General features: G+C 69.9%; 43 protein-coding genes and 1 pseudogene. 24 read left to right on the top strand and 20 right to left on the bottom strand.

Annotated features, from left to right (window positions below; translation table 11 throughout):
* Nucleotides 1–869, top strand: an 869-nt coding sequence (locus PLJ28_RS09635; protein WP_324590071.1) for an amino acid permease, incomplete at its 5' end; no start/stop codon positions are given.
* A 71-nt stretch (nt 870–940) separates the two neighbouring features.
* On the opposite strand, the gene PLJ28_RS09630 is transcribed toward PLJ28_RS09635, so the two are convergent.
* The 6 genes from PLJ28_RS09630 to PLJ28_RS09605 form a co-directional block, all read right to left on the bottom strand.
* Nucleotides 941–1240, bottom strand: coding sequence for a hypothetical protein (locus PLJ28_RS09630; RefSeq protein WP_183529292.1), 300 nt, complete (start codon nt 1238–1240; stop codon nt 941–943).
* Nucleotides 1241–1352: 112 nt separating this feature from the next.
* A complete protein-coding gene (locus PLJ28_RS09625; protein ID WP_183529290.1) occupies nt 1353–2456 on the bottom strand; it encodes an FAD-dependent oxidoreductase in 1104 nt (367 codons plus the stop codon).
* Between the two features lie 4 nt (nt 2457–2460).
* The gene (locus tag PLJ28_RS09620; protein ID WP_221243808.1) at nt 2461–3597 is read right to left on the bottom strand and encodes a serine hydrolase domain-containing protein; all 1137 of its coding nucleotides are present in this window, start codon (nt 3595–3597) and stop codon (nt 2461–2463) included.
* Between the two features lie 133 nt (nt 3598–3730).
* A complete protein-coding gene (locus PLJ28_RS09615) occupies nt 3731–4939 on the bottom strand; it encodes an MFS transporter (RefSeq protein ID WP_298042144.1) in 1209 nt (402 codons plus the stop codon).
* 132 nt (nt 4940–5071) lie between these two features.
* Nucleotides 5072–6115, bottom strand: coding sequence for an ABC transporter substrate-binding protein (locus PLJ28_RS09610; RefSeq protein WP_183529285.1), 1044 nt, complete (start codon nt 6113–6115; stop codon nt 5072–5074).
* Between the two features lie 169 nt (nt 6116–6284).
* Nucleotides 6285–6770 carry a MarR family winged helix-turn-helix transcriptional regulator gene (locus PLJ28_RS09605; RefSeq protein ID WP_183529283.1) on the bottom strand — a complete coding sequence of 162 codons (486 nt, stop codon included), beginning with the start codon at nt 6768–6770 and terminating at the stop codon, nt 6285–6287.
* A gap of 48 nt (nt 6771–6818) precedes the next feature.
* Here PLJ28_RS09605 and dhaL point away from each other — a divergent pair, with 48 nt between their 5' ends.
* Nucleotides 6819–8540 carry a dihydroxyacetone kinase subunit DhaL gene (gene dhaL / locus PLJ28_RS09600; RefSeq protein ID WP_298042148.1) on the top strand — a complete coding sequence of 574 codons (1722 nt, stop codon included), beginning with the start codon at nt 6819–6821 and terminating at the stop codon, nt 8538–8540.
* A 40-nt stretch (nt 8541–8580) separates the two neighbouring features.
* Here the strand turns inward: dhaL and PLJ28_RS09595 are convergent, their stop codons facing one another.
* Together PLJ28_RS09595 and PLJ28_RS09590 are read right to left on the bottom strand one after the other, a co-directional pair.
* Complete coding sequence (locus PLJ28_RS09595; protein ID WP_183529279.1) at nt 8581–9780, bottom strand: cytochrome P450; 1200 nt, start codon at nt 9778–9780, stop codon at nt 8581–8583.
* A gap of 70 nt (nt 9781–9850) precedes the next feature.
* Nucleotides 9851–10846 carry a LysR family transcriptional regulator gene (locus PLJ28_RS09590; protein ID WP_183529277.1) on the bottom strand — a complete coding sequence of 332 codons (996 nt, stop codon included), beginning with the start codon at nt 10844–10846 and terminating at the stop codon, nt 9851–9853.
* Nucleotides 10847–10997: 151 nt separating this feature from the next.
* Here PLJ28_RS09590 and PLJ28_RS09585 point away from each other — a divergent pair, with 151 nt between their 5' ends.
* Entirely contained in the window at nt 10998–11327 is a 330-nt protein-coding gene (locus tag PLJ28_RS09585) for a 2Fe-2S iron-sulfur cluster-binding protein (RefSeq protein WP_324590070.1), read from the top strand.
* A 3-nt stretch (nt 11328–11330) separates the two neighbouring features.
* Nucleotides 11331–12659, top strand: coding sequence for an NAD(P)/FAD-dependent oxidoreductase (locus PLJ28_RS09580; RefSeq protein ID WP_324590069.1), 1329 nt, complete (start codon nt 11331–11333; stop codon nt 12657–12659).
* Between the two features lie 266 nt (nt 12660–12925).
* Here PLJ28_RS09580 and PLJ28_RS09575 read toward each other — a convergent pair whose 3' ends face one another.
* The gene (locus PLJ28_RS09575) at nt 12926–14455 is read right to left on the bottom strand and encodes an aldehyde dehydrogenase family protein (RefSeq protein WP_324590068.1); all 1530 of its coding nucleotides are present in this window, start codon (nt 14453–14455) and stop codon (nt 12926–12928) included.
* 370 nt (nt 14456–14825) lie between these two features.
* Between PLJ28_RS09575 and PLJ28_RS09570 the strand changes: the two genes are divergently transcribed.
* From PLJ28_RS09570 to PLJ28_RS09520, 11 genes are all read left to right on the top strand, one after another.
* Nucleotides 14826–15689, top strand: a complete 864-nt coding sequence (locus PLJ28_RS09570) for a transketolase (RefSeq protein ID WP_183529271.1) — start codon at nt 14826–14828, stop codon at nt 15687–15689.
* On the top strand, nt 15686–16684 hold the full coding sequence (locus tag PLJ28_RS09565) for a transketolase family protein (protein WP_298042164.1): 999 nt from the start codon (nt 15686–15688) through the stop codon (nt 16682–16684). Before PLJ28_RS09570 ends, PLJ28_RS09565 begins: the two co-directional genes overlap by 4 nt.
* Entirely contained in the window at nt 16681–17820 is a 1140-nt protein-coding gene (locus tag PLJ28_RS09560; RefSeq protein WP_298042167.1) for a zinc-dependent alcohol dehydrogenase, read from the top strand. The genes PLJ28_RS09565 and PLJ28_RS09560 overlap by 4 nt, the downstream gene beginning before the upstream one ends.
* The gene (locus tag PLJ28_RS09555) at nt 17817–19349 is read left to right on the top strand and encodes a sugar ABC transporter ATP-binding protein (RefSeq protein ID WP_324590067.1); all 1533 of its coding nucleotides are present in this window, start codon (nt 17817–17819) and stop codon (nt 19347–19349) included. Before PLJ28_RS09560 ends, PLJ28_RS09555 begins: the two co-directional genes overlap by 4 nt.
* Nucleotide 19350: 1 nt before the next feature.
* On the top strand, nt 19351–20337 hold the full coding sequence (locus PLJ28_RS09550; protein WP_298042171.1) for an ABC transporter permease: 987 nt from the start codon (nt 19351–19353) through the stop codon (nt 20335–20337).
* Nucleotides 20338–20411: 74 nt separating this feature from the next.
* Entirely contained in the window at nt 20412–21404 is a 993-nt protein-coding gene (locus PLJ28_RS09545; RefSeq protein ID WP_183529263.1) for a sugar ABC transporter substrate-binding protein, read from the top strand.
* Between the two features lie 38 nt (nt 21405–21442).
* Entirely contained in the window at nt 21443–22288 is an 846-nt protein-coding gene (locus PLJ28_RS09540) for an SDR family NAD(P)-dependent oxidoreductase (protein ID WP_324590066.1), read from the top strand.
* Nucleotides 22289–22392: 104 nt separating this feature from the next.
* A complete protein-coding gene (locus tag PLJ28_RS09535; protein ID WP_183529252.1) occupies nt 22393–23172 on the top strand; it encodes an SDR family NAD(P)-dependent oxidoreductase in 780 nt (259 codons plus the stop codon).
* A 10-nt stretch (nt 23173–23182) separates the two neighbouring features.
* Nucleotides 23183–24100, top strand: a complete 918-nt coding sequence (locus tag PLJ28_RS09530) for a sugar phosphate isomerase/epimerase family protein (RefSeq protein ID WP_324590065.1) — start codon at nt 23183–23185, stop codon at nt 24098–24100.
* A gap of 10 nt (nt 24101–24110) precedes the next feature.
* Nucleotides 24111–24797 (top strand): NrtR DNA-binding winged helix domain-containing protein, encoded by a 687-nt coding sequence (locus PLJ28_RS09525; protein WP_324590064.1) that lies wholly within the window; start codon nt 24111–24113, stop codon nt 24795–24797.
* 115 nt (nt 24798–24912) lie between these two features.
* Nucleotides 24913–26031 carry an NAD(P)-dependent alcohol dehydrogenase gene (locus tag PLJ28_RS09520; RefSeq protein WP_324590063.1) on the top strand — a complete coding sequence of 373 codons (1119 nt, stop codon included), beginning with the start codon at nt 24913–24915 and terminating at the stop codon, nt 26029–26031.
* Nucleotides 26032–26137: 106 nt separating this feature from the next.
* Here PLJ28_RS09520 and PLJ28_RS09515 read toward each other — a convergent pair whose 3' ends face one another.
* On the bottom strand, nt 26138–26329 hold the full coding sequence (locus PLJ28_RS09515; protein WP_298042186.1) for a CsbD family protein: 192 nt from the start codon (nt 26327–26329) through the stop codon (nt 26138–26140).
* Between the two features lie 356 nt (nt 26330–26685).
* On the opposite strand from PLJ28_RS09515, the gene PLJ28_RS09510 reads away from it, so the two are divergent.
* A complete protein-coding gene (locus PLJ28_RS09510; RefSeq protein WP_324590062.1) occupies nt 26686–27855 on the top strand; it encodes a glutamate--cysteine ligase in 1170 nt (389 codons plus the stop codon).
* 510 nt (nt 27856–28365) lie between these two features.
* Here the strand turns inward: PLJ28_RS09510 and PLJ28_RS09505 are convergent.
* The 7 genes from PLJ28_RS09505 to PLJ28_RS09475 all read right to left on the bottom strand — a co-directional run bounded on the left by PLJ28_RS09505 (nt 28366) and on the right by PLJ28_RS09475 (nt 34029).
* Nucleotides 28366–29463: an LLM class flavin-dependent oxidoreductase gene (locus PLJ28_RS09505; protein ID WP_298042192.1), complete on the bottom strand. Its 1098-nt coding sequence runs from the start codon at nt 29461–29463 to the stop codon at nt 28366–28368.
* Nucleotides 29464–29569: 106 nt separating this feature from the next.
* Entirely contained in the window at nt 29570–29776 is a 207-nt protein-coding gene (locus PLJ28_RS09500; RefSeq protein ID WP_298042195.1) for a tautomerase family protein, read from the bottom strand.
* A gap of 6 nt (nt 29777–29782) precedes the next feature.
* Nucleotides 29783–31264 carry an aldehyde dehydrogenase gene (locus PLJ28_RS09495; protein ID WP_298042198.1) on the bottom strand — a complete coding sequence of 494 codons (1482 nt, stop codon included), beginning with the start codon at nt 31262–31264 and terminating at the stop codon, nt 29783–29785.
* Nucleotides 31257–32030, bottom strand: coding sequence for an alpha/beta fold hydrolase (locus PLJ28_RS09490; RefSeq protein ID WP_298042200.1), 774 nt, complete (start codon nt 32028–32030; stop codon nt 31257–31259). Before PLJ28_RS09490 ends, PLJ28_RS09495 begins: the two co-directional genes overlap by 8 nt.
* Nucleotides 32030–32578, bottom strand: coding sequence for an amino acid synthesis family protein (locus tag PLJ28_RS09485; protein ID WP_298042203.1), 549 nt, complete (start codon nt 32576–32578; stop codon nt 32030–32032). The genes PLJ28_RS09490 and PLJ28_RS09485 overlap by 1 nt, the downstream gene beginning before the upstream one ends.
* Nucleotides 32575–33243, bottom strand: a complete 669-nt coding sequence (locus PLJ28_RS09480; protein WP_298042206.1) for an amino acid synthesis family protein — start codon at nt 33241–33243, stop codon at nt 32575–32577. Before PLJ28_RS09480 ends, PLJ28_RS09485 begins: the two co-directional genes overlap by 4 nt.
* A 30-nt stretch (nt 33244–33273) precedes the next feature.
* Nucleotides 33274–34029, bottom strand: a complete 756-nt coding sequence (locus PLJ28_RS09475; protein ID WP_324590061.1) for a GntR family transcriptional regulator — start codon at nt 34027–34029, stop codon at nt 33274–33276.
* A gap of 142 nt (nt 34030–34171) precedes the next feature.
* On the opposite strand from PLJ28_RS09475, the gene PLJ28_RS09470 reads away from it, so the two are divergent.
* The 5 genes from PLJ28_RS09470 (at nt 34172) to PLJ28_RS09450 (ending at nt 39528) form a co-directional block, all read left to right on the top strand.
* On the top strand, nt 34172–35101 hold the full coding sequence (locus tag PLJ28_RS09470) for a flavin reductase (RefSeq protein WP_324590060.1): 930 nt from the start codon (nt 34172–34174) through the stop codon (nt 35099–35101).
* A 215-nt stretch (nt 35102–35316) separates the two neighbouring features.
* Nucleotides 35317–36933, top strand: coding sequence for a BCCT family transporter (locus PLJ28_RS09465; RefSeq protein WP_298042257.1), 1617 nt, complete (start codon nt 35317–35319; stop codon nt 36931–36933).
* Nucleotides 36934–37160: 227 nt separating this feature from the next.
* Nucleotides 37161–37910 (top strand): alpha/beta fold hydrolase, encoded by a 750-nt coding sequence (locus PLJ28_RS09460; RefSeq protein WP_298042214.1) that lies wholly within the window; start codon nt 37161–37163, stop codon nt 37908–37910.
* A complete protein-coding gene (locus PLJ28_RS09455) occupies nt 37907–38623 on the top strand; it encodes an esterase/lipase family protein (protein WP_324590059.1) in 717 nt (238 codons plus the stop codon). Before PLJ28_RS09460 ends, PLJ28_RS09455 begins: the two co-directional genes overlap by 4 nt.
* A 407-nt stretch (nt 38624–39030) precedes the next feature.
* Nucleotides 39031–39528, top strand: coding sequence for a hypothetical protein (locus PLJ28_RS09450; protein WP_183529240.1), 498 nt, complete (start codon nt 39031–39033; stop codon nt 39526–39528).
* Nucleotides 39529–39779: 251 nt separating this feature from the next.
* Here PLJ28_RS09450 and PLJ28_RS09445 read toward each other — a convergent pair whose 3' ends face one another.
* Together PLJ28_RS09445 and PLJ28_RS09440 are read right to left on the bottom strand one after the other, a co-directional pair.
* A complete protein-coding gene (locus PLJ28_RS09445) occupies nt 39780–40106 on the bottom strand; it encodes a carboxymuconolactone decarboxylase family protein (protein WP_298042222.1) in 327 nt (108 codons plus the stop codon).
* A 14-nt stretch (nt 40107–40120) separates the two neighbouring features.
* A complete protein-coding gene (locus PLJ28_RS09440; protein ID WP_298042224.1) occupies nt 40121–40570 on the bottom strand; it encodes a DUF7144 family membrane protein in 450 nt (149 codons plus the stop codon).
* A gap of 217 nt (nt 40571–40787) precedes the next feature.
* Between PLJ28_RS09440 and PLJ28_RS09435 the strand changes: the two genes are divergently transcribed.
* From PLJ28_RS09435 to PLJ28_RS09425, 3 genes are all read left to right on the top strand, one after another.
* Nucleotides 40788–41363 (top strand): hypothetical protein, encoded by a 576-nt coding sequence (locus PLJ28_RS09435; RefSeq protein WP_298042227.1) that lies wholly within the window; start codon nt 40788–40790, stop codon nt 41361–41363.
* A gap of 136 nt (nt 41364–41499) precedes the next feature.
* Nucleotides 41500–42795: a cation:proton antiporter gene (locus tag PLJ28_RS09430; protein ID WP_298042229.1), complete on the top strand. Its 1296-nt coding sequence runs from the start codon at nt 41500–41502 to the stop codon at nt 42793–42795.
* 298 nt (nt 42796–43093) lie between these two features.
* Entirely contained in the window at nt 43094–44815 is a 1722-nt protein-coding gene (locus PLJ28_RS09425; RefSeq protein ID WP_298042232.1) for a SulP family inorganic anion transporter, read from the top strand.
* Nucleotides 44816–44947: 132 nt separating this feature from the next.
* Here the strand turns inward: PLJ28_RS09425 and PLJ28_RS09420 are convergent.
* A pseudogene (locus PLJ28_RS09420) lies at nt 44948–45303 on the bottom strand (MFS transporter); the annotation flags it as partial.

Below are 45303 nucleotides of genomic sequence, written 5' to 3'. Positions count from 1 at the left end.
TGGGCTTCGTCGCCGGGTTCCAGATCGCCGTCTTCGCCTTCGTCGGCATCGAGCTCGTGGGGACCGCGGCCGCCGAGACCAAGGACCCGGAGAAGAACCTGCCCCGGGCGATCAACTCCATCCCGATCCGCATCCTGCTGTTCTACGTCGGCGCGCTGATCATCTTCATGGCCGTCCGGCCCTGGACCACCTACAGCGCCGACGAGTCTCCCTTCGTGGCCATGTTCGCCCTGGCCGGACTGGCCGGTGCCGCCGGCGTGGTGAACTTCATCGTGCTGACCTCCGCCGCCTCCTCGGCCAACGCCGGCATCTACTCCACGTCCCGCATGGTCTACGGCCTGGCGCAGACCGGCGAGGCACCCCGGCAGTTCGGCCGGCTCTCCAAGCGGCACGTGCCGCGCAACGCCCTGCTGTTCTCCTGCGTGTTCCTGCTCGGGGGCGTGGTCCTGCTCTATGCCGGAGCCGGCGTGTCGGAGGCCTTCACCCTGGTCACGACGATCTCCGCGCTGTGCTTCATGTTCGTGTGGTCCATCATCATGGTCAGCTACATCGTGTACCGGTTCCGCCGCCCCCACCTGCACCAGGCGAGCTCGTTCAAGATGCCGGGGGCATCGTTCATGCCCTTCGTGGTGCTGGCGTTCTTCGGCTTCGTGATCTGGGCCCTGACCACCCAGCCGGACACCCTGGCCGCGCTGCTCTTCACGCCTATATGGTTCATCGCCCTGGGCATCGGGTACCTCGTCCTGCGCCGCAACCCCAAGCACGGCGAGCTGCGCGCCGAGCACGACGCCAAGGTCATGCTGGAGAAGGAGCACCGGGAGGCCTTCCTGAAGGAGCAGGCCACGCGGGAACCCACCCCGATGCGCTGAGCCCGCACGACGGCCCGCGACGGCCGGCGGAGACCGAACGCCCCCGGGACGCCCCCGGGGGCGTTCGGCCGTCAGTCCTCGGGACCCGGTTCCAGGCGCCGGGCCAGGGCCCGCATCTCGGCGGCGCTGTCCAGGGCCTGCCGGGCCGCGCTGAACCCGGCCTCCTCCAGGGCCCTGGCCTCCGCCTCCATGCGATCGGCCTGCTCGTAGAGGGCGACGGCGGCCAGGGTGCGTTCACGCCGGTCCAGCTGGCCGCGCCGCTCGATCGCGGCCCTCTCCTCCCGGACGTCGCGCATGCTCGACCACGTCAGCAGCGAGGCGCCCACGGCGACGAACAGGATCAGCAGAAGGACCACGAGCGCGGGAAACATCGGCCTCTTTCGTCCGCAGGGCACAGGGACGCCTCCAGTGTCCCGCTCCGGGCGCTCTCGCAACAGGGGAGGCGTCACCGAACCCAGGGACGCACGCCACGCGGGACAGGGCTCAGCCGCGCAGCGTCACCAGGGTGCCCAACGCCCGCACGGCCAGGTCCCGGGCCCCGGTGTGGCGGGTCCGGTTGCTGACCCGGGCCATCAGTGCCGAGGCCCGCACGATCCGCTGGGTCGGTGCGCGCCGGGCGGTGTCATAGCGGCGCAGGCCCTCGGCGACGGTCTGGGCGTCCACCAGGGACTCGGCCAGCACCAGTCCGTCGGTCAGCGCCTCCCCACCCCCGCGGCCCAGGTGCGGCAGCATCGCGTGCGCGGCGTCGCCCACCAGCACCGTGCCGGCCGAGACGTAGGAGGGCATCGGTTGCGACCACTTCAGCCGGCGGCGGTCGATCGACGCGGGGGAGACGGCGTCGAGCACCCGTTGCACGCCGGCGTGCCAGCCGGCGAACTCCCGGCGCAGCACGGTCAGCGGGTCCTGGGCCCGGGAGCCGGCCCGCTCCAGCGGCAGGCACGCGTACCAGTTGGTGCCGCCGCCGGGGAACGGGCTGGTCCCGAACAGCAGTTCCGCACCCCACGTCTCGTCGGCGCCCCCGCTGGGCACCGGAGCCACGCCGCGGAAGGCGACCAGGCCGGCGTCGGACACGCGGGCTGCCGGGAACGCCGCGGCGCGCACGGCGCTGTTGATCCCGTCCGCGCCCACGACGACGTCCGCCGGCGGGGCGGGGGCGTCAGGGCCCACGGGGGTGGAGAAGCGCACGGTGCCCTTGGGCAGCCCGGCGAGCAGTGCCTCGAGGAGGGTCATCCGCGGGACCAGGTGCAGGCCGGGGCCCCGGCCGCGGAGACTGACCTGGGCCAGGACGGTGCCGTCGGGACGCAGGATCCGGCCGCCGGAGACGCCGCTGGAGATCCCGTCGGTCGCCTCGCCGGAGGTCCCGACGCCGGGGCCCGCCGGGCCGCTGCCGGCCGCCGGGGCCAGCCGCTCGGCGACGCCGAGGGAGACCAGGGTGCGCCAGGCGCCGGGCCAGATGCCCAGCTGGGTCCCGGCCGTGGAGAGGGACCGTTCGCGTTCCAGGACGGTGACGTGCCACCCGGCGTGGTGCAGGGCGGTGGCGGTGGCCAGTCCGGCGATGCCCGCGCCGACGATCGTGGCGGTGTTCATGCGCTCAGTGTGGCAGTCCCGGACCCGCCGCCAGTCCGTGCACCGCCTGGAACACGGCGCCCATCCTCGCGTCTGCCTCGACCTGGCTGAGGAAGATGACGATCGTGCCGTCCGGATCGATGAGGAAGGTCGTGCCCTGGCCGCCGGACCAGCCCAGGCGCCCGGGATGGTCCCCGGAGGTCTCCACGGAGATGCCGTATCCCCACCCGGTCGTGTCCCAGAACCCGGTGATCATGCTCTCGGGGGTCTTGGCCTGCGGGGCCACCTGGTCGCGGGTCATCTCGGCCACGAGCGCGGCGTCCAGGAACCGGTGTCCCGCATGCCGTCCACCGTCGGCGAGCATGCGCGCGAACCGCAGGTAGTCCCGGGCCGTGGAGACGAGCTCGCCGTGGGCGGTGTCGAAGGCCGGCTCGCCCACGTAGAAACCCCCGCCGAGCGGTTCGGTCTCCCGCAGCTCCCCGTCCACGCGGCGGAAGGCGGCCGGCAGGCGGGAGGCCTTCTCCGGCGGCACCCACAGGGAGGTGTCCTCCATCCCCAGGGGTGAGAAGAGCACGCGGTCCAGGTGGTCCTGGAGTGCCACGCCGGCCATCCGCTGCAGCAGGATGCCGAGCACGCTGAAGCCGTGGTGGTAGCGGAAGCCCTCCCCGGGCTGGTGCGCCAGCGGCAGGGTGGCCAGGCACCGCAGCCATTCGTCGGCGCCCACGTCCACCGTCTGGTCCGGGCTGGCGGAGACCCCCAGGTCCACCATGCGCCGGGCCAGGGGAGAGTCCGTCATCTCCATGCCGTAACCGCCGCCGTTGACCAGCAGGTCCCGCACGGTGATCTCGCGGTCCGCGGGCACGACGTCGGACAGCTCGGCATCGTGGGCCCGCAGCACCGTGCGCTCGGCCAGTTCGGGCAGCCACCGCAGGACGGGGTCCTCCAGGGAGAGCTCGCCCTCCTGCACCGCGATGAGGGTCGCCGCGGCGGTGAGGGGCTTGGTCATGGACTGGATGCGCATGAGCGCATCCGGGCGCATGGGTGGGCCGTCCTCGGCCATGGATCCGGCGCACACCACCGTGGAGCCCTCCCAGGATGTGCCGGCGCCGCTGACGACGAGGAGGGCCCCGGGCACCGTTCCGTCCTCGACGAGCCGTTGCAGGAACTCCTCGAGGGGTGCGGCGGTCCCGGCCGTGTCGGTGGTCCCGGTTATGGTCTCCTCCGTCCCCGCGCGCTTTTGACGTGCGCTCCGCGTCCGAGGAGCGTACCGACCGCCGCGGACGGGCCGGAAGGCCTCAGGGCGAGCGCAGGTGCGCTCGCCGCCCGGCCACGGCGGCCACCACGAGCACCGCGGCGACGGAAGCGGTGACGCCGAACAGCCCGGACCACTGGCCCGCGTCCGCGAAGGGACCGGCGGCCAGGGTGCCCACGGCGCTGCCGGCGAACAGGGAGGCGGCGAACAACGCGACGGCGGTGCCGCGCAGGGCGGGCAGCACCTCGGTGGCCCAGGCCTGCAGGGAGGTGTGCAGCAGCGCCCACGTCCAGCCGAGCAGCAGCGCGGCGGCCACCACAGTGCCCACCGAGACGTGGACGGCGACGGCGGCGTACCCGGCCACCAGCCCCGCCCCGCCGAGGGCCATGATCACCGGCCGGGACAGGCGCCGGGCCAACGGGCGGACGAGCCGGCTCGAGACCAGGGTGGACAGGCCGTAGCTGGCCACGGCCAGTCCGGCGGTGGTCGCGTCCAGGCCCTGGTCCTGCAGGGCGGGGGCGAGCAGGGTGAGGATGCCGAGCACCACGGCGCCCTCGGTGAACACCAGGACCATGATCAGCAGCATCCACCGGTCGGACAGCGCCGTGGTGATCGCGCGCCACAGCCCGGTGGGTTCCGCGAGGCCGGGGTCGGGCCGGCCGCGCAGGGCGAGCAGGCAGAACAGGGCGAGCACGGGCGGGATCGCGAACATCAGCCGCCAGCCCACGGTCTCGCCGATGAAGCCGGCCGCGGCGGTGGCCAGCGCGGTGCCGACGGCGACCGCGGACATGTTGTCCGCCAGCGCGCCGTGCCGGTGCGGGCCGGGGACGGTGTCCCCGATGTACGTGATGGCGGTGGGGATGATCCCGCCGAAGAAGACCCCGGTCAGGGCGCGGGCCACGATCAGCAGGGCGAGGTTCGGCGCCAGGGCCGAGAGGATCCCGGTGACCGCGGCGCCGAGCAGCGCCACGCGCATCAACCGCATCCGGCCGAACCGGTCGGACAGGGTGCCCCACACCGGTTGCGTGAACCCGTAGGCCAGGAAGTAGACGCCGGCCACCGCCAGGGCCTGGGCGAGGGAGGCGCCCAGGTCCGTGGCGAGCACGACCAGCAGCGGGGAGACCGCGAAGCGGTCGAAGCTGGAGGTGAAGGAGGCCAGGGCGACGCCGGCCGGCGGCCGGATGGGGCGGGGGCCGGCGTCGTGGTCCGCCGGGACGGGCTGCGGTGCGGAGCGCGGAAGGGGAGGGGTCACAACAGGCCAAGGTACGCGATGGCCGTTCGGGCACCTCGCAGGACCTCGTCCCGGCGTTGACCACGCTCTACCAACAGGGCTGGTTCTCCTTCGACGAGCTCGTGCAGTTCCATGGCTTCGACCAGGTGGGGCCTACTCCTGCACGTCCACCACGAGTCCCTCCAGGCCCTTGTCCGCATCGGCGATGATCCCGGCCTCCTCGGTGGCCTGGGCGCCGCGTTCCATGGCCTGGTCCGGGAAACCCCAGCCGAACTTCGTCAGGATCATCGTCTTCGCCGTGGCCGGATCGATCTCCGTGAAGTTGGACAGCTCGGTGCGGAACTCCTCCGGGTTCTCGGTGGCGTACTCCTGGGATCTCTTGACGACCTCAACGAAATCCTTGACGAACTGGGGGTCCTCCGCCCACTTCTGCTCCGAGGTGAGGTAGACCGCCGTCACGAACTCGGGGTCCACGTCGATGTACGGGTCGGCGATCAATCGGTGGCCGGCATCCTTGGCGTTGCCGAGGAAGGGCTCCGAGGTCGAGATGGCGTCCACGTCGCCGCGTTCCATGGCCGGTTGCATGTCCGGCAGCGGGAGCTCCAGGAAGTTCACCGTGTCCGGGTCGCCACCAGCCTTCTTGACGGACTGCCTGATGGCCGCCTCGTGCAGGCCCTTCACGGCGTTCACCGCCACGGACCTGCCCTCCAGGTCCCCGGCGTCCTCGATCGTGGAGTCCTCGGGGACGACGATGCCCCCGTGGTCTGCTCCGGGCTCACCCGTGGTCCGCCCGCCCTCGGCGACGGCGATGACGGGCAGGCCCTTCTCCCGGGCCTGGAAGGCATTGACGCTGCCGGTGTAGACGACGTCGTACTGATCCTGCAGCAGGGCCGGGATGGAGACCGAGCTGCCCGGGGTGAACTGGATGTCGATCGTCATCCCCTTCTCGGCGAAGAAGCCCTTCTCCTCGCCCAGATAGATGGCCGCCACGTCGACCACGGGGACGGCGGCCACGTGGACGGTCTGCAGGTCGCCGTCGGGGGTGTCCGATGAGCCGGCCTGGGAGGCGGTAGGAGCGTCCGCCCCGGCCGCGGCGCTGGAGGACGTCGCTGCCCCGGAGGGGCTGCCGGAACCGCAGCCGGTGAGCAACAGCATGGACGCGGCCACCGTGGCGAGCGCGACGTGGGTTCTCTTCATGGCTACCTGCCTTCAGGGTCACAGCAATGGGCGTCACAACTTGAGTTGCAATTGCAACGAGTGTCGCACCTCACATACGATTCGACAAGTACCCCTCACCGTGACGTCGGCTCCGCGGGCCTTGGCTGCGGGGGCGACGAGGAAGCCTGTTCAGGGAAGGAGGCGCAGTTCAGGAACCGTGCAGCGACGGCGGGTTGTTCATGAGCGGGATGTTCTCGTACATCCGGCGCAGGAACGACTGCAGTTGTGCCCGTTCCTCGGTGGTGAACCCGTGGACCATCAGGTCGGCCCGCTCGAGTGCGACGGGCAGGACCGCGTCATGGACCTCCGCGCCCTTGGCGGTCAGGTACAGGCGGCGGCGGGGGCCATCCTGCTCCCAGCAGATGAGGTCCTTGTCCCTCAGGCGCTGGAGCCGACGGCTGACCACCGACTTGTCCAGGGCGACCTGTTCCGAGACGTCCACCGCCTGGCACCCCGGGCGGTTGGACAGGGTGGACAGGATGGCGAAGTCCGGGGAGGTGACACCGAAGCGCTCGTTGTAGATGCGGGATCCACCCCAGACGTGGGCGTTGTCCACCAGGGACAGGTAGGCCGGGGTGAACGTCTCCCGGTCGATCGTGTGATCGAGAGGGGTGCGAATCGGTTCGGAGGGCATGTGGCCCATCCAACCACCAGTGAGAACCGTTCCAGACCGAAGGGCACCATGAAGAAGCTCATCAACAATCCGCGCTCCGTCGTCGTCGAGTCGCTGTCCGGGCTGGTGCGGTTGAACCCGCACCTGCGCCTCCTGGAGGGCACCCGGACCGTGGTGGACGCGGGGGCTGCCGGGCGTGGGACCGTGGCGGTCCTCTCCGGCGGCGGGGCGGGTCACGAACCGGCCCACGCCGGGTTCGTGGGTCCCGGCATGCTCACCGGGGCCGTGTCCGGCGAGGTGTTCACGTCACCTTCGGTGGACGACGTCCTCGTGGGAATCCGCGCCGTGGATTCCGGCGCCGGGGTCCTGCTCGTGGTCAAGAACTACACCGGGGACCGGTTGAACTTCGGTCTGGCGGCGGAGATCGCCCGTGCCGACGGCATCGACGTCCGGATGGTGGTCGTGGCCGACGACGTGGCACTGGGCGAGTCGGTGGACCATGCGGGTCACCGCGGGATCGCCGGCACGGTCCTCGTGCACAAGGTCGCCGGGGCGGCCGCCGCGGCGGGACTGGGCCTGGACGCCGTGGCCGACGCCGCGCAGAGGGCCTCTGGGGGCCTCGCCACCATGGGCGTGGCCCTCGGTTCGTGTACGGTCCCGGCAGCCGGCACGCCCAGTTTCGAGCTCGGCGGGGAGGAGGTCGAGTGGGGCCTCGGCATCCACGGTGAGCAGGGCGTGGAGCGGTCCGGGGTGTCCTCCGCCTCGGAAACCGTGGACCGCCTGCTGACGGCCTGCCTGGCCGCCGGGCGGGCGGCCGAGGGGCAGCCCGTGGCCCTGCTGGTCAACAACCTGGGCGGCAGCTCGGCCATGGAGGTGTCCGTGGTCACCGACGCCGCACTGTCCTGGCTCCAGGCCCGGGGCGTCACCGTGGCCAGGGCCTGGTCCGGGGCGTTCCTCACTGCCATGGAGATGCCCGGGGTCTCGCTGTCCGTGGTGGCCGTGGACGAGGACCTGCTGGGGTACCTGGACGCACCCGTCCGGACCGCTGCCTGGCCCACGGGATCGGGCGAGATCAACCCGTCCCCGAACCTCGCGGCACCGGTGGCGGAGTCCGCGGCCCGCGAGGGGGCGGAGCTGTCCGGTCCGGGGCGCTTCATCCTGGAGGCGGTCCTGGAGGCGCTCGAGCGTGCGGAACCCGAACTGACCGCCATGGACCAGCAGGTGGGCGACGGCGACCTCGGCCATAGCCTCGAGCGTGGCGCCCGGACGGTGCGTGAGGAGGGCGCGGCCCTGCCGGCCCGTCCGGACCGATTGTTGCGCCGGATCTCAGCACTGGCCCGCAGGAGCATCGGGGGCACGTCGGGACCCCTGTACGCGGTCTTCCTGCTCAAAGCCTCCGAGGCGCTGCACGGCATCGAGGAACCGCAGGCCGGGGACTGGGCCCGGGCGCTGACCCGGGGGCTGGAGGGGATCCAGGACCTCGGTGGGGCGAGGCCCGGGGACCGGACCATGCTGGATGCCCTGGCGCCGGCGGCCGGGGCCCTGGCCGATGCCGCCGACCAGCCGCTGGCGACGGCGCTCCGGGCGTCCGCGGAGGCTGCCCGGTCCGGGGCCGAGGCGACGGCGGACATGGCGCCGCGGATGGGTCGGTCCAGTTATGCGGGGGACCGGGTCAGGGGACACGTGGACCCGGGCGCCTGGGCCGTGCACCTCTGGCTGGCGGCCGCGGCGCAGGCCGCCGCGACGGTGGACGCGACGGTGGACGTGGAGCCCTCCGCGCGTCCCTCATGACCGCCCACCGGACCCGTCTATGGAGTCCGGTGGGTGCGGGTCACCTCAGCGTCGCGCGCATCGGGAGAGAGGTGTAACCGCGCAGCCAGTGGTTGACCTTCGGCACCGGTTCACCGGTGAGCTCGAAGGACCGGACTCGTGTGGCGAAGGCCCTCAGCAGGCTCTCGGCCTCCATCCGGGCCATCATCTGGCCCACGCACGCGTGGATCCCGTATCCGAAGGCCGCGTGGCCCCGGACGTCCCGGGTGATGTCGAACTCGGTGGGCCGGTCCCACGCGCGGGGATCCCGGTTGGCCGCGCTGACGCAGTTGATGACCTTCTGCTCCGGCTCGAGCACCACGCCGCCGAGCTCCGTGCGGATGCCCACCGTGCGACCGATGTAGGGGCTGGGGGCGTGATAGCGCAGGGTCTCCTCGAAGACTGCGCGAGCCTTCGACGGGTCCGCCGAGAAGGCCTCCCACGCCGCCGGGGTGCGGGACAGGGCCAGCAGGGCGTTGCCGATCCCGAGCATCGTGGTGTCCAGCCCCGCGGACAGGAAGGTGCGGACCAGCAGCCCGGCCGACTCCTCGGTGATCGTGCCCGCGTCGGCGGCGGCGAAGATCCTGCCGGCGAGCCTGGACTCGTCGATGTTCTCCCGGCGCATCTGCCAGTCGACGTACTCCTTCGCCTCGCTGGCCTGGGCCACGGCCTCCTCGTACAGGGCATCCTTCGGTCCCATGGCCTGGAAGTTGAGGTTGGCGTACGTCAGCAGGTGCTGCCGCCCCTCCGGTGCCAGCCCGACGGCGTCCGGCAGCACCCGGAGGGGGTACGCCTCTGCCAGGTCCGTGACGGCATCGAACTCACCGCGGCTGCAGACCTCGTCCACCACGTCGAAGGCGGCGGCCTGGAACTCCTCCTGGAGCTGCTTCACCACCTTCAGGGACAGCACGGAGTTCATGACCTTGCGGGTCACGGTGTGCTGGGGCCGGTCCTGTTCCAGGATCGCGCTCGCGGTACGCCAGTTCTGTTCCCGCGCGGTATTGGTCAGCCCGGTGCCGTGGGAGGAGATGAAGACCTCGTGGTTCTCGAAGATCTCCTGCACCAGTTCGGCCCGTCCCGTGGCCCAGACGCCGTGGGACTCCAGCCACACCAGGGGGCCGGCCTCCCGAATGACGTCCTCCACGGGGAAGGGGTCCTTCAGCGAGGCGACGGAGAACGGGTCCACGTCCAGGGTCGGGGTGCCTCCCGCGATGGCGGTCATGGGTCTTCTCTTTCAGCCGGGCGATCACTTCAAGTTGCAATTGCAACTCAGTGTTGCACGGCTCACTCCGTCAGGCAACGTCTTCGGGCTCCGTGGGAGCCGCGTCCGCTCGCAGGAGCGTCGTCGCGGCCTCACGCCGGGTGGCGATCGCCTGGATGCGGGGCTCGAGGGAGGCGTGCAGGAAGTTCACCAGTTCGGTGACGCGGCGTGGCGGGCGGCGGCGTTCCGCCGGGGCGAGCCAGGTCATGTACACCGTGACCCGTTCCGCGTCGACGAGGGGGATCTCCACGACCTCGTGACCGTCCACGGTCCACGGTGAGGCGTCGGGTTGGACGAGGACGGAGATACCGAGCCCCTTGCCGACCAGTGCCCGGGTCAGCGGCAGGGACGAGGTCACCCAGGCGATCCTCGGGTCGTTCTCCGTCAGTTCCAGGACGCGCCGGGTGTTGAGCATGCTCGGGGCATCGCCGAGCAGGATCAGCGGTTCCTCGGCGATGTCGGCCTTCGTCAGTTCCTGCCGGCCCGCCAACCGGTGCCCTGCCGGGAGCAGGACATGGGTGGGCCGGGTGAGCACCGGTTGGTGGCTGATGCCCTCGGGTGTCTCCAGAAGGTAGGTGAAACCCACGTCGATGGTCCCCGCCGTCAGGCCCGCCAGGAGGTCTGCGTGTCGCACCTCCTCGAAGGACAGCTCCACACCGGGATGTTCCGCCGCGAAGTCCCCCAGGATCGTCGGCAGGATGTAGGGCGCCAGGGTCTGGTAGATGCCCACGGTGAGGGGACCGCGCAGGTGGCCGTCCCTCTCCTGCAGGACGCGGCCGGCCTCGTCTGCCGCCCGCAGGATGGCGCGGGCCTCACGATGCAGTTGACGCCCGGCCGCCGTCGGCCACACGCCGTGGGCCCTGCGGCGGACCAGCAGGTGCTGGCCGATCTGCCGCTCGAGCTCGTCGACGGCGGCGGACACCGACGACTGGGCCGTCGTCAGCTCCCGTGCGGCCGCGGACAGCGAACCGGCGCGGACGACGGCGTCGAAGACCTCGAGCTGTCGCAGGGTGAAGGGGAGGGGCACGGTCATCCTTTATCGACTCAACCGATGATGATTCCCTGATCTTTCCTGTTGTCGCGATGTGCTGTCCAGCGGACGATGGAGCGAAAGGCCCATCAATCCCCGCGGCCGCCCGTGCACTGCCCGGACGGGTCCGCGCACTCCAGGAGGCGGCATGCCCACCATCACGTATCACCAGGCCGACGGCCAGACCCAGGTCATCGAGCTGGAGAAGCCGGCCCGCATCATGCAGGCGGCCTTGAGGAACGATGTGCCCGGGATCGTGGGGGAGTGCGGCGGCCAGGCGATGTGCGCCACCTGTCACGTCTACGTCCACGAGGACTACGTGGACGCGCTCCCGGAGATCGGGGAGGACGAGGAGGAGATGCTCGAGGTCACGGCCGCCGAGCGCGATGCCCGGCGTAGCCGGCTGGGGTGCCAGATCGAGGTCGGCACCCCTGGCCTGGAGTGTATTGAGGTCGACGTTCCTGACGAGCAGGTCTGAGCCGTGACCGAGACGCTGAACGGACACGTGAACGAGACCTCCTCGACCGCCCCCCGGGTCGACACCGCTGCGGACACCCCCGGTGTGGTCATCATCGGCGGTGGCCAGGCCGGCCTGCAGGCCGCGGCGTCGCTGCGGGACGAGGGGTTCGAAGGCTCGGTGACGATCGTGGCGGAGGAGCCGGGACTGCCCTATCAGCGGCCGCCGCTGTCCAAGGACTACCTCAAGCCCCGCCCGGAGGGTACGCCGGCGGAGCCGTTGCCGCTGCGTGGCCCGGGGTTCTGCGCGGAGCGGGGGATCACCCTGCTCGCCGGGGTCACCGCCACGGCCGTGGACCGGGTGACCAAGACCGTGCACATGGCGGACGGCACCGAGCTGCGCTACCAGTCCCTGGTGTTCGCCACCGGTGCCCGCAACCGTCAGTTGACCACGCCGGGCGTTGAGCTGCCGGGGATTCACGGGCTGCGCACCGTGGCCGATGCCCAGGCCCTGGGGGCAGCCCTGGGCGCCGCGCGGGACGTCGTGGTGATCGGCGCCGGGTTCATCGGCCTGGAGTTCGCGACGGCGGCCCTGGAGCGCGGCTGTCACGTCACCGTCCTGGAGTTCGCCCCGCGTCCGATGGGCCGGGCGCTCACCCCCGTGCTCGGGGACTGGTTCGCCGGCGCGCACCGGGGCCTGGGTATCGACCTGCGGCTGGGGGAGGGCATCGAGTCCTTCGAGGCCGGGGGCGATGGCCGGGTGGCCGTCGCCGTCTCGACCACGGGGGACCGGTACCCGGCCGACCTGGTGGTGGCCGGCGTCGGGGTCCAGCCCAACGACGGGCTGGCGGCGGCGGCCGGGCTGGAGACCGACAACGGGATCGTGGTCGATGCACACCTGCGCACCCGGGACCGGGATGCGTACGCGATCGGGGACTGTGCGAACTTCCCCTGCGTGCAGGCCGGGAGCCCGTTCAGGCTGGAGTCGGTGCAGAACGCCACCGACCAGGCCCGGCACGTGGCCCGGGTCATCCTCGGCGAGGAGAGCCCGTACACCGAACTGCCGTGGTTCTGGTCCACCCAGGGGCCGTTCCGGCTGCAGATGGCCAACATCGTCCGCCCGGACGACGAGACCCTGGTGGTCGGGGACCCCGAGGCCGCGACGTTCTCGGTGTTCTGTTTCCGGGACGGGATCCTGGCCGCGGTGGAGTCGGTGAACATGCCCGGTGACCACCTCGCGGCCCGCAAGATCCTCGCCCGGGGCATCACGATCACCCGTGAGCAGGCCCTGGCCGAGGGATTCAGCCTCCGGGCCGCCTGGAAGGAACACGCCACCGCACCGGTTCCCGCCTGAGCCCCGGATGCGGGCACCTGGTCATGAGCACCCCGAGGCCCGGACGCGGTACGGCATCGTGTACCCATCCGTCATCACTGAGAGGACTGGTCCGGGCGGGTGCGCAAGGTGCGATGTCCTCTCAGCGATGACAGAGGCTTCATCGGGAAGCCGAGAGAACGCTCCGGGTACGTTTCGCTGCTCTGGCACACACGGCGGCGCCGGCCACTGCCCCCGGCGAGGGGTGATGACCGGCGCCGCACGTGTGTGCCGTAGGGCCTCTGGCCTCAGGCGGCCGGCGGGGCCTCGTCCGCGTCCGGGGCAGGGCCGCCGGCCTTGAGGAGCCCGAGGGCGTGCGGTTCCTGGAAGTTGCGGAGTCCGATGGTGCCCATCTCGCGGCCGATGCCGGACTGCTTGATGCCGCCGAAGGGGGCGCGCTGGTCCAGCAGGGCCGGCCCGTGGGTGTTGTGGAAGACGTAGCCGGCCTGCAACCGGGACCCCACCTCGCGGGCGGTCTGCTCGTCCGCGGTCCACACCGAGTTGCACAGGCCGTACTGCGTGTCGTTGACCATCCGGATGCCGTCCTCGACGTCCTCGAAGGTGATGATCGGGATGGTCGGGCCGAACTGCTCCTCGGTGACCACGCGCAGGGAGGGGTCCGGGTCCAGGACGAGCGAGGGGGGCATGAAGTTGCCCTCCGCCCAGTCGCCCCCGGGCAGCTGCCCGAACTCACGGACGTCGGCGCCGGCGTCCTTGGCCTCCTGGACCAGCTCGGTGACGAACTGCAGCTGGGCCCTCTGGTGGAACGGGCCCATGGTGGTGGCCGGGTCCGAGGCCGGCCCGATCTGCACCTGCTCCAGGCGCCGGGTGAGCTCGGCGACCAACTCGTCCCGCTTGGAGGAGTGGACGTAGATGCGCTTGGCGTTCATGCACACCTGGCCCGTGGTGCCGAAGATCCCCATGAACAGCAGGTCCAGGCCCTGCTCGGTGAACTCGGCGTCGGGCAGGATCAGCACCGCGTCGTTGCCGCCCAGCTCCAGGGTGACATTGGTCAGGGACTCGGCGGCCATGGCCATGATGCGCTTGCCGCCGCGCACGGAGCCGGTGAAGCAGACCTTGGCCACGTCCTCGTTGGAGACCAGGGCCTCGCCGATCTCGGCGTCCTCGCCGGTGACCACGTTGAGCACCCCGGCCGGCAACCGCTCGGCCATGCGCTGCACGGCGCGGGTGGTGGCCAGCGGGCAGGAGGGCGGCGGCTTGACCACCACGGTGTTCCCGGCCATCAGGGCGTAGGGCAGCGAGGCGCCGAGGATGGCGATGGGCCAGTTGAACGGGACGATGATGGTCACCACGCCCATGGGCTTGTGGGAGACGAGCACCTCGGTGGGCGGGCCGGGCAGGGTCTCGACGGCGTCGACCTCCTCGACCAGGCCGCAGGCGAGCTCGGTGCGCTGGACCAGTCCCATCAGGTCGAAGGTGGACTCGCCGACGACCTTGCCGTTCTCGGCGGACAGGATCGCGGCCTCGGTCTCGGAGTCCTGCATGATCGCGTCCGCGGCCCCGGCCAGGTGTGCCGCGCGTTCTTCGGCGGAGAGACCGGCCCAGGCCGGGAAGGCGGCCTTCGCCGCGGCCACGGCCTCCAGGGCCTGCTCCCGGGTGGCGGCGGCGGCCTCGCCGACCACCTCGGACGGACGGGCCGGGTTGGTGATCGTCAGCGTGCGCTCCGCCGGATGCTCCCGGCCGCCGTAGAACAGCGGGGTGCGGACCGGGGCCTCGGTCGATGCCGCGGGATGAGGGCTGGTGCTGGTGTCGGTCATGGCGCCTCTTTCGGGACAGGAATAGGCAGGGGGACTGGCGATAAACGAATAGTTACTGATCAGAACCGGGATTCCTCATGAGACAACGTCCCGGCGGAGCGGTGTGCGCAGGCAGCGGCTAAATCACTCTCTCGATAGTGAACCAAGGTGAGCTGGGTCACGTCAAGGGCGCACGGCCGGGAGTGGCGCGCTCGGCGGAGGCGCTCGTGAAGAAGCGTGTGAACCCGCAGGTCGGAGCGCTGTCGAAGAGATTGCGCAGAATTGAGTGAATTGCCCCTTGTCTCCGAAGTGTGCGACCCGTAGTCTCCTCGGTGACATAAATCACGTTTCAGCGATGTCGCTGGAATATCGAATTCCCTTGGGGGATCAAATGCCACAGACGATCACTCGTCCTGCTCTCAGCGTCACCGAACTCGAAGACAAGGCGTATGAGCTGCGGGAGAAATTGCTTCTTCTCTGCGGAGAATACGACGGTGCCGTCCACATCGGAGGAGACCTTTCCTCGGCGGACATATTCACGTTGTTGTTCCAGTACGGCATGCACGTCGACCCGCAGGACCTGCGGAACCCGGAGCGCGACCGGTTCGTGCTGAGCAAGGGCCATGCCGCCGTCTGCATGTACATCGCCATGGCCATCCGCGGCTTCTTCGACTACGAGGAGATCGTCCGGACCTACGGCCGGCTCGACTCCGCCTACGGCATGCACCCCTGCAAGGTGCAGCTGCCGGGGGTGGAGGTCTCCACCGGCTCCCTGGGCCACGGCCTGCCGCTGGCCACCGGGATGGCCCTGCACGGGCGGCGCAACGCCATGGCGCACCGGGTCTTCACCCTGATGGGGGACGGCGAGACCGGGGAGGGGTCCGTGTGGGAGGCCGCCCTGGCCGCGCGCAGCAACGACCTGGGCAACCTCGTGGCCTTCATCGACCGCAACCGCCAGCTGATGACCAGCTTCTCCGAGGAGCGCGTGAGGCTCGAGCCGTACCCGGACAAGTGGCGGGCCTTCGGCTGGAACGTGATCGAGGTCGACGGGCATGACATGGGCGCACTGGTCGAGGCCTTCGACGCCCTCCCGGACCCGGACTCGGACACCCCCACGGTGGTCATCTGCGAGACCGTCAAGGGCAAGGGCGTGGACTTCATGGAGCGGAACCTGGCCTGGCATGCCGGCTCGCTCAACGACAAGGACCTGCAGCGGGCCCTGGCCTCGCTGGCCGACGGACGAAAGGCGGCATGACCATGGCGGCCACCACCGAACAGATAACCTCGTTCACCTTCGGGGACCTGCTCTCCTCGCGCACGGTCATCGGCCAGACGCTCAAGGAGCTCGGGCAGGACCATGACAACCTGTGGGTGCTCACCCCGGACATCGGGGCCACCCTCGTGGAGTTCCGGGACACCTACCCGGACCGGTTCGTGGACGTCGGGCTGTCCGAGCAGGCCTGCGTCGGCATCGCGGCGGGCCTGGCCGCGGAGGGCAACATCCCCGTGGTCTCCGGCATGCTCCCGTTCCTGAGCATGCGCGCCCTCGAACAGGTGCGCTCGGACATCTGCTATCCCAACCTGCCGGTGAAGATCGTCGGCACGCACGGCGGCCTCGTCGGCAACGGCGGCTCCACGCACTACGCCGTGGAGGACCTGGGCCTGATGACCTCCCTGGTGAACATGACCGTCACCTCCATCGGCGACCCGCTCATGGTCGGCGAGGTGCTGCGCCAGTCCATGGACATGACCGGCCCCCTGTACATCCGCCTCGCCGTCGGCAAGAAGGACAAGGTGGTCTACGAGCCCGGCAGCGTGCGGATCGAGATCGGCAAGGGCATCACGGCCCGGGAGGGTGGCGACCTGACGATCTTCGCCCACGGTGAGACCGTGTCCCAGGCCCTGGAGGCGGCCGAGGTCCTCGCCGCCGAGCACGGGCTCGACGCCCGCGTGGTGGACATGTTCACCCTCAAGCCGATCGACGAGGACCTCGTCCTGCGCTGCGCAGAGGAGACGGGCCGGTTCGTGGTGGTCGAGGACCACCTGGCCTACGGCGGCCTGGCCTCGCGGATCTCCGACGTCCTCGTGGACCGCGGTGTCCGGCTCGAGGGCTTCCGGCGGCTCGGCATCCCGCAGGTGTTCGCCGGCTTCGGTGAGGACACCGAGCTGCGGGACAAGCACGGCTACGGCCTGACGGCCACGGTGGACGCGGCCCTCGCGGTCGCCGGCGCGAAGGGCGGGGCGTCATGACCACCACCTCGAGCATGACCGCCGCCGCCGGGGCGGCCACCGCGCCGCGGGAGGTGGAGACGGTCGCCGTCACGAGGATCGGCAGCCTGCGGGATCCCGACGCCGGCCGGCGCGGGGAGATCGGCGTCGTCGCCTTCCCCGCGGACGAGGTCGGCCCGGAGGACGTGCGCATCACCGTCGCCTACGCGGCGATCTGCGGTTCGGACCCCCACCTGGCCGAGGGGTTCTTCGGCACCGAGGTGCCGATCGGACTGGGCCACGAGATCTCCGGCGTCATCGCCGAGATCGGTTCCGCGGTGCGCCGCACGGACCTGGCCGTGGGGGACCGGGTGTCCGGCAACTTCATCCGGTTCTGCGGGACCTGCCCGCCCTGCCAGGACGGACGCCAGCAGTTCTGCAAGAACCTCGGCGAGTACAACCGCCCGGGCATGGCCCGATCGGTCGTCTGGCACGAGTCCCAGGTCTACCGGCTGCCGGACGGGGTCTCGCTGCTGAAGGGCTGCCTGCTGGAGCCGACGTCGGTGGCCGTGCGGATCGCGGACAAGACCCGGATCCGCCCGGGGGACCGCGTGGCGATCTGCGGGGGCGGGCCGATCGGCCAGCTGGCGCTGCAGCTGATGCACCGCTACGGGGCCACCTCGCTGACGATGATCGAGCCGATCGCCGAGCGGCGCGAGCTCGCCGGGCGCTTCGGGGCGCGCCACGTGGTCGACCCGACCGCCGAGTCCCTCCCCGAGCGCGCCCGGGAGATCACCGCGGGGGCGGGTTTCGACGTCGTGATCGACGCCTCGGGCTCCCGCCACGCGGTGGCCGGGCTCCTGGACATCGCCGCACCGGGCGGGACGGTGGTCTACGGGGCCATGTACCCCGAGGACTACGAGCTGCCCCTGAACCTCTCCGACCACCTGTACCGCAAGGAGCTCACCCTGACCGGGGTGTTCGTCTCCCCGTACACGTTCCCCCGGGCCGTGCGCCTGCTGGACGAACTGGACCTGGACCCCTTCCTGGAGTCCGTGATCGATCTCGAGCAGGCCGCCGAGGCCTTCCAGGTGCACCTGAGCGGCCGGTACCCGAAGGTCGTCATCCGCTGCAACGACCTCGCCGACCCCTCCGACGACCAGGTGGAGGGCCGATGAGCACCGCCACGGCAGACCCCGTCGTCCCCCAGGCGGAGCGACTGGCCCTGCGCGCGGAGGGGATCTCCAAGCACTTCGAGGGCGTCGCCGCGCTCACGGAGGCCCGCCTGGAGGTCCGGCCCGGGGAGATCCACGCCCTGCTCGGCGAGAACGGGGCCGGCAAGTCCACGCTGATCAAGGTCCTGACCGGGGTGCACCAGCCCGACGACGGCCGGATCGAGTCCGCCGGTGAGGAGGTCCGGTTCTCCGGGGTCCGGGACGCCCACCACTCCGGCGTGGTCGCCCTGTACCAGGAGACCTCGATCGTGCCGACCATCAGCGTCGCCGAGAACATCCTGCTGGGCGAACGGACCCCGAGCTCCGGCGGCCTCATCAGCTGGAACCGGCTCTACCGGGAGGCCCGCCGGCAGTTGGACCGCCTCAACCAGGGGCACATCCCGTTGCGCCGGCTGGCCGGGCGGCTCTCCCCGGTGCAGCAGACCATGGTCTCGGTGGCCCGGGCCCTGGCCGCGGACGCCCGCGTGCTGATCCTCGACGAGCCGACCGCCGCCCTGACGGACACCGAGATCAGGGACCTCTTCGCCGTACTCCGCGCCCTGCGCGCGGACGGCGTCGGGATCGTCTACGTCTCCCACCGCCTCGAGGAGGTCTTCGAGCTCTGCGACCGCGTGACCATCATGCGCAACGGTCAGACCATCGTGACCAGGGACGTGGCGGAGATGACGATCGACGAGGTCATCTCCACCATGGTCGGCCGCTCGGCCGAGGACCTGTTCCCCGAGCGGGGCACGGCCACGGACCGCGTGGTCCTCGAGGTGACCGGGCTGCACGGGAACAAGGTGAAGGACCTGTCCTTCTCGGCCCACGCGGGTGAGGTGCTCGGCATCGGCGGGCTGGCCGGCTCCGGCCGCAGCGAGCTGATGCGGTTGCTCGCCGGAGACCAGAGGCGCACGGAAGGAACCATCGCCGTGGAGGGCCGGGAGCTTGCCGGTTCGCGGGGCGTGGGCCGGGCCCTGGAGCACGGCATCGCCCTGGTGCCGGAGGAACGGCGCAGCCAGGGCGTCTCGCTGGGGGCCACGATCCAGGACAACATCGCCATCGCGAACCTCTCCCGGGTCAGCAACGCCGGGTGGGTCTCCGCCAGCGGCATCGCCAAGCTGGCCCGCGAGGGCATCGCCGACCTGCGCATCAAGACCCGCGGTCCGCGCCAGCAGGTCGGCCTGCTCTCCGGCGGGAACCAGCAGAAGGTCGTCCTGGCCAAGATGCTGGCCCGCCATCCGAGGGTCCTGCTCCTGGACGAACCCACGCGAGGCATCGACGTGGGGACCAAGGCGGAGATCTACCGGCTCATCCGCGCCCTCGCGGCGGCCGGCACCACCATCATCGCGGTGAGCTCCGAACTGCCCGAACTCATCGGGCTGTCCGACCGGATCCTCATCATGCACGAGGGGCGGGTCTCCGGAGAGGTGCCCGCAGCGGGCGCCGACGAGGAACTCCTCCTCTCCTATTGCTATGGAAGGAAGGCCTGAGATGGCCCAGACCACTGACACCGTCCCCGCCGTCGAGGTCCCGCAGGACAAGACGCAGATGTCCCAGATGCTGTGGCAGGGCGGGACGATCATCGCCCTGGTCGCGCTCATCGTCGTCTTCGGCATCCTGCGCCCCGCCGCGTTCCTGAGCTTCGGGAACATGACGAACATCCTCGCCCAGGTGGCCATCCTGACGATCATCGCCGCGGCCCAGACGGTCGTGATGGTCACCGGCCACTTCGACCTGTCCGTGGGTACCACGGCCACGCTCGCGGGCGCCACGGCGTCCGCACTGATGATCAACGGGATGCCCGTCTCCATGGCGATCGTCGTGGGCGTCCTCGTCGGGACCCTGGTCGGCATCGTCAACGGGATCCTCGTCGCCTACCTGGGGATCTCGGCGATCGTGGCGACGCTGGCCACGATGACCACGGTGGGCGGGCTGGCGTTCATCGTCACGGACGGCACCACGCTGTACGGCATGCCCGAGTCCTTCAACTGGATCGGCCAGACCCGTCTCGCCGGCATCCCGATGCCCGTGTTCTTCGCCCTGATCGTGGCCGCCGTCATCTGGGTCATCCTCCGGTACACCACGGTGGGCCGGCGCTGGTACGCCGTGGGCGGCAACTCCGAGGTGGCCAGGCTGTCCGGCGTGAACGTCCGCCTCAACGTCCTGCTGGCCTTCACCGTCGCCGGTTTCGCCTCGGCCCTGGGCGGCATCATCCTGGTCAGCCGGCTCTCCAGCGCCAGCTCCACCAGCGCCAACGACTACATGATGCTCGCGGTCGCGGCGGCCTTCCTCGGCATGACCCTGCTGAAGTCCGGGCAGGCCAACATCGGCGGCACCCTCGTGGGCGTCGGCATCATCGGCGTCCTGCAGAACGGCCTGAACATCGTGGGCGTCAACACCTACATCCAGCAGGTCCTCACCGGCATCATCATCATCGCCGCGGTGCTCATGTCCTCGCTGAAGTCCAAGAACGCCTGACCGGGCCCCTCCCCATCCCCATCCCCACCCCTCACCGGCCGCCCCCGCGCGGCCCCATCCCCACGGAGAACACCATGCGTACCCGACTGACGATCACTGCAGGACTCCTCGCCGCCGGCCTGCTGGCGCTGACCGGATGCTCCGACGACCCCAACGCCGCTGCCGGCACCGGCGGCGCCGCTGACGACGGCGTCTTCAAGGTCGCCGCCTTCACCGCCGGCTACGGCACCCCGGGCGGCAAGCTGACCCTCGACAAGTTCGTCGAGGAGGGCAAGGCCAAGGGCTGGGACGTCACCCTGTACACCAGCGATTTCGACTACGACAAGATCAACTCGGACATGCAGTCCGCCATCACCCAGGGGGCGGACGTCATCCTGGCCGGGTTCCCCGACCCCCGGCAGATCGCCCCGCTCGTCAACGCCGCCGAGGGCGCCGAGATCCCGATCTTCTCGATCGACGGCGGCGTGGAGCCCAACGAGGACTTCGTGGAGGACGTGACCTTCGACCAGGACCAGCTCGCCGAACTCACGGTGGGCGCCCTGGACGAGGCCATGGGCGGTCTGCAGGGCAAGGACGTCATGGTCATCGGCCATGACCCGCACATCGGGATCATGACCCGCAGCAACCTGGCCATGGACATGCTCGAGGAGGCCGGCGCCAACATCGCCGGCGGCGAGATGAAGCAGGCACTGAACCCGGCCACCTCCCAGGAGGAGGCCCTGAAGTTCGTCACCGACTTCCTCCAGGCCAACCCGGAGGGCCTGGACGGCGTCTGGGTCGGCTGGGACCACGCCGCCCTCGGCGCCGCGCAGGCCATCAGCGAGGCCGGCCGGGACGACATCTACGTCACCGGGGTGGACGCCCTCGGCGTGGCCGTCGAGGAGATCAAGAAGGACGGGCCGTTCTACGCCTCCGTGCACCAGGACTGGTTCTCCGTGGTGGACCGCGTGGTGGAGGACATCGAGGCCTACCGCGCCGACGGCACCCTGCCGCAGGAGAACTTCGTGGAGGTCGAGGGCGAGCTGATCGACCGTGGCAACGCGGACGACTTCACCCCGTCCATGTGAACCCCGCCAACCACCACCACCGACGAGAAAGGCCTCTCATGACCACCACTGACCAGGGCTCACGCCCCGCCACCGGGACCGACCGGATCCTCGAGCTGTTCTCGATGCACGACGACGTCGTCGTGGTCACCGGAGCCTCGAGCGGCATCGGGCGGGCGGCCGCCGAGATCTACGCGGACGCGGGCGCCACGGTGGTCGTGCTGGGCCGGGACCAGTCCCGGCTGGACGAGGTCCGGGAGGCGATCACCGCCACCGGGGGGACCGCCCACGCCTACGCGGCCGACCTGGCCGAGGCCGGGGCCTTCGAACAGGTCCTGGAGCGGGTCGTGGCCGAGGTGGGCCGGCCGACCGTGGTGGTGGCCAATGCCGGCATCGCCGGGGGCGGCAGCTACCGGACCGAGGAGGGAGCCATCGGCCGGTACACGGACGAGGAGTGGCGCAACGTGGTGGCCACCAACCTCCACGGCACGTTCGAGACCGTCCGGGCCGCGGCCCGCGTGCTGCCCGACGGCGGCCGGATCCTGGTGACGTCCTCCACCGCGGGACTGCGGACGGACCCCATGGTCTCCTACGCCTACGGGGCCACGAAGGCCGGGATCATCAACCTGGCCCGTCAGGCGGCACTGGAACTGGCCCCGCGGGGCATCCGCGTGAACGTGATCGCCCCCGGCCCCTTCAAGGGGACCCGGATCGGCGGGGACGCCGTCCTGGACGAGGCCGGGGAGCGGATGTGGGAGGAGACCATCCCGCTGGCCCGCATGGGCACCATGGGGGAGATCCAGGCCCCGATGCTGTTCCTCGTGGCCCCCGGCAACTCCTTCGTCACCGGCGCCGTCCTGGCCGTGGACGGCGGGGCGCTGGCCCTGTCCCACACCATGTTCTGATCGCGCCCGGCGCGACCCCTGACACCGGTGGGGGTGCCCTGCCACGGCGGCACTCCCACCGGACCCAACGCATCCACCCCTCGCCACCCCTCCAAGGAGAACCCATGACCACCCTGCACGACAAAGTCCTGCTGATCACCGGCGGCGCCAGCGGCATCGGGCGGGCCACCGTCCTCCGCTGCGCCGAGAAGGGCGCCAGCGTGATCGTGGCCGACCTGAACCTGGAGGGTGCCCAGCAGGTGGCCGACGAGGTCACGGCCAAGGGCGGCCGGGCCCGCGCCGTGGCGGTGGACGTCTCGGACTTCGCCGCCGTCGAGCAGGCGGTCCAGTCCGCGGTGGACGCCTTCGGCCGCCTGGACGGGATCTTCAACAACGCGGGCATCGCCGGCGGCAGGCCGTTGCTGGACCATGACCCGGAACGGGACTACCACCCGATGATCCGGATCGACCAGGACGGGGTCTACTACGGGATCCTCGCCGCGGCCCGCCAGTTCGTGAGACAGGGCGGCGGCGGGGTCATCGTCAACACGTCCTCCATCTACGGTGAGCAGGCCGCCGAGCTCTCCTTCTCCTACAGCGCGGCCAAGGCGGCGGTCATCTCCTTCACCCGCTCCGCCGCCTACGAGCTGGCCGAGCACGGCACCCGCGTCCTGGCCATCACCCCCGGGCGTGCCAACACCGCCATCATCCAGCAGTTCCCGCAGCACCTGCGGGAGCTGTTCGCCTCGGAGCAGCTCCGGGACACGATGACGGAACCGGAGGAGATCGCCAACGTGGTGGCGTTCCTGTTCTCGGAGGACTCCAACGCCATGAACGGCACCGTGGTGCACGTGGACGACGGCTACTCCGTGTTCAAGCACCGCTTCGAACTCCCGGTGTTCTGAGGTGTCGGCCATGGCCACGGCCGAGGTCCAGGGCCGCCCGGGACTGGCGGTGGACCTGGCCTGCCAGAGTGCGGCCTTCACCACGGACCCGTTCAGCCCCGAGTTCGCCCGCAGCCTGCCGGTGCTGCGCGACGCCGGCTACCGGCGCGTGGTGCTGGGCCCGGTGGACCCGTCCAGCCGGGGCGTGGCGGACCTGGCCCGGCGGATCGGCGACGCCGGTCTGGCCCCCATCACCATGGCCGTCCAGTCCCCGGAGGCGAACGTCGGGTCCGAGGACCCGCACGTCCGGCGCCGGGGTTTCGAGCAGTTGCGGCGCTTCGTGGACCTGACCGCGAGGATGGGCGGGGACCAGCTGAACGGGGTGCCCTACGGGGTGCACGGGGACGCGGCGTCCCGGCCCTCCGGGGCCGACGTGGCGCGCGTCGCCGAACTCGTCGGGGACGTGGCGGAGGAGGCCGCCGCCGCGGGGATCATGATGACCTTCGAGGTCGTGAACCGCTACGAGACCTCCGTGCTCAACACCGCCGCCCAGGCCGTGCGCTTCGTGGAGCTGTCCGGTTCGCGCCACCTGAGGATCCACCTGGACACCTTCCACATGGCCATCGAGGAGGCCGACCTGGTGGGGGCCGTCGCCCACGCCCTGCCGTACCTGGGGTACCTGGAGTTCGGCCAGTCCTCCCGCGGACTGCTCTCGACCGGCAGCCTGGACCTGGCCCGCGTGCTCGAGGACACCCTGTCCCTGGGTTACACCGGGCGTTTCGGGGTGGAGGGGTTCAGCCGGTCCCTCATGCAGGAACCGGTGGCCGACGCGCTGAGGATCTGGGACACCACGTTCGCCACGGGAGAGGAGTTCGTCCATGATGCCGCTGTTCTCTTCGCCCGCGACGCCGCCCGTACCGGGACCGGGAACCACCACCGCTCTGGCTAGATTGGGTGGCATGGTGCCCGAGCGTGATGACCTGCTGTCCTACCCCCGGCCCTCGGTGGCCGCGGACGTGGTCCTGCTGACGGTGGCCGACGGGGAACTCAAGGTCGTCCTGCGCCGCCGGGACGAGGGCCGTCATGCCGGGGAGTGGATGCTGCCGGGCACCATGTTGCGCGAGCGCGAACGCCTGGGCGATGCCGTGCTGAGGTGCCTGGAGACCAGGATGCACGTCCGGGGGCGCTCGCCGCGGCAGTTGCACGTCTTCGACGATCCGGACCGCGACGACCGGGGCTGGGTCCTGACGGTCACCCACCTGGACGTGGTGCCGCTGGCCGAACTGGAACTGGCCCTGGAGCACGGCCACGGACAGTTGCGGGCGGTGGACCAGGTGCACGGGCTGCCGTTCAGCCACGACGAGATCATCGGCTGGGGCGTGCGGATGGTGCGGTGGGAGTACGGCCAGACACCGGACCCCTGGTGTCTGCTGGACGACGAGTTCACCATGACCCAGCTGCGTCAGGTCCACGACGCCGTCGCGGGGGCCCCGCACCAGAAGGACACCTTCCGCCGGGCCATGGAACCCCAGCTGGAGGCCCTGGACATCCGGGCCATGCCGCCCGGTGGGAGCGGGCTGGGCCGGCCGGCCCGCGTCTACCGCCGGCGCCCGGACGGTTACCACCCCGTGCTCATCATGGCCTGAACGGCCTACGGTACGGAGCGGGGGCGTCCAGCCCGGACGCGGACGGCCCCCGGCCCATGACCCCGCAGCTCTCGGCTGCGGCGCCCTGCGACCCACGAGAACACAGGAGTTCCCCATGAAGATCGAAGCCCTCGTCGTCGAGGAGACCAACGCCCCCTTCACGAAGGAGGAACTGGAGCTGCAGCAGCCCGGCCCGGGCGAGGCCCTGGTGCGGGTGGTGGCCTCGGGCGTCTGCCACACGGACGCGATCACCCAGGCCGGTGACATGCCGCTGCCGCTGCCGGGCGTCCTCGGTCACGAGGGATCCGGCGTGGTGGAGGCCGTCGGCGAGGGCGTCACCTCCGTGGCGGTCGGTGACCACGTCATCATGGGCTGGCCCTACTGCGGGCAGTGCCGCAACTGCCGCCGCGGCGAGCACCGCTACTGCGACCTGCTCGGCCCGGCCGTGGTCAGCGGCCGGCGGTTCATCGGGCCCCAGGCCGGCACCTCCGCCTACACCCGCGCGGACGGGTCCTCGCTCTCCGGTCACTTCTTCGGCCAGTCCTCCTTCGCCACCTACTCACTGGCCAACGCCAACGCCCTGGTGACGGTGGACAAGGACGTGCCGCTGGACCTGGTCGGGGTGCTTGCCTGCGGCATCACCACCGGTGCCGGGGCGGTCCTGAACACCGCCCGGCCGCGTGCGGGGGAGTCGCTCGTGGTCTACGGGGCAGGCGCCGTCGGGCTGGCCGCCGTCATGGCCGCGCGGAACACCCCGGCCACCACCATCATCGCGATCGACCTGCACGACTCCCGGCTGGAGCTGGCCACCCGCTACGGTGCCACCCACGTCATCAACTCGCTGCACGAGAACGCCCTGGAGCGCATCCGGGAGATCTGCGGCGGCCCGGCCGACTACGCCCTGGACTGCACGGGTGTCATCCCCGTCATCGAGGAGGCCGCCGAGGCCGTGGGCATGCTCGGCACGCTCATCCTCATCGGTGGCGCCCCGGCCGGGGCCCGCTTCAGCCTGGACCACCTCGGCGCGCTGTGGGGCAAGCGCGTGGTCGGCACGCTCGGCGGCTCGGGCACCTCCCAGGAACTCATCCCCGCACTGATCGCGCTCTACCAGCAGGGCCGGTTCCCCTTCGACGAGCTCGTGCAGTTCTACGGCTTCGACCAGGTGGAGGACGCCTTCGCGGACAGCAAGTCCGGCACCACCATCAAGCCCGTGCTGCGTATCGGCCAGGCCTGACAGGGGAGGGACCGCCCACGGAGGACTCCTCCGCCAGAACGCACTGCGGCCCCGGACCCATGACGGGTTCCGGGGCCGCAGCCGCTGGTTCAGAGGGTGTGCCGGTCTACTTCAGGCCGTCCTTGAGGTCCTTGGCGGCGTCCTTGACGTTCTCGCCAGCCTGCTTGGCATGGCCCTCGGCGTTCTGGGCCTTGCCCTCTGCCTGCAGGTCGGGGTTGTCGGTGGCATCGCCAATCTTGTCCTTGGCGCCTCCAACAGCCTTGTCGGTCGCGTTGCTGATCTTGTCTCCGAGTCCCATGGGCACTCCCTTCTGTCGGCGATCAAGTCCTCTCACCCTATGCCCCACTGCGTGCGCGGGGAACCCTCCGGCCGGTGGTTTCCTCCATGGCGAACACACACGCCTGGACGGCTGGGGCTCGCTCGACCCGGGGTCACGCACGGCCGGCCCGCCGTCAGGTGATGCAGCGGGGGCGGGGCGGGGAACAGGCGCCGCGCCCAGTTCTCCCTGATGTCCGGGGCCCGGCATGGAGGCCTGGTCCTCCCAGCGAACATGTAGTCAGTACACGTAGAATCCTGGGTTCGCCCGTGGGTGTGCCGCTTGCTCCGCACCCTCCGTAGTGAGGGACGAGGGGCAGGACGGACGAGGAGACCCTCATGCGCACCTTCGGGGTGGAAGAAGAACTCTTGCTGGTGGATGCCGGCACCGGCGAACCGTTGCCGGCCGGGGACTGGGCCGCCGCCCTGCAGGACGAGCCGGCGCCTACCGGTCACCAGGTGAGCGAGGAACTGCACGAGGAACAGCTCGAGGTCATCTCCCCGCCCCAGACCACCCTGGCCGGGCAGCTGGCCTCCATCCGTGCCGGGCGCGCACTGGCAGAGCGGACCGCCGCCCGGGTGGGCGGACGCGTGGTGGCCCTGCCCACGGCGCTGGGTCCGGTCTCCCCGCACCCGGTGCCGGGACTGCGCCACCGCAGGATCGCCACCAAGTTCGGTCTCACCGTGGCCGAACAGCTCACCAACGGCTTCCATATCCACGTGGGCGTCGACTCCCGCGCCGAGGGCGTGGCGGTGCTGGACCGGATCCGCGTCTGGCTGCCGACCCTGCTGGCCCTGAGCGCGAACTCCCCGTTCTGGCACGGGGACGACACCGGGTTCGCCTCGTACCGCTACCAGGTGTGGTCCCGGTGGCCCACCGCCGGGCCCACCGATGTCTTCGGCTCCCGGGACGCCTACGACCGCTACCGGTCGGCCCTGTTGGACACCCAGGTGCCGGTGGACGCTGACATGCTCTACTTCGACGCCCGCCTGTCCGAACACCACTCGACCGTGGCGATCCGGGTGGCCGACGTCTGCCTGGACGCGCATCATGCCGCGGTGATCGCCGCCCTCACCCGTGCCCTGGTGGAGACGGTCGCCCGCGCCTGGGCCGACGGGTCCCCGGCCATGCCCGTGCCGGCCGCGCTGCTGCGGGCCTGGTCCTGGCAGGCCAGCCGCAACGGGGTCGCCGGAGAGCTGATCGATCCGGCCACCGGCACCCCCGCACCCGCCGGGGACGTCATGATCCGCCTGCTCCACGTCGTGGGTCCGGTGCTGGCCGAGTATGGGGAGCGGTCGGCGATCGAGGCCGGGGTCGCGAAGATCCTGCGCGAGGGCACCGGTTCCCAGTACCAACGGGAGGTCTACGCCGAACGGCACAGCCTCGGCGACGTCATGACCGCCGCCCTGGCCGCGACCCACCAGGCCCCGCCCGGCCCCTCGGAGTCTCTCGTCCCGCACCACCCGGAGGACGACACCCCCCAGGGGGCACCGGCCGCCGTGTCGTAGGGCCCGAGGAGCGGGGCCTGCTGGTCCGCGTCCAAGTCACCGCCGGCCCCGGGGCGGGCTTCACCGCCCTGAGGGCACGCCGGCATCATCGTCTCCGGCTCCTCCGGCTCCTCCGGCACCGCGCAGCCCACCAGGGAGGCTGGCGTGGAGAACGGGGCTCTACAGAGCCGAGACGATCCAGATGATCAGGGCGATGGCCACCAGGATGCCGACGATGGTCCAGACAAGACTGCTACCACGCATGGTGTTCCTCCGTTCTCCGCGCTCTGCGGATCGTCAGTGATTATGGGCACATCAACCCCCTGCAGTTCTAGTTCAGGGGTGCTGTGAATCCCTACGCGGTGGCGGAGATCAGGCCGGGTCGATGCCCCGGCAGTGCTCACCGCCCTGAGCCGAGAGAACGACAGGCCCTGGCCAGGGAATCATCCGTGTCACCTCACATCGAGGACCGTTCGGTGTCTTGGCCAGGGCCTGTGTGTCTGCGCCGTTTCCTCCGGATCAGGGGTGTGCTCAGGAAGGCAGGCCAGCGCGGGCCGGCTGCTGTCCGTCTTCAGCGGCGGTGCGGTTCTGGAAGTGCGGGACCACTTCGTCGATGAACAGCTGCAGGGACTGCTTCTTCTGTTCGTGGCTGAGGGAGTTGTCGCTCCAGAAGCTGAACTCGTCCACGCCCAGGGCCTCGTAGTGCCTCAGCCGTTCCACCACTTCCGCCGGCGTACCGATCATCGCCGTGCGGTGCAGGGAGTCGGGGGTGAACTCGGCGCGCTCGGCGAACTTCTCCTCGGGGCTGGGCTCGAGGAAGCCATTGGCCGGGGCGGTCTTGTTGCCGAACCAGGCGTCGAAGGTGCGGTAGAACCGGTTGATGCCCTCTGCTGCCGGGCGCCAGGCATCGGGCTCGGACTCGGCGTGCACGTAGGTGTGGCGCAGGACCAGGATCTCGGGACGATCGACCTCGGGATGGTTGCCCACGGCGGTGTTGAACTTCTCGACGAGGTTCTCCACCTCCTCATCGTCCTTCATCAGGGGGGTGACCATGACGTTGCAGCCGTTGGCGACGGCGAAGTCGTGGGTGTCGGGATCGCGGGCGGCGATCCACATCGGTGGGGTCGGCTGCTGGATGGGCTTGGGGACAGAGGTGGAGGTGGGGAACTGCCAGATCTGACCATCGTGGGCATAGTCACCCTGCCACAGTGCACGGACGGCCGGGACGAGTTCGCGCAGGTAGTTTCCGCCCTCGGCGGCGGGCATGCCGCCGGACAGACGGTCGAACTCGAACTGGTAGGCGCCGCGCGCGAGGCCCACTTCGGCCCTGCCGCCGCTGATCACATCGAGCAGGGCAGTCTCGCCGGCGGCCCGGATGGGGTTCCAGAACGGCGCGATCAGGGTGCCGGCGCCGAGCCGAATGGTGGAGGTGCGAGCGGCCAGGTAGGCCAGCTGGGGCATGGGGCTGGGGGAGATCGTGTATTCCATCGAGTGGTGCTCGCCGATCCAGACGGTGCTGAATCCACCGGCCTCGGCCATCAGCGTCAATTCGGTGAGGTTCTGGAAGTGCTCCTGGTGGGAGAGCTGATCGTCCCACCGTTCCATGTGCACGAAGAGGGAGAAGCGCATGGGGCGGCCTTTCTGTCGGGGCGGCGTCCTCGCCGCCCTGCGGATGGGGGTTCTGCTGAAGGTCTGGGCGGGACCGGGACGGTATCCGCCCGGTTCGGTGGTCGGGTCAGGAGCCTGGCGTGGTCGCTCGCGCCTCGGCGATCGTCCGGTTTCCCCGTGACCAATGCTGTGGTTCTACTTCGCGGATGATGACCGTGATGTTCTCACTGGCGGCATCCACGGTCTTCTCGGCGACCTGGTGCACGCCGTCGATCAGGGCGCGTAGTTGTTCTGGAGTGCGGCCGGTGCCGATGGAGATCTCGATCAGGGGCATCGTGTCCTACCCCCGCATGATGAAGGGGTCCGCGACCGGCCCCTCGTCGGTGTTGATCCAGATGCTCTTGAGCCGGGTGTACTCGTGCATGGACTCCAGCCCGTGCTCGATCCCGACTCCGGAGGACTTGAAGCCCTGCCGGGGAGACATGGGGGACATGGCCCGGTAGGTGTTGATCCACACGGTTCCGGCATCCAGGTTCTGTGACATGCGCATGGCCCGGGACAGGTTCTGGGTCCACACGCCTGCGGCCAGCCCGTACTGGGTGTCGTTGGCCAGGTGCAGGACCTCTTCCTCGGTGTCGAAGGGCATGATGGCGGCCACCGGACCGAAGATCTCCTCCTTGTTGATGCGCATGTCATTGGTGGTCTCGGTCAGCAGCGCCGGCTGCAGGAAGTATCCGGGCAGGTCGATGTCCGGGCGCTGCCCGCCGTAATGCAGGTGCGCACCTTCCTTCGTGCCGATGTCGATGTAGGAACGAACCTTCTCCAGTTGGTCCTTGAAGGCCAGCGGGCCCAGCTCGGTCTCGTCCTGCAGGGGGTCACCGATCTTGATGCTCGCGGCCCGTGCGGTGACGCGCTCGAGCAACTCGTCGTAGACGCTGCGGTGGGCGAACACCCGTGCTCCGGCGATACAGGTCTGTCCGGCGGCCGCGAACACCCCGGCCACCACGCCCATGGCGGCGTTGGCCACGTTGGCGTCCTCGAACACGATGTTCGGGCTCTTGCCACCCAGTTCCAGGGTGGAACCGATGAAGCGGGAGGCGGTCTTGGCCGCGATGGCCGCTCCGGTGCCGGTGGATCCGGTGAAGGAGATCTTCGCCAGGCCCGGATGGTCCACCAGGGCCGCACCGGCCTCGGCGCCGAGGCCGGTGACGACGTTGACCACCCCGTCGGGGTACCCGGCCTCGTGGGCCAGTTCGGCCAGGCGCAGGATGGTGCGGGAGGTGTACTCGCTGGGCTTGATCACCAGGGTGTTGCCGGCGGCCAGGGCGGGGGAGAGCTTGGAGACCGTCAGCGTCAGGGGGGAATTCCACGGGGTGATCGCCCCGACCACCCCGAGGGGTTCACGCTGGGTGAAGTTGATCATGGCAGGGGACGTGGTGGGGATCTGTGATCCCTGCACCTTGTCGGCCAGCCCGGCGTAGTAATACAGGTACTCCGGCAGGGATCGCAGCTGACCGCGCATCTCGCGCAGCAGCTTGCCGTTGTCCAGGCTCTCGTAGCGGGCCAGTTCCTCAGCGTGCTCACCGATCAGATCGCCCAGCCGACGCAGCAGGTGGCCGCGCTGGGTGGGGGTGGTGCGGCGCCAGGACGTCGACTCGAAGGCCGTGCGGGCGGCGTCCACGGCAGCCGCGACGTCCTGGGCGTCACCGCGGGCGGCCTCATACAGCACCTCGAGGGTGGCAGGGTTGGTGCTCTCGAAGTACTCACCGCTTGCCGGCTCGCGGTGTTGCCCGCCGATGAAGTGAGTCAGCCGTTCAGCCATGATGGGCTCCTTCTGGGTGCTGTTCGCTGCTTGCGAGATGGTGCTGGAGGTGCTCGACGAGCACCTCGGGGCGTTCGGCCGGCAGCATGTGCCGGACCCCGGGGACGACGACGGCCCGGCCATGCGGGACCGCCGTCGCCAACCGGTGGGTCATCTCCGGGGTGGAGCCGGGGTCCAGTTCCCCGGTGACGGCCAGGGTGGGTGCGTGGATGCGATGCAGGTCAGGGGCGATCTGCTGGTCGCCGGTGGCGAAGACCGCATAGGCGTGCAGGTAGGACTGACGGTCGTTGGCCAACAGGGTGGCCCGGGTTGCCTGCCGTTGGGCGTCACTGACGGCCGCCTCCGGCGGATACCACCGGTCCAGGGCCCGGTCGACTCCGGTGGCAAAGTCCTCTCCAGCAGTCTCCAGGCGCCGACGGACCGCGGCGGACTCCTCGTCGGTGCGTCGGCAGACCGTGCTGATGCAGGTCAGGGTGACCACTCGGTCCGGGTGGTCCACGGCGATGCGCTGCGCGACCAGGGCACCCAGGGAGAACCCGACCAGATGCACCCGCGTCTCAGAGATCCGCTCCACTACGTTCTGCGCCATCTCCGCCAGGTCGGTGGGGCGCCGCAGGGGTGGCTGGCCACCGTGCCCTGGCAGGTCCAGTGCCTCGACCTGCAGGCCGGCGGCGTCCAAGAGGTCCACCACGGGGCCCCACATGGTGCGGTCCAGGCCGACCCCGTGCAGCAGCACCACGGGCACTGACTCAGTGGCCTCGGTCATCAGTCTGATCCCAGGGGCGCCAGGCGCTGGTGTGGCCGGCCCTGGGCCGCGCCGGCCAGGGCGATGAGGATCTCACCCGGATGCGGGGCGTCAGCGACGCGGACCTCCACGCTCTGGTGGTGGGAGCGGATGGTGGCGTCGGTGAAGTGCTTGAGCGGGATGTCGAAGACCGTGCCGGCCGCTGCACGCTTCTCCACGGCCGGCAGCAGCGTGGTGGCGTTGGCGGCGTTGCGGAAGTGGTCACCGAATTTCAGGGTGTGAATCAACGCCGAGCCGTGTTCGATCTCCCCCTCGAGGCCGACGATCGCGGCCTTGCCGTAGGCCTCCAGGGGGGCGTCCAGGGCTTCCATCACCCGAGGGGCCAGCAGCGCGCCCAGGTCGGAGGCGACCGCGTCGATCCCGGCGCTCAGGTTCTCCACGAAGCCCTGACCTGCCCACGGGTTGTCGATCACAGCAGCCACGATGACGACGCGTGCCGCCGGTTCGACGGCACGGCCGCCCTCCGAGAGGGTTTCCTCAACAAGGGTGGTGATCTTACGGACGTTCATGGGGTGATTCCTTTCAGGATGTCGGAGGTGATGACCTCATCGGTGGTGCGGTCCCCGATGCGGGCGTGGGGCCGGGGCCCGGAGGAGGCCACGGCGATCACGCAGATCTCGTCGGCATGCGGGGCGTCGGGCAGATGGACCTCCATCGCCTGGTAGTGGGCCCGGGACGCGGCGTGGGTCTTGTGCCACATCGGCACGCGCACCTGGCTGCCGGCGGTGGCGCGGCCGTCGGTGAAACAGATGATCGAGCTGCCCTGCAGGAACTCCCTGACCAGGTTCCCGAAGTAGGGCGTGTGGATGAGCGCGCCGCCGTGCTCGACTTCCCCGTGCAGACCGACGATCGCGGCCTTGCCGAAGGTCTGCACCTGGTCCGCTCCGCCGAGGGCCTTCAGGAGCCGGTCGCTGAGCAGTTTGGCCAGGACGGGTGCGACCCGGCGGGTATGCGACTCCAGGTCCTCGGTCGTGTCCGTGTCCAGCCAGGGATTGCGGACCACGGCCATGGCGCTGGCCTGCCTCAGCGGATGAGAGGGGGCGGACCCGCCCTCGGTCAGGATCTCGTCGCACACCGTGTGCAGGGCACGCACCCCCAGGGCCGTGGCGAGGCGTTCTAATGACTCGGTGGGGGCGGTCGGGGTGGCGGTGGCCGCCTTGGACTCAATGGTCATCGTGGTTCCTTGCTGCGAAGGTGGACGGGGTCACCCGGTGACGCCGGCTGCGCCGGTGTCCGTGTGTGCTTGTTCAGGGTCTGCGGGGGCGCTCTCCCAGGGGGCGTTGCCCTCGGGGATGCTCAGGGCGGCGTAACTGGAGGCGTGCACGTGCACGCGCATGGCCGATTCGGCCCCGATCGCGTCCTTGTGGCGGATGGCCTCCAGCACCGAGTGGTGTTCCCGGGTCGAGGCGGCCAGCCGGCCGGGGCGTTGGACGGTCGTGACCACGATGCGCTGATAGGCGAGTTGGTTCATCAGCCGCTCGTAGTGCTCCAACAGCTTGGCGTTGTCCGCCCCCCGGACGATCGTCCAGTGGAAGTCATGGACCAGCGAGGCATAGGCGGCTGCGTCGTCGTAGAGCACCGCCTCATCCGAACGCTTCAAATTCTCCGCGAGGCGATCCAGCTCCGGCACCGGCCCGCGGCGGGCCAGCAGTCCTGCGGCAAGACCCTCCAGGGACTCCTTGAGCTGGAACAGCTCCACGACCTCCCGGCGTGTGGGCACCCGAACAAAGGTCCCCACCCGGGGCCTGATCTCGACCAGTCCCTCGTTCTGCAACTGCTTGAGCACCTCGCGGATCGGCGTCCGGCTGACTCCGAATTCCTCGGCAAGCACGGCCTCGGGCATGAGCTCTCCCGGAGCGTACTGGCCGCTCAGGACCTTGGAACGCATCCGATGAAGCAACGAGGAACGGTCCTCCACCGCAGGTGCGGGGCTCTCGATCGTAGAGGTGGTCTGTGGCATGCCAGAAGATTCTCATGCATACAAGACGATGTCAATGGATCGCCCGGATCGAGCGATATAGCGCTGATTTCTGCGGTATTGACGGCTGTATGTGATGCACATTACTCTCTGTGGCATGCAAGAGGATCTGAAGAACGTCGTGATGGATACCTGGTGCGCCGCGTGGGATCACGGTCAGCTCGATGCCCTGGACGCGGTGCTGGCCGAGGACTATGTGCGCTACAGCGCCGCCAATGAACAGCCGTTGTCGCGTCAGCAGTACAAGGACCAGATCCGCGAGGTCCGGGCTGCCTTCCCCGATCTGACGACCACGGTCGACGCCCTCCTGCTCGACGGGGACCAGGCGGCCATGTTCTGGCACTCCGTCGGCACCTTCTCCGCCCCGCTTCACGACGTTCCCCCGACCGGCACCGTGGTGACAACCCGCGGTTCCAATGTCCTGACCTTCCGCGATGGGAAGATCGTCCGCGAGGAGGTCACCTGGGACGCCAGTGAACTGCTGGCCGACGTCGGGCTGCCGTCGCTGAAGTCCGCCTTCGAACCCGAAGACGTGGCCGCCGTCGTCGACAGCCCCGCCAACCCGGGGACCCCGCCGAGGGAAATGCTCAAGGCCTTCAACAAGCAGTTCATCACCGGAGTGACGGTGGTGGCCACCAAGGACGAGACCGGGGCCCCACGGGGGCTCGCGCTGAACTCGTACGTGTCCGTGTCCCTGGACCCGCCCCTGGTGCTGGTCTGTGTGCAGAAGACCTCGTCCACGTACCCGGCGTTGTTCCGGGCGTCGCATGTGGGGATCAGCATCATGTCCAGCACCCAGGGGGATGCGCTGTCGGTGTTCTCCTCGAAGGACAAGGACAAGTTCAGCCAGGTCGCCTGGCACGAGGGCCCGCAGGGCAGCCCGCTGATCGATGACTCCGCCGCCAGCCTGGAGATCGAGATCAAGGAACGCTTCCAGGCCCTGACCCACACCGTCTTCATCGGCCGGGTCCAGTACGCGGAGTCCACCGAAGACGCTCCCATCCTCTACAAGGCCGGCAAGTTCTACGACGGCCGAGGCCTGCAGCAGCTCTAGGCCACCCCACCCCGACCGTGGGTTCACCTGAGCCGGCGGCCCCCTTCCTTATTGGAGGACCCATGTACACCAACGACGACCGCCCGGACCGTACGCGCCGCAGTCGGGCAGAGCAGACGCTCTCCACGCCTGCGCGGGAGCAGGTATCCCGATCCGAGCCCGAGGGGCCTGAACTCCCCGGGCACGGCCTGGAGAAAACACCGATCACCGAGGCCATGCTGCGCGCGGAACTGCTCCGGAACCGGCCCGGGGCCGTGTTCTGGACCTCGATCGCCCTGATCGCCGCATTCATGCTGTGGGCGGCGCTGTCCCCCGAGAGCCTCGGCGGGGCCATGACCACGGCCATGAACGCGGTCGCCGCCAGCGTCGGCTGGTCCTACCTCCTGGTCACCCTTGGCTGCATCCTGATGCTGCTCTACTTCGCGTTCAGCCGCTTCGGCCGGATCCGCCTGGGCGGGGACCACGACCGCCCGGAGTTCAGCACGGTCGCCTGGCTGGCCATGATCCTCTCCGCCGTGATGGGCATCGGCCTGATCAGCTACGGAGTGGCCGAACCCATCTCGCACTTCGCCGCCCCACCCCACGGGCTGGCTGAACCCGGCACCATCGACGCCGCGGTGCGGGCCCTGCAGTTCTCCTACTTCGACTGGGGACCGCACGCCTGGGCGGTCTTCGGGGTCTTCGGTCTGGCCATCGCCTATTCCACCCACCGCCGCGGCAACACCGGCCTGGTCTCCCCCATGCTCCGACCCATCTTCGGTGACCGAATGGACGGCTGGCTCGGTCACGTGGTCGACGTCTTCGCCATCCTCGCCACCCTCTTCGGCACCACCACGTCCCTGGGCCTGGGCGCCTCGCAGATCAGCGAGGGCATGAACCGGGTCTTCGGGATCCCCACCGGAGTCCTGCCGCAGGTGCTCATCATCGCGGTCATCACCGTGCTCTTCACCCTCTCGGCCCTGTCCGGGGTGCACCGGGGCATCAAGTACCTCAGCCAGATCACCATGACCCTGACCACGCTCCTGGGCCTCTACGTGCTGTTCGCCGGTCCCACGAACTTCATCAGCAATCTGTTCTTCCGCTCCGTGGGCCAGTACCTCAGCGACTTCTTCCAGGTCAGCCTCATCACCCCCACCACCCCGGAGGATGTCCAGTGGTTCCAGTGGTGGACCTATTTCATGATGGCCTGGTGGCTGAGCTGGGGCGCCTTCGTCGGGGTCTTCCTGGCCAAGATCTCCCGCGGCCGGACCATCCGCGAGTTCGTCTTCGGGGTGATGGCCGTGCCCAGCCTGGTGTTCTTCATCTGGTTCACCATCTTCGGCGGCACCGCCATCCACGTCGACCTCTACGGCGGCGGACAGATCGGGGCGGCCGCCCTGGAGGACGTGAACTCCGCGTTCTTCGACATGCTCGGCCACTTGCCACTGGTGCAGATCACCTCGGTCATCGCGATCGTGCTGGTGGTGCTGTTCTTCGTCTCCGGAGCGGACGCCAACACTTTCGTGCTCAGCATGCTGTCCTCGCGCGGCACGCTCAATCCCACCCGCCCCGTGCTGACGGTCTGGGGCGTACTGACCGGCGTGTCCGCCATCCTCCTGCTGCTGGTCGGTGGACTGGCCGCCCTGCAGCAAGCCGCCATGCTCTCGGCGCTACCCTTCACGATCATCGTCGCCCTGCTGGCCGTGAGCCTGGTCCGCGAACTGCGCGCCGACCCCCAGTTCGACACCACCCTGCCCGTCAGACGAGAGGACCTGACCACCGCCGCCATCAGGACTCGGCCCAGTGAGGAGGCCAACCCCAGCCCCGAGCCCGACGCGACAGTGCCGAACTGATTCCACGGTCCTGCCCGCATAGGCCGAACCCAGCCCCGGCCCCCTGCCCCTCACCCCGAGGGAGGAGGGGGTCGGGGCTTTGGGACATCCAACCGTCAGCCGGCCCATGCTCCACCCGTGCGATACGTATCAGCGCCTCGATCGCGCGGAAAGGGCGAGGCCTATTTCGCGGCAGCGGCGGTAAAATAGGCCCTTATTCGCCTATGCGGCAGGCAAAGGAAGGCAGTGTGCGCATCAGCGATGTGGAACGGCGGTGCCTTCAGGTGGAAGGCACCGAATTCATGATCGAAACCCGGGGTTCGGGGTCCGATTGCTTCGTATTGGTGCCCGGAATCGGGATGTCCCCACGGTATTTTGTTCCCCTGGCCCGGGAACTAGCGGCCACGGCAACGGTGCACGCCATGCACCTGCCCGGCTTCGGTGCTGCACGGCGCCCGGTGCAGGCGTTGCCGATCCGGGAAACCGGCCGGTTGGCCGCGCAGGCGCTGCGGCAGCTACACGGGGGCCGGTTCATCGTCGTCGGACATTCCATGGGGTGTCTGACCGGAGTCGAAATGGCCCTGGCGGATCCGGCCGCGGTCCGGTCGCTGGTGCTGCTCGGGCCCTCTATCAACAGCCGGGAGCGGACCCTCCGCATGCAGCGACGGCGCCTGATCCAGGACACCCTCTGGGAGCCGCCCCAGGTGGCCTGGACGGCGGCCGGTGACTATCTCCGCTGCGGGCGCCGCTGGTACTACGCCAATGCGGCGTACATGATCGACTACCGGTTGGAGGAGCGGCTACCGCTGGTCCATGCCCCGATCGTCCTGGTGCGGGGCGAGCACGACCCCATCGCCCCGCGGTCGTGGCTGGCCGAGCTGGCGGCTGCCGGCACGGCGGCGGTCATGACGGAGATACCCGGCGAGGCCCATGCCGTGATGTACCGCAGCCCGGTAGCCGTGGCCCGGCATTGCCTTGACCTGGCAGCCAGATCGTGAAGCGCGTCGCAAAGGCCGCTGCCCGGCTGCCGGTCCGCGGTTGGTGGTGGCTACTGGACTACTGCCACGCGGGCCTCAGGCAGGTGGATGGCGTGCTGTTCCGCACCGACCCGGCACCCTACCAGCAGGCACCGCGCGCCGACCGGCCGGTGCTTCTGATCCCCGGAGTCTACGAGAATTGGCAGTTCATGCACCGGATAGCCCGGACGCTGCATGCGGCCGGGCACCCGGTCCACGTGGTCCGCACCTTGGGCTACAACCGCGGCGAGCTGGGTCGGATGGCCGCGCTGGTCGCCGGTTACCTTCGGGAGGCCGACCTGCGCGACGTGACGATCGTGGCGCACAGCAAAGGCGGTCTGGTCGGCAAGCACGTGATGCTCTCGTCCACGTCGGCCGGGCGGATCCGGCACATGGTCGCCGTGAACAGCCCGTTTTCCGGATCCGTCTACGCCGGACTGTTCCTGGACCCGAGCATCCGGGCATTCTCGCCGCGCAACCGCGGCCTGCGTGCGCTGTCCGAAGACCGGTCCATCAACCACCGCATCACCTCGGTGTTCAGCACGTTCGACCCGCATATCCCCGTCGGGAGTCATTTGCCCGGTGCCAGGAACATCAAGCTGGATTCGGAAGGGCACTTCCGCACCCTCAACGATCCCTCGCTGCCGGAGATCCTGCTGCAGGCATTGGCTGAACCGGAGGATTCCAGTCCCTAGGGCCGAATCACGGGCAGCAGGGTCGAGGTCGCACGAGAATGCCGCACTGGACGACGGGGGCCTCGCCGCGCGTTCCGACCCTGAGCGCGGTGTGAATATTCGTGCCGGTGGGGTCCATCGGCTGCGCGCGGCGGTTGGCCGGAGGCTCCAGCGATACGGTGTCTGGCGCCGATGATGGCGAAGGTGGGGGTCAGCCTGCTGGGCCTGCTGCGGTGGTGCGGGCCAGGGCGGAGAATCTGGCGTCAACCAGGACTGTGTATCGCCCGGAGGGGCCTCGAGCCACATCTCATCTGCCGGGGGTGAGGCGCGCGGGCCCACCGCACAGCATGCTTCAGTCACCAGACTCCTGGCCCTCCCGTGGTGCCCCAGGAGCGGATCGGCCCAGGACGGGCCTGGAGGAGGCCACCATGCACTTCAAGAGCTCATCGGCCACAGGCGTTGTGGCTATCGGCGCTACCACGTTGTTGTTGGCCGTGGCGGCATGTACCGGCGGGGGCCCACAGGAAAGTACACCTGCACCGGCAAGTTCGACCGCCCAGGAGAGCACGCCCGCGCCGGAAAGCCCAGACCCGTCAGAGGGGGTTTCGCAGGCCTGCGCGTCCGCGGACCGTTTCGCTGATGCCCTCGTCGAGTTCCGGGCCACCCTGAAGCCCGAGTCCAGTCTCGAGCAGATCCGTATGGCGCGGGAGAAGGTGACCGCGTCCTTCGACGCCCTGGTGAGGGACGCGCGGGATCTTGCCCAGGACCGCGTGGCAGAGCTCGAGGCCAGCGTCAGTGAGCTCCGTGCCGCGGTCGCCGCGGTCCCGGATGACAGCGCCGTGCCCGAGGCCATCGTGTCCCTCCGGGACGAGGCAGACGACGTGCGTGCAGCGCTGCAGAACCTTCGGCGCGATATCACCTGCTAGCCGCACCCGGCCAGAATCCGCGCTGGGAGTGGCCGGGGCCGGTCGACCGCTGCGGATCGGTGTCATCGCCCTGGGCGCGTTCATCGTCTTCGTGATGGACCGGCCAGGCCCTGCAACCACCGTCTCCGTTCTGCTGCACGAACGACCAGGGAAAGGATCCTGCCTCGGTGCGGTGTGACAGGACTGACGCGTCGGGTACCCCACGCGGCTCCCGATGAGGTCCCGTCTGCCGACCGCGGACGCCCGGCTGTTTACTCGTCGCCTGCGGTCTCGGCCTGCGCCTCAAGACCGGTGGCGAAACCGAGCGCCTCGAAGAGGTGGGTGGCTGCCGCGACGACCCGCGGGGTGCCGATGATCGGGGCCACGGCGACGAGGATCCCCTGGACATCCTCCAGGGTGATACCGGCGTCTAGGGCTTCACCGGCATTGAGCAGATACGAGGCGGGCGGGGCGTCGACGGCCGCGAGTACCGCGATCCGCGCCAGCATCAACTCACGGGGATCAAGAGTGCAGTGGTCGATGGACGCGGCGGTGATCTCGGCGAGGGCGTCGATGACGGGGTTCTCGTCGTTGGCCATGGTCAAGTCTCCCTTCAGGGGTATTGGCGAATCTCCCGGCCGTGCACGGCCAGGGCGTAGATGATGAGGACGTCCAGGGCGATCAGGATGCAGCTCCACACCGGATAGGCGGCGATGAACGCGAAGCTGGCCAGCGCGCTGACCACGGCCAGCAGGATGCCGACGAGCCGCGCCCAGAACTGTCCCGCGAGGACTCCGATGCCGGCGACGAGGACCACGGTCCCGGCGATCAGGTGGACCCATCCCCAGGTGGTGTAGTCCAGGTGAATCGAGAGCCCCTGGGGGCCCACGAGGTAGTACTCGGAGTTGAACAGGGCGATGAGTCCCTGGATCGCATGGAAGGCCCCGAGCAGGATCATCAGGACCGCGGCGAAGACCAGCCACCCCACCCATCCTGAGCTCTCCGGAGGGTGCCTGGTCAGGGTGGTGCCCGCGGCGTCCGATGTCGGCGTGGTGGTGTTCATCTCGGCCTCCTGCCCGCTGTAATGGTCCCGTCCACTATGGGCGCGCAGCCGGCGCGGTACCTCCTCCCCAGCGGGTGAAAACCAGGCCTCGCCCGTTCCCGGTGATCTAGAATGACGCGCATCAGAGCACAGTGCGGTTCAAACCCACCGGGTGCCGTGGCACGCGGCGGGCCCAACAGCCACAGTGACGTGGCGAGCCCAGTCGGAAAGAGCGGCTGTGGGCCAGATCGGTATCTTTTTGGGCGAGTTGTCCGCCGTTGAGGACGCGCGGGCAAGGCCGCTGTGTGACTGGGTGGATTTCCTCGACCGGGGGCACGTGCAGGTGAGCACACCCGCCGGAGTCTGCACGTTCCGGCTTCCCGCCGCTCGACAGGTCATCGCCGACGCCTTGCACGCAGGTTGCCCGGATGATATCTCATCCCCGGATCCCTGGTCCGCGGACGTCCAAGAACGCCTCAGGCACCACCGATGGGTCCAGTTGTTGCGAGATCTGGGCCAGTACTGCGGCGATCTTGCCAGCCTGACGCGTAACCATCCACCGGCCAAGACACCGTGGCGCTATCAAAGGATCGAACGGTCCGGAGCAACGGCACTGATCACCGTCACCAACGGTCGTGAGCACCACATCCACGCGGTCGATCTGGAGTCACTCACCCCGCCGTCGGCGGTGCCCGTCGAGATCGCCTGGGCCGTCCTCGCCCAGTCAGTCCCACGGACCCTGTCCGATGCCACCTCATCATCGCCATGGGGCCAATTGCTGCACCGGAGGCGGACCCACTCCAGGCTCATCTAACGCTGGCACTAGGCGATCCCCGTTGCTGTTATCGCGGTGTGTTCAGGGTCAAGATGTGGGTGTGTTGAACACTTCGGAGACGGGGTGGCGACAGGGCCTCCAGGAGGCCAGACGACAGCAGCCTCGGAGGTGCGCGGTGGGTGATGATTCCGGTGCTGCGGGCGCCGGTCTTCCGCTGCTGCTGGTCGGGACGGTCATGGTCTATGCGCTCATCTGCCGGTGGCTCGAGCGCGTCGGCATCACCGCGGCCATGGTCTTCGTCGCGGTCGGGGTGCTGGTGGGCAGCGCCGGGTTCGGCCTGGTGGCGGTGGACCCGCAGGCACACTGGTTCCTCGTCGTCGCCGAGGTCACCCTCTCCCTGCTGTTGTTCTGTGACGCGGCGCGCCTGAGCCCGCGGAAGGTCGGTGGGGATCTGGGGCCCGTGTTGCGTTTGCTGGGCATCGGCCTGCCGCTGACCATCATCACGGGAACGGTGCTGGTCATCACGGTCTTCCCTGAGCGGGGCTGGGTGGCCGCCGCCCTGGTCGCGGCGATCCTGGCCCCCACGGACGCCGCGCTCGGAGCCGCCGTTGTGAGCGATGAACGCGTGCCGGTCCGGGTGCGGCGGATCCTCGGCATGGAGAGTGGGCTCAACGACGGGCTGGCCACGCCGGTCGTCTCCGTACTGATCGCGGTCGCCGCCTCCCAGGCCGGCATCGCCGGTGGGGAGAGCTGGCAGGTACGGGCGGTCTACTCCCTGGGGGTGGGTGTCGCCGTCGGGGCTGGTGTGGGGTTCGGTGGTGGGCTGGTGCTGCGGTGGTGCCGCCGCCGGGAGTGGACCTCACCGCTGTCCGTGCAGGTGGCCGTGCTCACCTTGGCGTCGGTCTGTTACGTCGGGGCCACCTCGATCGAGGCCAACGGGTTCGTGGCCGCCTTCCTCGGCGGGCTCGCGTTCACCACGGCCACCGGCATGCGGGCTGCCGAAGAGGAACTGGCCTTCACCGAGACGCTCGGAGTCCTGGCCTCCCAGGTGGTGTGGCTCCTGTTCGGTGCCGCCATGGTCGGCCCGGCGCTGGCGCGCATGACGACGGAGACCGTCCTGGTGGCGCTGGGCGCGCTGACGGTGGTTCGCATGGTGCCGGTGGCCGTGGCCATGGTGGGTTCGCGCTGGTCGCCGGCCACGATCGTCTTCGTCGGCTGGTTCGGTCCCCGTGGACTCGCCACGGTCATCTTCGCGCTGGTCGCCCTGCAGTCCCTCGGGACGACCGGCCTGGCGGACCATGTGCTGGACGTCGCGGCGGTCACGGTGCTGGTCTCGATCGTGGCGCACGGCCTCAGCGCCGGTCCACTGGCGATCCGCTACGGGACCTGGGCCGCCGGGTTGTCGGCGAATGCACCGGAACACGTGCAGGTCGCGCCCGCGTCCCGACGGCGCCTGGGTCTCCACCGCTAGACGGGCGGAAGGACTGACACGATGAGCGGACGGTTCATCAGCCTGCGCGCCCACCGACGACCAACCGTCCATCCCGCAGAGGGACACCGCACTGGCCGACCCGGTCCGGGCGGCCACCATCCGTTCTCGATCGAACGTGATGACCGTGAGCCCGTGAGGAGCGAACCGGCCACCTCCAGGCGCACGGCGCGGACCCTGACGAACCCCATCCGGCGTGCTTCAGGGGCCGGTGGTAACCGAGGCACCGTCGGCACCGGGACCGTGGCGCAGGCGGTGGGACGTGCGGTAAGACTGGCCCATGGCGAGGGCACCAGGACAACGCCCCGGCCGGGTCCCCATCATCGGCCAACTCCGCACCTATGACCGCGCGTGGCTGCGCGGCGATCTGATCGCCGGAGTGACCGTCGCCGCCCTGATCGTCCCCAAGAACCTGGGCTACGCGGGCATCGCCGGGATCCCGCTGCAGAACGGGCTGTACGCGGCCGCCGCCGGAGCGCTGGTCTACGGGATCTTCGGCAGCTGCCGGCAGATCTCGATGGGTCCCAGTTCAGGTCTGGCGGCGGTGGCCGCCAGCGCCGTGCTCGCGGCCGGCATCACCGGTGAGGTCGATACCGCCTCGTTCGTCGCCGGTATCACGCTGGCATCCGGACTGGTGTTCCTGGTCCTGGCCGTGCTGCGCATCGGCTGGATCGCGCAGTTCCTGTCCAAGGCGGTGGTCACGGGTTTCCTCTGCGGCGCGGCGATCGACGTCGTGATCGGAGAACTCCCCAAGCTCACCGGGACGGACGTCACCGGGTCCAACCCGCTCCAGGAACTGCGGTCCTGGGTGGGCACGCTGGGCGAGGCACACCCGACGACGGTGGTCGTGGGCGGACTCGCCCTCGCCGTCGTCTTCGGACTCAAGGCCGTCGTGCCCCGGGTTCCCGGTGCCCTGGTGCTCGTGGTGGGCGGACTGCTCGCGGCGGCGGTGCTCGACCTCGGCGCACGGGGAGTGGCGTTGGTCGGCGACGTTCCCCGGGGACTGCCCTCGCTGCAGGCCCCGGACGTCCGATTGATGGGGGACCACGCGGGCACCACGGCAATCGCGGCCGTGGCACTGGTCCTGATCGGTTTCTCCCAGACGGCCGGTGACGCGCGGACCTTTGCCGCCAGGCATCATTACCAGATCAACATCAACCAGGAGTCCTTGGCGCAGTCGTTGGCCAACATGGCCGCAGGCCTGTTCCGGGGCATGCCGGTCTCGACCAGCCTGTCAGCGAGTTCCCTGAACGACCACTCCGGGGCGAAGACCGGCCTGGCCTCCCTCACCTCGGGGGCCACGGTCCTGCTCACGCTGTTGATCCTGGCACCGCTGTTCTCGATCCTGCCCAAGCCCGTGCTGGCGGCGCTGATCATCGAGGCCGTCGTGATGGGCATGATGGACGTGCCGGAGATGCGGCGGCTGGCCCGCGTGCAGAAGGTCGACTTCTGGATCGCTGTGGCGGCGATCTTCGCCACCGTGCTCGTCGGCGTGCTGGCGGGCGTGCTCATCGGCATCGGGCTCTCACTGATCTGGCTCATCGCGGTGGCCACGCACCCGGCGATGCCGGTCCTGGGGCGTGAACCGGGCACACGGGTCTTCCGGGAGGCCGATGAGCACCCCGGCGACGAGGTGCTCGCCGACGTGGCCGTGCTCCGGTTGGACGGGGGTCTGTTCTTCGCCACGGCCGACGCCCTCGAGGACCGGCTGCGCGAGATCATCCATGAGAGCCCTGGCCTGACCGGGATCGTGCTCGACTGCGGGGGGATCAATTTCGTCGACTCCCAGGGCTCGGCCAAGATGGCGGACATCGTGGCCCTCACTCATGACGCGGGCGTCATCCTGCGGCTGACCCGGCTCAGGCCGGCAGCCCGGGGGGTCCTGGACCGCGACGGCGTGATCGAGGCCATCGGGGCGGACAGGATCCACGGCAACATCCACCGGGCCGTCGAGGCGCAGCGGGCGGCCGCACGACGGGACCGCGACGGCGGCACCGGCTAGGTGGCGTCATCACGGCTCCCGGCCTTGCGGTTCCTCATGCGGAGACGGCCCCAGTTCTAGGAACCGGGCCGATCGCTGCCGGTCAGGAGTCGGCGGCAGGGAACTCGGGAGGTGTGCGTGTGCCCGCCGAGTTCACGATGGTCGCTGGGCCAGCCGCGCAGCCAGGAGACCGCCGGTGCAGAACATGACGGTCAGGACCAGCACCAGCAGCAGGGGAGCGGTCCAGCCACCAGAGGTCGCGTTCAGCCAGCCGGCCAGGGGCGGGGTGATCGTGGCGACCAGGTAACCACCGGTCTGCACCCACGCCGAACCGGAGGCGGCCTCTGCGTCGGTGACGGCCACCCGGGCGATGATGGAGAAGATGGCGGTGAACCCACCGCCCTGGGCGATGCCGCCGATGATGGACCACAGCACGTAGGCCTCCGGGGCCAGGAGCAGGCCCAGGGGCAGGATGATCCAGAGCACTCCCATCACGGCCACCGGGACCC

The organism is Citricoccus sp. (assembly GCF_035445025.1).
Lineage (GTDB): Bacteria > Actinomycetota > Actinomycetes > Actinomycetales > Micrococcaceae > Citricoccus.
Note: the sequence above shows the minus strand (reverse complement) of the source record. Positions and strands in the feature narration are given on the sequence as shown.

What these genes read in the sequence shown, in the direction of transcription:
- dhaL (WP_298042148.1), top strand. Translation starts at nt 6,819, where the DNA reads ATGAAGAAGCTCATCAACAATCCGCGCTCCGTCGTCGTCGAGTCGCTG.
- PLJ28_RS09535 (WP_183529252.1), top strand. Translation starts at nt 22,393, where the DNA reads ATGACCACCCTGCACGACAAAGTCCTGCTGATCACCGGCGGCGCCAGC.
- PLJ28_RS09545 (WP_183529263.1), top strand. Translation starts at nt 20,412, where the DNA reads ATGCGTACCCGACTGACGATCACTGCAGGACTCCTCGCCGCCGGCCTG.
- PLJ28_RS09450 (WP_183529240.1), top strand. Translation starts at nt 39,031, where the DNA reads ATGCACTTCAAGAGCTCATCGGCCACAGGCGTTGTGGCTATCGGCGCT.
- PLJ28_RS09525 (WP_324590064.1), top strand. Translation starts at nt 24,111, where the DNA reads ATGGTGCCCGAGCGTGATGACCTGCTGTCCTACCCCCGGCCCTCGGTG.
- PLJ28_RS09630 (WP_183529292.1), bottom strand. Translation starts at nt 1,240, where the DNA reads ATGTTTCCCGCGCTCGTGGTCCTTCTGCTGATCCTGTTCGTCGCCGTG.
- PLJ28_RS09555 (WP_324590067.1), top strand. Translation starts at nt 17,817, where the DNA reads ATGAGCACCGCCACGGCAGACCCCGTCGTCCCCCAGGCGGAGCGACTG.
- PLJ28_RS09585 (WP_324590070.1), top strand. Translation starts at nt 10,998, where the DNA reads ATGCCCACCATCACGTATCACCAGGCCGACGGCCAGACCCAGGTCATC.
- PLJ28_RS09510 (WP_324590062.1), top strand. Translation starts at nt 26,686, where the DNA reads ATGCGCACCTTCGGGGTGGAAGAAGAACTCTTGCTGGTGGATGCCGGC.
- PLJ28_RS09520 (WP_324590063.1), top strand. Translation starts at nt 24,913, where the DNA reads ATGAAGATCGAAGCCCTCGTCGTCGAGGAGACCAACGCCCCCTTCACG.
- PLJ28_RS09465 (WP_298042257.1), top strand. Translation starts at nt 35,317, where the DNA reads ATGCTGCGCGCGGAACTGCTCCGGAACCGGCCCGGGGCCGTGTTCTGG.
- PLJ28_RS09425 (WP_298042232.1), top strand. Translation starts at nt 43,094, where the DNA reads ATGGCGAGGGCACCAGGACAACGCCCCGGCCGGGTCCCCATCATCGGC.
- PLJ28_RS09540 (WP_324590066.1), top strand. Translation starts at nt 21,443, where the DNA reads ATGACCACCACTGACCAGGGCTCACGCCCCGCCACCGGGACCGACCGG.
- PLJ28_RS09565 (WP_298042164.1), top strand. Translation starts at nt 15,686, where the DNA reads ATGACCATGGCGGCCACCACCGAACAGATAACCTCGTTCACCTTCGGG.
- PLJ28_RS09515 (WP_298042186.1), bottom strand. Translation starts at nt 26,329, where the DNA reads ATGGGACTCGGAGACAAGATCAGCAACGCGACCGACAAGGCTGTTGGA.
- PLJ28_RS09625 (WP_183529290.1), bottom strand. Translation starts at nt 2,456, where the DNA reads ATGAACACCGCCACGATCGTCGGCGCGGGCATCGCCGGACTGGCCACC.
- PLJ28_RS09605 (WP_183529283.1), bottom strand. Translation starts at nt 6,770, where the DNA reads ATGCCCTCCGAACCGATTCGCACCCCTCTCGATCACACGATCGACCGG.
- PLJ28_RS09495 (WP_298042198.1), bottom strand. Translation starts at nt 31,264, where the DNA reads ATGGCTGAACGGCTGACTCACTTCATCGGCGGGCAACACCGCGAGCCG.
- PLJ28_RS09475 (WP_324590061.1), bottom strand. Translation starts at nt 34,029, where the DNA reads ATGCCACAGACCACCTCTACGATCGAGAGCCCCGCACCTGCGGTGGAG.
- PLJ28_RS09485 (WP_298042203.1), bottom strand. Translation starts at nt 32,578, where the DNA reads ATGAACGTCCGTAAGATCACCACCCTTGTTGAGGAAACCCTCTCGGAG.
- PLJ28_RS09500 (WP_298042195.1), bottom strand. Translation starts at nt 29,776, where the DNA reads ATGCCCCTGATCGAGATCTCCATCGGCACCGGCCGCACTCCAGAACAA.
- PLJ28_RS09610 (WP_183529285.1), bottom strand. Translation starts at nt 6,115, where the DNA reads ATGAAGAGAACCCACGTCGCGCTCGCCACGGTGGCCGCGTCCATGCTG.
- PLJ28_RS09470 (WP_324590060.1), top strand. Translation starts at nt 34,172, where the DNA reads ATGGATACCTGGTGCGCCGCGTGGGATCACGGTCAGCTCGATGCCCTG.
- PLJ28_RS09595 (WP_183529279.1), bottom strand. Translation starts at nt 9,780, where the DNA reads ATGACCGCCATCGCGGGAGGCACCCCGACCCTGGACGTGGACCCGTTC.
- PLJ28_RS09490 (WP_298042200.1), bottom strand. Translation starts at nt 32,030, where the DNA reads ATGACCGAGGCCACTGAGTCAGTGCCCGTGGTGCTGCTGCACGGGGTC.
- PLJ28_RS09440 (WP_298042224.1), bottom strand. Translation starts at nt 40,570, where the DNA reads ATGAACACCACCACGCCGACATCGGACGCCGCGGGCACCACCCTGACC.
- PLJ28_RS09560 (WP_298042167.1), top strand. Translation starts at nt 16,681, where the DNA reads ATGACCACCACCTCGAGCATGACCGCCGCCGCCGGGGCGGCCACCGCG.
- PLJ28_RS09480 (WP_298042206.1), bottom strand. Translation starts at nt 33,243, where the DNA reads ATGACCATTGAGTCCAAGGCGGCCACCGCCACCCCGACCGCCCCCACC.
- PLJ28_RS09570 (WP_183529271.1), top strand. Translation starts at nt 14,826, where the DNA reads ATGCCACAGACGATCACTCGTCCTGCTCTCAGCGTCACCGAACTCGAA.
- PLJ28_RS09530 (WP_324590065.1), top strand. Translation starts at nt 23,183, where the DNA reads ATGGCCACGGCCGAGGTCCAGGGCCGCCCGGGACTGGCGGTGGACCTG.
- PLJ28_RS09550 (WP_298042171.1), top strand. Translation starts at nt 19,351, where the DNA reads ATGGCCCAGACCACTGACACCGTCCCCGCCGTCGAGGTCCCGCAGGAC.
- PLJ28_RS09575 (WP_324590068.1), bottom strand. Translation starts at nt 14,455, where the DNA reads ATGACCGACACCAGCACCAGCCCTCATCCCGCGGCATCGACCGAGGCC.
- PLJ28_RS09445 (WP_298042222.1), bottom strand. Translation starts at nt 40,106, where the DNA reads ATGGCCAACGACGAGAACCCCGTCATCGACGCCCTCGCCGAGATCACC.
- PLJ28_RS09505 (WP_298042192.1), bottom strand. Translation starts at nt 29,463, where the DNA reads ATGCGCTTCTCCCTCTTCGTGCACATGGAACGGTGGGACGATCAGCTC.